Here is a 57,315-nt window from a genome sequence, read left to right as displayed (position 1 = left end):
GGGCCACCCCTCGGTCGACCTGCAGGCCGCGCGCTTCCAGGAGGCGTGCCGGGTCGTCGACGGGCGGCCGCTGCGGCACCTGGCGAACTCGGCGGCCACGCTCGACCGCCCCGACCTGCACCTCGACCTGGTCCGGGTCGGCATCGCCATGTACGGGCTGAACCCGCTGCCGCGCCCGGAGGACCTCCGCCCGGTGATGACCTTCCGCTCCTCGGTCGCGCTGACCAAGCGGATCGCGGCCGGCGAGTCGGTCTCCTACGGGCACACCTGGACCGCATCGCGTCCCACCAACCTCGCGCTCGTCCCGGTCGGCTACGCCGACGGCGTGCCGCGGCTGCTGTCCAACCGCATGCAGGTGTGGCTGGGCGGGCGGCGCCGGCCAGTGGTCGGCCGGGTGTGCATGGACCAGATCGTGGTCGACTGCGGGGACGACCGGGTGCCGGTCGGTGAGGAGGTCGTGCTGTTCGGCGACGGATCCCGGGGCGAGCCGACCGCCACCGAGTGGGCGGACACGATCGGCACGATCGACTACGAGATCGTCACCGGCATGTACCGGCCGCGGGTCGCGCGCACCTACCTGGGTGTGCGGTGACCGTGTCGAAGAAGGTCGGCGCGCTCGTCGGTGCCGCGATCGGTGTCGCGGCCGCGGGTACGGCCATCGCCGTGGGTGTCGCCCGCCGCCGGCACACCCCCGAGGACCAGTACGCCGACGAGCCGCTCGGCCGGTTACCCGCCGACCGGACCAGCAGGGTGCTCACCGACGACGGGATCGCGTTGTCGGTCGAGGAGGTGGACCCGGCCGACGGTGGCCGGCCGGAGCTGACCGTCGTACTGGTGCACGGCTTCGCGCTCTCCCGGCGTTCCTGGCACCTCCAGCGCCGCGCGCTCGCCCGGCTGACCGAGCCGCGCGTGCGCCAGGTTCTCTACGACCACCGCAGCCACGGGGAGTCCGGTCGCGCCTCGGAGCCGTCCAGCACCATCGACCAGCTCGGCACCGACCTCGGCGAGGTCATCGACCGGACGGTCCCGGCGGGCCCGATCGTCCTGGTCGGACACTCGATGGGGGCGATGACGGTCATGGCGCTGGCCGAGCAGCGGCCGGACCTGTTCGCCGACCGCGTCTGCGGCGTCGCGCTGCTCGGCACCTCGGCCGGCGAGATCGGCCGCAGGGGCCTGCCGCGGCCGCTGCTGTCCCGCTACAACCCGGTCACCCGCAACCTCGGTCGCCTCGCCGACTGGCAGCCCGGCCTGGTCGAGCTGGTGCGTGCGGCTGGCGGGCACCTCACCCGCCGCGGGGCGCGCACGCTCGCCTTCGGCGACCGCGACGTCAGCCCGGCGCTGGTCGACTTCCTGGTGGAGATGCTCGACGCCACCCCGGTCCGGGTGCTCGCCGACTTCGTCAACACACTTGGCACGCACAACCGCTACGCCGCGCTCGCCGGCCTCAAGCACGCCCGCGTGCTGGTGCTCAGCGGCGACGCCGACCGGCTGACCCCGTTCTCCCACGCCGAGCGGATCGCCGTCGAACTGCCCGACGCCGAGCTGGTGCGGGCGTCCGGGGCCGGCCATATGGTCATCCTCGAGCAGGCCGACCTAGTCAACGACCACCTGCTACGCCTGCTGCGCGACTGCGCACCGGGGTACGGGCAGGATCGCGGAAACGGCGGCCCGCGGTGAGCCACAGGTCCGCCTCGAGAACCGTCACCTCAGGGGAACGTGACGGAAGCCAGCCACAAGTACGTGATCAGGACGCACCTTCGCGGCCCCAGGTGACCCACAGTCAAAGTTCCGGGGAGGCGGACCAGAGAGGCGGACCAGTGAGCCTGGGACAACGGGTCGAGCTACCGACCGAGCAGGACACCCTCGAGTTCGGGCGGCGCATCGGCGGGCTGCTGGAGCCCGGGGACCTGGTGCTGCTCGCCGGCCCGCTCGGGGCCGGGAAGACCGTGCTGGCCAAGGGCGTCGCCGAGGGGCTCGGCGTGCTGGGACGGGTCAGCTCGCCCACGTTCATCATCGCCCGCGAGCACGCGCCGGCCCCCGGTGGACGCGGGATCCCGCTCGTGCACGTCGACGCCTACCGGCTGGGCGGCCTCGCCGAGCTGGACGACCTCGACCTGGACACCGCCCTGGTGGACGCGGCGGTGGTGATCGAGTGGGGCGAGGGCGCGGGTGAGCGCCTGTCCGAGGACCACCTGCTGGTGCGGCTGGAGCGGCGCGAGGACGACGCCCGGCTGGCGACCGTCGTCCCGCACGGGAGCTGGGTGCGGCGGCTCACAGCCCCCGCGCGCTGAGAACCGAGAGCAGCGCGTCCGGCCGGTCGGCCACGTCGAGCGGCTCCACCGGGGCGAAGGCGCAGCCGATCGCCGTCGCACCGCCGTCGGCCTCCAGGCTGTCGCCGACCATCAGGGCGCGTTCCGGCTCGACGCCGATCCGCTGACAGGCCACGGTGAAGATCTTCCCGTCCGGCTTCATCACGCCCTCGACGTAGGAGAGCACGAACTCGTCGACCAGGTCCTCGGCGTCGTGGCGGGCGAACACCTCGCGGATGTCCCAGGGGATGTTGCTCACGACCGCCACCCGCACCCCCGCCGCGCGCAGCCTGCGCAGCGCCGGCACGGTGTCCGGGTAGGGCACCCAGGAGGCCGGGTCGGTCATGCGCTCGTAGAGCGCCTCGGCCACGTCCGGCGCGACCGGGATGTCGCTGGTGGTCAGCGCGGCCAGGTAGACCGAGCGGTGCGTCTCGGGGTCGAGGTCGCGGCGCGCCCAGTCCTCCGCCAGCTCGGCGGGCAGGTGGTCGGCCGAGCGGGTGGACGCGGTCAGCAGCGCGAGCAGCTCGTCCCGCCTGGGGTCCTCGGCCAGGCAGTCCGGCCCTGGCTCGAGGTGGAACAGGGTGCCCGAGTAGTCGAACAGGACGCCTTCGATCATGCCGCCACCCTACGTTCCGGCGCGGGTGAGACGGGGTGACGGCGGGTGCGGCTCGAACTAGGTTGGGAGGCATGCGCGCTGTGATCTTCGACTGGGGCGGCACGCTGACCCCCTGGATCCCGATGGACCACGTCGCCGCGTGGCGGACCTACGCCGACGAGCTGCACCCCGGCGACGCCGAGCAGGCGGCCAGGGTCGCCGCGGCCATCCACGCCGCGGAGACGGCCGCGTGGGCGCTGGTCCGCCACGAGCACCGCGCCTTCACCATCGCCCAGGTGCTCGCCGCGGCGTCGGCCGCCGAGCACGACGACGGCTACACCGCCTACCGCCGCTTCTGGGAGCGCGCGACCCGCACCCATCCCGAGGTCGCACCGCTGATCACCACGTTGCGGGAGCAGGGGCTGCGGGTCGGCGTGCTGTCCTCGACGCCGTGGCCGGCGGCCTGGCACGAGGAGCTGCTGCGCCGCGACGGCGTCCTGGACCTGTTCCACGCGACCGTGTGGAGCAGCGACCTGGAGTACACCAAGCCGCACCCGTCGGCCTTCCTCGCGGCCATGGCCGCGGTCGGCGTCGACGACCCGGCCGACTGCGTCTACGTCGGCGACCGGCTCTACGACGACATCAGCGGCGCCAAGGGCGTCGGCATGCGCGCGGTGTTCGTCCCGCACACGGTCATCCCGGCCGACCAGCAGGTGCCCGTGGACGTGGAACCGGACGCGGTGCTGCACCGGCTCGACGAGCTGCCAGCGGTGCTCGACCGCTGGCGCCGCTGACCGGCGGCCACCACCCGACTAGGCTTGACGGCCGTGCTGGTTCTCGCAGTCGACACGGCGACCCCCGCGGTCACCGCCGGTGTGGTCCTCGTGGGCGGGGCAGGTCCGGAGGTGCTCGCCCAGCGGGTCACCGTCGACGCCCGCGCGCACGGCGAGCTGCTCACCCCGCACGTCCTCGCGGCGCTGGCGGACGCCGGCCGGAGCCTCGCCGACGTGGCCGCGATCGTGTGCGGTGTCGGGCCGGGGCCGTTCACCGGTCTGCGGGCGGGGATCGCCACCGCCGCCGCGCTGGGCCACGCCCTCGACGTCCCGACCCATCCGGTGTGCTCGCTCGACGCGATCGCCGCCGGTACGGACGAACCGCTGCTGGTCACCACCGACGCCCGGCGCAGGGAGCTGTACTGGGCGACCTACGAGGGCGGTGTCCGCACCGCGGGGCCGGGGGTGGACCGTCCCGCCGACGTCGCCGCCCAGCTCGCCGGGGGCCGGCGCCGGGCCGGCACCTCGCTCTACGCCGACCTCCTCGCCGTCGAGCACACCGGCGCGGAGTATCCGACGCCGGCGGGCCTGGTCGCCGCGGCCGGGGACGCCCTCGCCGGGCCGGGGGAGCCGCTGGTCCCGCTGTACCTGCGCCGTCCGGACGCGACGGTGCCGGGCAGCCGCAAGCGGGTGACCGCTCCGTGAGCGTGCGCCTTGCCCCGCTCGGGTACGCGGACCTCCCCCGCGTCGCCGAGCTCGAGCGGCAGCTGTTCGCCGGGGACGACCCGTGGAGCGAGTCGGTCCTGCGCTCCGAGCTGGACCACGGCCACCACTACCTCGGCGCCTACGTGGACCACAGCGCCGAGCGGACCCTGGTCGGCTATGCCGGCATCTCCGTGGTCGGCACGCCACGCGACGCCGAGGCCAGCGTGCACACCATCGGCGTCGACCCCGCCTGGCAGGGCCGCGGTGTCGGGCGTGCCCTGCTGGAGGGGCTGCTCGCGGTGGCCGACGAGTTCCGCGCGCCGGTGTTCCTCGAGGTGCGCACGGACAACGCCCCCGCCATCGCCCTCTACCGGGCGCACGGCTTCACCACGATCGGCCTGCGGCGCAGGTACTACCAGCCCTCCGGCGCCGACGCGTTCACCATGGCCCGCCCCGCCCGGGTCACCGAGGAGGCCACGTGAGTCTCGTGTTGGGCATCGAGAGCTCGTGCGACGAGACCGGTGTCGGCATCGCCCGGCTGCACCCGGACGGGCGGATCGAGCTGCTCGCCGACGAGGTGGCGTCGAGCGTGGACCAGCACGCCCGCTTCGGCGGGGTGGTGCCCGAGGTCGCCTCCCGGGCCCACCTCGAGGCGATGGTGCCGACCATGCGGCGCGCGGTCGAGAAGGCCGAGGTGGACCTGGGTGACATCGACGCGATCGCGGTCACCTGCGGTCCCGGCCTGGCCGGGGCGCTGCTGGTCGGGGTCTCCGCGGCCAAGGCGTACGCGGCCGCGCTGAACGTGCCGCTCTACGGTGTCAACCACCTGCCCGGCCACGTCGCGGCGGACACGTTGCAGCACGGCGCCCTGCCCGCGCCCTGCCTGGCACTGTTGGTCTCGGGCGGGCACACCCAGCTGCTGCGCGTCGACGACCTGGCAACCAAGATCACCGAGATCGGCTCGACGATCGACGACGCCGCCGGCGAGGCCTACGACAAGGTTGCGCGCATCCTCGGGCTGCCCTATCCCGGCGGACCACCCATCGACCGGGCGGCGAGCACGGGTGACCCCGAGGCGATCCGGTTCCCCCGCGGGCTGACCGGGCCGCGCGACGCCCGGTACGACTTCTCGTTCTCCGGGTTGAAGACGGCGGTCGCCCGCTGGGTGGAGAACCGGGAGCGCGACGGCCTCGAGGTGCCGGTCGAGGACGTGGCGGCCTCGTTCCAGGAGGCGGTCGCCGACGTGCTGACGATGAAGGCGGTACGGGCCGCGGAGGAGCTGGGCGTCGGCACGATGGTCCTCTCCGGCGGGGTGGCCGCGAACTCCCGGCTCTCCGGACTGGCCGCGGAGCGCTGCGCGGCGGCCGGGATCGAGCTGCGGGTGCCGCGCCCCCGGCTGTGCACGGACAACGGAGCGATGATCGCGGCCCTCGGCGCGCACCTGGTCGCGGCCGGTGTTCACCCGTCCGCGGTGGAACTGTCAGCCGATCCGGCCCTACCAGTCAGTACGGTGTCGGTCTGAGAGGTGGGTCACGTACCCCGTACCCTCTTCCGGGTGAATATCGCCGTCACCGGGTCAACCGGGCTCCTCGGGCGCGCCCTGGTCGCGCACCTGCGCGAGCACGGCCACCGGGTGATCCGCCTCGTGCGGCGCCGGCCGAAGGCCGAGGACGAGGTGCTCTGGTACCCGGAGCTGGACACGGCGCGCCTCGCCGGGGTCGGCGCGGTGGTGCACCTGGTCGGCGAGCGGGTGCACGGGCGGTGGACCGAGCACCACAAGGAGTCGATCCGCGCGTCCCGGGTGGAGGGCACCCGGACCCTGGCCACGGCCCTGGCCGGGATGAGGGACGGCCCGCGGGCGCTGCTGTGCGCGTCGGCGGTCGGCTACTACGGCGACCGGGGCGAGGAGGCGCTGACCGAGGACAGCGGTCCCGGCGAGGGCTTCCTGGCCGGGGTGTACCGGGACGCCGAGGACGCGGCGGACGCCGCCGAGCAGGCGGGTATGCGGGTGGCGCACCTGAGGTTCGGCATCGTGCAGTCCGCCGAGGGCGGGGCGCTGGCCTGGCTCCTGCCGAGGTTCCGGCGCGGGCTCGGCATCCGCGCCGGGTGCGGCAACCAGTACGTGAGCTGGGTGTCGCTGCCCGACCTGGTGCGCGCGACGACCCACGTCCTGACCACGCCGGCCCTGTCCGGCCCGCTGAACGTCGTCGCGCCGAACCCGGTGACCAACCGCGAGTACGCCGACATCCTCGCCGCGACGCTGGGCCGCCCGCGGTTCATCGCCCTGACCAAGGGGCTGACCAGGCGGATGTTCGGCCCGGAGGTGGCCGACCAGATCGTGCTGGCGAGCACCAGGGCGGTGCCGGAGCGCCTGGTGCGCAGTGGCTTCACCTTCCGGCACCCGAGGCTTGAGCTGGCCTTCCAGGAGCTCCTCAGTAACTATTACTTGCGGTAACATCCAGCCATGGAGCATGACGAGGACGGCTACGAGGGCCCCGCGACGCTCGTCGTCGGGTCGACCGAGCTGGCGGTCGAGGTGTCGCTCGCCGGCCACTTCGAACCGATCGACGGCCGGTACCACTGGTACGGCCGGCTCCGGCCGAGCGAGGAGCTGGCCGACCTGCTCGGCTCCCGCCGCGGCGAGGGTCAGCTCCGCACCCCGTTCGGTACCGCGGAGGCCCAGCTCACCGACCCCGACCCGTGGGGCCGCTACCGCGTCACCGGCACCAGCCGCCCGCCCTTCCCGGTGCCGACGACCCTCCAGGAGATCGACCGGGGGTAATTCGGTCGCGGCCGTGCGTCGCGGTTGGTAGGCATTTCGGTATGGCGACCGCCGGGCCGGAGCACGTCGACCGTCTGCTGGCGACGTTGCGGTCCAAGCTCGCCGAGGAGTCCGCCGCCGGGCGGTTCTCCGGGGTGGTGCTGGTTGCCAGGGACGAGGAACTGCTGTTCGCCGAGGCCCACGGCATGGCCGATCGACAGCGGATGGTGTCCAACACGCTGTCGACCCGGTTCCGCCTCGGGTCCATCAACAAGGTGTTCACGGCCGTGGCCGTCTGCCGACTGGCCGAGGACGGGACGGTGGACCTGGACGCGCCACTGGCGCGGTACCTGCCCGACTTCCCCAACCAACAGCTCGCGACCGCGGCCACCGTCCACCACCTGCTCACCCACACCGCGGGGACGGGCGACATCTTCGTACCCGAGTACGAGGCCCGCCGCGGCGAGATCCGCACGGTCGCCGACTACGTGCGCCTGCTCGGCCACCGACCCGCGGAGTTCGAGCCCGGGAGCCGGTTCCGGTACAGCAACTTCGGCTACGTCGTGCTCGGCGCGGTGATCGAGAACGTCACCGGCCAGAGCTACTACGACTACCTGGACCGGCACGTCTACCCGGCGGCTGAGATGCGGCGGGCCGGGTCCCTGCCCGAGGCCGCGGCGGTGCCCGACCTGGCCGTCGGCTACACCGACGAGGTGCCGGGCAGCGAGGTGAACACCGGCGTGCTGCCCTACCGCGGGTCTCCCGCCGGCGGCGGCTACGCCAGTGCTGAGGATCTCTGGCGGTTCGCGACCGCGTTGACCGGGCGACGACTGCTCGACGCCCGGCACACCGAGCTGCTGACCACCGGCCAGGCCGAGGCCGGTTGGGCCGGCCGGTGCGTGGCCTACGGCTTCTTCGTGCGGACGGTGCACGGCGTCCGCTCGATCAGCGCCACCGGCGGCTTCCCCGGCATGAGCGCGGCCCTCGTCGTCCACCCCGATCTCGGGTACGTGACCGTGGTGCTTGCCAACCAGGACCCGGACGTCGCTGTCGAGGTCGCGATGTTCGTCGACGACCGGCTGGAAATCTAGGGCGCGAAGACTGCGACCGAGGGCTGTGCGGACGTGCCCTACGGCAGCGCCGACGGCCGCAGGTCCACGTCGGCCGCGTTGACGAAGGCGATGCGGTGGCCGAACTGGATCTGGACGTACTTGGTCTTCCCGCGCACGACGGTGTGGTTGGTCGTGTCGTAGGTGACGGCCCAGTAGTACTCCGAGCCGGTGACCAGGCCCACCGCGTACCGCTGTCCGGCGGCCAGCGTGTACTGCAGCGGGGTCACCGCCTGCACCGGGACGTGCTCGGGGTACGCGGCCGCCTCCGGGTAGGCCCGGCCGTACACCGGGATCGAGGCCAGGCCGCGCTTCGGCGTCGCGACCAGGCCGAAGGACCAGACGGCGGTCGGGGCCCGGGAGGGGTTGTGGAACCAGCCCTTCTGGCCGAGGTACCAGATCGCGGTCCAGTCGCCCCGGCGCTCGGCGAGCGCGTACCGCTGCCCCGTCTCCACCCGGCTGGAGTGGTCGGAGATGTGCATGGTGCCGGGCGAGCCGTCCGGGCGTAGGCCGATGTCGGTCAGCAGCGGGGCGTCGGGGCGGGGCTCGGTGTGCAGGATCACCGACGTCGAACCGCGGGACGGGCAGGGCTGCCCGGCGGCGTCGCAGCCGGTGAACGCGGGGCGGTTCGTGTCGAAGTCCGGGCGGATCGTCACCAGGCCGGCGCGCGGGGTGCCCACGCCGCGGAACGGGGCGCCGAGCAGCTCGAAGTAGTGCGCCCAGTCCCAGTAGGGGCCCGGGTCCCAGTGCATGCCGCGGACCGTCGAGGGGATGGTGCCCGGCACGTTGTCGTGGCCGATGATGTGCGCGCGGTCCAGCGGGATGTGGTGCTTCGCGGCCAGGTAGCGCACCAGCTTCGCCGAGCTGCGGTACATCGCCTCCGTGTACCAGGTGCCCTGCGCGGCGAACCCCTCGTGCTCGAGGCCGATCGACTTCGAGTTGATGTACCAGTTCCCGGCCTGCCAGGCCACGTCCTTGGCCTTGACGTGCTGGGCGACGTGTCCGTCCGCCGAGCGCAGGGTGTACTGCCAGCTCACGTAGGTCGGGTCGGAGACCAGGTCGAGCGTGGTCTGCCAGGTGGTCTCGGTGTCGTGGATGACGATGTAGTCGATCTTCTGGGTGTGTGGCCGGTTCGCCTTGTCGTGGTTGCCGTAGTCACCCTCGCCGAACTCCTCGTACGGCGCCGGCAGCCACTCGCAGCCCAGCCCGCGGGGGCACTCGGCCTCGCCCCGCTCGGTCTCCCGCAGTCCCAACCGCCGCAACTGGGCGGTGTCCGGGGTGACGGCCTGCGGCACCAGCCGCACCCGCTGCCCGTCGTCGGTCACCCGGTCCGCGCCGGCGGCGACCGTCGCGAACACCTCGTCGGCGAAGGCCGCCGCGGTCGCCGTGTCGCCGGCGCCGGAGTACCGGGCGACCGCGCCGTACCAGTCGCCGGCGTCGGTGCCGTGCACGCCGAGGGCCCGCTGGTGGTGGGCGAGCAGGGCGGCGCCGCCGCGGATGTTCTGCGCCACGTCCGAACGCAGCCGCGCGCTGTCGACACCGGTCAGCTCGCTCGCGAGCTCGACGGTCCGCAGTGCCGGCGAGGACAGGTCCGGCGCCCCCGGCCGCGGCCGCAGCGCCGGGCGGGCGGTGTCCCCGCGCGGGTCCTCCGTGCCCTCGTCGTGGTGGCTGCCCCCGGCGTTGGCCTCGACCACGTCGGTGAGGTGCATGGGCCCGTACCCCGCCGCGGTGCTCGGCGTCCCGGAGTTCGTGTTCCACCTGGACTCCAGGTAGGACACCGCCAGGAGGACGCTCTCGGGCACGCCGAACTCGGCGGCCGCCGCCGCGTACACGGCCTGGCGCCCCTGCGGTTCGGCAGCCGCGTCCACGCCCCCGACGGCGAACGATGCGGTGGCGAGGACTGCGGCGAGCGCGGCGGACCGGCGCATGCGGGCCTCCCGGGTCGAACGGGTTCCGGACAGGCCCACTCTCGTCGGCGCGGTTCGCCTGGTCAATCTTTTCTACTCAGGCGGGTAGTTCGTCAGGAATGCGCAGGTGGGTCAGACCCGGTGCAGGGTCGGGTCGCGGTCCTCGGTGACGAAGCTCGCGGTGGTCTCCGCAGGGGCGTCCGGGGTGCGGACGTAGGGCAGGCTGCGGAAGTCCGCCCGCAGCTCTCCGGCGGTGAACCGGGTGCGCACGTACCCCCGCCGGTTCTTGTAGAACTTCAGGTGCGGGTTCTCCGCCAGCACCGTCGCGTTGGTGTCCTCGCCCCCGTCGCCGCCGCTGGTCACCGAGGTCGCGACCAGCTCGACGCCGACGCCGCGGGAGTCGGGCAGGTCGGCGTTCTCCTTGATCTCACCGGCCCACGCGCGGTGCACGTCGCCGGTGAGGACGACCGCGTTGCGGGCGTGGCCGAGAGCGGTGGCGATCCGGTCGCGGTTGGCGCGGTAGCCGTCCCAGGCGTCCATCGAGAAGCCCTGCTTCTCGCCGGCGGTCAGGTCCCGCTGGGCGAAGAACACCTGCTGGCCCAGCACGTCCCAGCGGGCCCGCGACCGGCGCAGGCCGTCGGTCAGCCAGCGCTCCTGCTCCGCGCCGGTGATCGTCCTCGCCGGGTCCAGGCGCTCGGCGCAGTCCACCTTCGTGCCGTCGCCGCAGGCCTGGTCGTCGCGGTACTGGCGGGTGTCGAGCATGTGGAACGTGGCGAGGTCACCCCAGGCGAACCGGCGGTAGAGCCGCATGTCGATGCCCCTCGGACGCGCGGACCGGCGCAGCGGCATGTTCTCGTAGTAGGCCTGGAAGGCGGCCGCCCGCCGGTCCAGGAAGCCGGGGTCGGGTGCCTCGGGCACCTCGTCGGCCCAGTTGTTCTCGGTCTCGTGGTCGTCCCACACGACCAGCCAGGGCGCGGTGGCGTGGGCGAGCCGCAGGTCCGGGTCGGTCTTGTACTGGGCGTGCCGCTGGCGGTACCCGGCCAGCGTCCTGGTCTCCTCGCCGACCACCTGCCGCACGTCGGCGGCCTTGGCGGCGTACTCGTACTGGTAGTCCCCGAGGTGCAGCACCAGGTCGGGCTGGTCCTCGGCCAGCCGCCGGTAGGCGGTGAAGTACCCCTCGCCGAAGTGGGAGCAGGACGCGAAGCACATCGTCAGGTCTCGGCCGGTGCTCCTGGCCGGGGTGGTCGTCGTGCGGCCCACCGGAGAGACGTGGCCGTCGACGCGGAACCGGTAGAAGTACTCGGTCCCCTCGCGCAGCCCCCGGGGCTCGACGTGCACGCTGTGCGCGGAAGAGGGTGACGCGGTGGTGGTCCCGGAGCGCACGACGTGCCGGAACCGCTCGTCGCGCGCGACCTGCCAGCGGACCTCGACCCGCCGCTCCGGCATGCCCCCGAGCCCGGTCTCGGCGAGCGGGTCCACGGCGAGCCGCGTCCAGAGCACGACACTGTCGCACCAGGGGTCACCCGAGGCGACGCCCAGCGTGAACGGGTCGGTGGCCAGGGGCGGCCGACCGGCCCCCGGGAACGCGGCGGCGGACGCCGGACCGGCGGCCAGCCCGAGGCCGACGGCCGCGGTGCCGCCGAGCAGCAGGGAACGGCGCGAGACAGAGGACGGAGAGTCAGGCACGGGAACCTCCCTCATCGGGTGACTCCCCAACCCCAGCCCGCCGCGGTGTCGCCACCGCTGGCGCGGCGTGAACCCCCGCCCACGCCTTCGTGAACATCCCGCCCCCGCGTGTCCCGGCGGGTGGCACCCCTCGTTGCGGCGTTAGCAGTCGCATGGGTAGAGTGCCAATGGAACGGCCGACACCGCCCCGGCACCCGCGACGGCGGGGTGGCAGGAGCCGCAAGCAACAAGGTAACTGCCAACGCTTTCGAAACGACCCGTGGAGGTCATCGCGGTGAGCGTGAACATCAAGCCGCTCGAGGACAAGATCGTTGTCCAGGCGAGCGAGGCGGAGGCCACCACGGCCTCGGGCCTCGTCATCCCGGACACCGCCAAGGAGAAGCCCCAGGAGGGCAAGGTTCTGGCCGTCGGGCCGGGCCGGATCGACGACAACGGCAACCGCGTCCCGCTGGACGTCGCCGTCGGGGACGTCGTCATCTACTCCAAGTACGGCGGTACCGAGGTGAAGTACAACGGCGAGGAGTACCTGATCCTCTCCGCCCGCGACGTGCTGGCCGTCATCAACTGACGCCGGCGAAGTCCAACCGCACGCCCCGGTGGCCCAGTGGGGCTACCGGGGCGTTGTGCGTTCGAGAAAGGTAGGACATGCCCAAGCAGATCAGCTTCGACGAGGACGCTCGTCGGGCGCTCGAGCGCGGGGTGAACAAGCTCGCCGACGCGGTGAAGGTCTCGCTCGGCCCGCGTGGCCGGCACGTCGTGCTCGCCAAGAAGTTCGGCGGCCCGACCGTCACCAACGACGGCGTGACCATCGCGCGCGAGATCGAGCTGGACGACCCGTTCGAGAACCTCGGCGCCCAGTTCGCGAAGAACGTCGCCACCAAGACCAACGACATCGCCGGTGACGGCACCACCACCGCGACCGTTCTCGCCCAGGCGATGGTCCGGGTCGGCATCCGCAACGTCGCCGCCGGCGCCAACCCCACCGCGCTCGGCCAGGGCATCCAGCTCGCCGCCGACACCGTGGTCGAGGCGCTGCGGAGCAAGGCGACGCCGGTCAAGGGCCGGGACAACATCGCCCAGGTCGGCACGGTCGCCTCGCGCGACTCCTCGATCGGCGCGCTGCTCGGCGAGGCCATCGAGAAGGTCGGTGAGGACGGCGTGATCACCGTGGAGGAGTCCTCCACGATGGCCACCGAGCTCGTCATCACCGAGGGTGTGCAGTTCGACAAGGGCTACATCTCCGCGCACTTCGCCACCGACCCGGAGGCGCAGGAGGCCGTGCTGGAGGACACCTACGTCCTGCTGCACCGGGAGAAGATCTCCGCCCTGACCGACCTGCTGCCGATCCTCGAGAAGATCGCCCAGGCCGGCAAGCCGGTGCTGATCGTGGCCGAGGACGTCGAGGGTGAGGCCCTGTCCACCCTGGTGGTGAACTCGGTCCGCAAGACCATCCGCGCCGTCGCGGTCAAGGCGCCGTTCTTCGGTGACCGCCGCAAGGCGTTCCTGGACGACCTGGCCGTCGTGACCGGCGCGACCGTGGTGTCCACCGACGTCGGCATCAAGCTGTCCGAGGTGGACCTGGACGTGCTGGGCTCCGCCCGCCGCGTCGTGGTCACCAAGGACGAGACGACGATCGTCGACGGCGGCGGGAGCAAGTCCGACGTGACCGCCCGCGCCGAGCAGATCCGCAAGGAGATCGAGGCCACCGACTCCGACTGGGACCGGGAGAAGCTCTCCGAGCGGCTGGCGAAGCTGGCCGGCGGCGTCGCGGTCATCAAGGTCGGCGCGGCCACCGAGACCGAGCTGGCCGAGCGCAAGCACCGCATCGAGGACGCGGTGTCGGCGACCCGGGCCGCGGTCGAGGAGGGCATCGTCCCCGGCGGCGGCTCGGCACTGGTGCACGTCGGCAAGGAGCTGGAGGAGCTGGCCTCCTCGCTGTCCGGCGACCAGGCCACCGGCGTCCGGCTCGTGCGCGAGGCGCTGGCCGCACCGCTGTCCTGGATCGCGGCCAACGCCGGCCAGGAGGGCGCGGTCGTCGTGTCCAAGGTGCGGGAGCAGGAGTGGGGCCACGGCTTCAACGCGGCCAAGCTCACCTACGGCGACCTGGTGGCCGACGGCGTGGTGGACCCGGTGAAGGTGACCCGTTCCGCGGTCACCAACGCGGCGTCGATCGCACGGATGGTGCTCACCACCGAGGCGTCGGTCGTCGAGAAGAAGGAAGAGGAGCCGGAGGGCGCCGGCCAGGGGCACGGCCACGGCCACGGGCACGGCCCGGGCTTCTGAGCCGACCCGTTTCGCTCGCACGAACGCCGCGCCCGGCTCCGCTGGGCGCGGCGTTCAGCTGTTCAACGAGCGGTGCCCGGCGACGGTGCGGTGTCAGGTCGCCACGGCGAGCGTGCGCTTCTCCAGCTTGATGATCGCCTCCCGCTCGCCCTCGGAGAGGCCGCCCCAGATGCCGTAGGGCTCGTGCACGGCGAGGGCGTGCCTGCGGCACAGCTCCAGCACGGGACAGGCCTGGCAGATGGCCTTGGCCCTGGCCTCTCGCCTGGCCCTGGCCGGCCCGCGCTCGCCGTCGGGGTGGAAGAAGAACGCGCTGTCCATGCCGCGGCAGGAACCCTCGAGCTGCCAGTCCCACACATCAGCGTTGGGCCCGGGGAGCCTCCGAGTGTCTGCCATCGTGACCGCCTCCCTCGCCGGAACGTACGTACCGGCTACTCCATTCGGTGCAGCGGCACTCACGCTAGAAGCGCGCCAATGCTTGTTCAAGGGTGATCAACTCATTGGCCGGCCATATTCAGCCGATCGGTGACCTGGGTCCACGCAGCGTGTTCGACGATCCAGTTGCCGCGCGGTCTGGATCACCCGACGATGGGAGGGCTGCGACGTAAGGAGGCGTCCGTGGGGGATCACCGCGTAGCCCTGTCCAGCGCCGAGCCCGGCGCGATCCCGCTGCTACGGCCGGCCGTCGGCCCGGAGCCCATCCCGGACGTCGACGTCGTCCGGCAGGACGAGCCGACCCTGCCGGTCGCCGCCGTGGCCCGCCGCCTCGGCGTCGCGCCGGCCACCCTGCGTACCTGGGACCGCCGTTACGGCATCGGCCCCCGTGGTCACACCACCGGCCGGCACCGCCGCTACGCCCCCGCCGACGTCGCGCGGCTCGAGCTGATGCAGCAGGCGCTGCTGCGCGGGGCGTCGCCGGCGGAGGCGGCGAGCTACGCGCTGCGGGCCGACCAGCCCGAGCCGGCGTTCGCCGAGGTGCACGTGCTGGCGCCGCGGGAGCCGGAGTCGCCGCTGCTGCACGCCTCGGGAGCCCGTTCCTCGGCGGTGCTCAGCCTCAACCGCGCGGCGATGGCCATGGACGCGGTGGCGACCCAGCAGCTGCTCTCGTCCTGCATCGACGAGCTCGGGGTCCTCGCGGTGTGGGACGACGTCCTCCGCCCGGTGCTGTCCGCGCTCGCGAGCCGGTGGGCCCAGTCGGGCGAGTGCGTCGAGGTCGAACGCATGCTCCACGAGTGCACCCTGGCCGCCATGATCGGCGCGACGCCGTTGGTGACCACCCCGCGCAACCCGCGCCCGGTGCTGTTGTGCGCCGCGCCGGAGGAGCGCTACGCGCTGCCGCTCTACGTGCTGCGTGCCGCGCTCGCCCAGGCGGGGATCGGCACCCAGATGCTCGGTGCCGCGCTGCCGGTCGACGCGCTGGCCGCCGCCGTCCGCCGAACGGGCCCGGCCGCGGTGGCGGTCTGGGCGCAGCTGCCCCGGTGCGGGACCGCCGAGGTCTTCACCGGCGTTCCCCGGACCCGCCAACGCGTTCGGCTGTTCGCGTCCGGGCCGGGCTGGTTCACCGTCGACCTCCCCGACCGGGTGGATCGGCTGGAAGACCTGGCCGACGCCGTTCACCGGATCGAGTCCCTGATCGGCTGCCCCCGGTGACCTCCTTATCCCGCGCGGCCTTCGGCGACCGCCCGGACCAGGCCGTGACGGCGGTGCCGGCGGACCCACGGGAGAGGTGGCTGGCGGCCGTCGTGCTGGGCGGGCAGGGCTGGTACGCCCGGGCGGCGGCGTTGCTCGAGGAGCTGATGGGCGCGGCGGACCCCGTCCTGGCGGCGTCGTCGGCGGCGACGTTGGCGGCCCACCGCCGCCAGTTGGGCGGGCACGAGAACGCCCGACGTCTCGACGCGGCAGGTCTGGCCCGCCTCGCCGCGGGTGCCCAGTTGGCGGATCCGGGCCGGGCCGGGCACGGCGCGCTCGAGCCGGCCGGGAGTGCCGCCGGGGCCGGCGGGCAGGACGGGGGGAACCCGGGTTCCGCCATTCGCGGTCCGGCGGGCCGGCCCGAGGTGCCGGGTCCCCCGAATGGGGGAGGTCCACCTCCGCGCTCTCCCGAACACCGTGGCGTAACCCCACCCCCTCATCGCCCAACCGGGGCCCTCGGTCATCCCCCGAACCGGGAACGGCTCTCTTTCGGTGGCGGTCTCGCGTGGGCGACGGGGACGCGGGCGCTCGGTGAGCGCGCACCCCTGAGTACCGCCATTGGTCCAACCGTTGAGGTGAGTGCCGGCCGATTGGGTGAGCCCGCTCGTCCGGTTGACATCCCCCGGTACGGGGCCTGGTCAGACGTCCTGCTCGGGCTGGCGGCCGATGCGGTCGGGCTCGGCCGGCTCGCGGAGGCCCGGCGGCTTCTCGCCGTCGCGCCGGTGGGCCGCGGCTGGCGGCCGGAGCTTCGCGCCGGCTGGCTCCGCGCCGAGACCGAGCTGGCCAGCGGCCGGGCGGACGCCGCGCTCGGCCCCGCCGAGATCGCGGCGGAGATCGCGGCGGAGGCCGGGTCGGTGCGCCACCGGGTGAAGTCCGCGCTGGTCCTGGGGGTCGCGCTGGCCACGGACGGGCATCGGAGCCGCGCCGTCTCCACCCTCTCGACAGCCCTGCACGACGCGACGGACCTGGGGCTGCTCCCGCTCGTCTGGCCGGCGGCGCTCGTCCTCGCCGACCTCGTGCCCACCCGAGGGGACCAATTCTGTCGGTGTGCCGCCGTAGCCTTACACAGCGTGTTACGTCGGGCCGATCCGGTCGGCCGCCGGCTCGCCGAGCGCTCTCCATGGGTGCCCCGGCTCGCTGGCCCAACCGGGTGACGGGGTGGGTACGGACATCTGGGCGAACTGGTCGGAAGAATTACCACCAGATCGTGTCAAGGTTCGCCCCTAAGCGTCCGATAGGGAGGAGTACGTCACTCGGCTGCAGGAAGGAGTCCCCGTGACGACGGTCTTGATATGCGACGACCGGCGCGGCGTGCGGGAAGGTCTGACCCGTGTCATGTCCGCGGTTCCAGGGGTTAGTCGCATCGACTGCGTAGCACACGGTGACGAGCTGCTCGCCAGGTTCTCCCGTGCTCCCGTCGACGTCGTCCTGGTCGGCACGCAGCGCGCGGTGCCCACCGGCGTCGAGGCGACCAGGCGCCTGGTCTCGGCCAACCCGCAGGCGAACGTCATCGTCTTCGGCGCTCCGGACGACGCCAGCAGCATCGCCGCGGCCATCGCCGGTGGCGCCCGTGGCTACCTCCGCTGGGACGCCTCGCGTCCCGAGCTCGTCGCCGCGCTCGCCCACACCCTGGCCAGCACCTCGGTCCCGGCGCCCCGGCAGCCGTCCGACCCCGGTGTTCAGCTCACCGACCGCGAGCTCCAGGTTCTGCGCGGGATGGCGATGGGCAAGAGCAACGGCCAGATCGGCCGCGAGCTCTACCTGTCCGAGGACACGGTGAAGACCCACGCCCGTCGCCTGTTCCGCAAGCTCGGCGTTCGCGACCGCGCTCAGGCGGTGGCCCACGGCTTCCGGCGCGGCCTCGTCTCGTAAACAGTTTCACGTTTAAGGCGATCCGAACGACGTCTCCCGCACGCCATGCGGGCCGGGCGTCGTTCACCGCGTTCCGACCAGGAGCCCTGGTCACCGCCCTCTCCGCGGCTCGTCGAGCCCCTGTACCGATCTTGATCACGCAGCGCGACCCGGCCGCCTCCGCGACCGGCGGAAATCGGCCTGCTTGGCTCAGCGCGGTACGGTGGGTGACACCCGCGCGGGGGTCGACACACCCCGCGTACCCGCGATGATGTTGGACGACCGTACCTGCACGTAACACTGAGGCTGCTCGCTGCGATGACCACATTGGGGGACGGACTGGACGCATCGGTTGGCGCTGCCGTCGAGGGCGATCCCCGCGCCGTCGACCGGGTGCTCGCGTCCATCCGCCCTCTGGTCGTGCGGTACTGCCGTGCGCGTGTGGGAAGGCAGGAGCGGTCGTTCGCCTCGGCGGACGACGTGGCCCAGGAGGTGTGTCTCGCGGTGCTCACGGCATTGCCCGGTTACCGCGACCAGGGGCGCCCCTTCCTGGCCTTCGTGTACGGCATCGCCGCGCACAAGGTTGCCGACGCGCATCGGGCGGCAGGGCGTAACCGATCCGAGCCCGTCGCCGACGTTCCAGATGAACCGGAAACCGACGCCGGGCCCGAACAGCGCGCCATGCAGCAGGACCTGAGCCGTCGGATGAAGGACCTGCTCGACGTGCTGCCCGACAAGCAGCGGGACATCGTCCTGCTGCGGGTGGTGGTCGGGCTGTCGGCGGAGGAGACGGCCGAGGCGGTCGGCTCCACGCCGGGAGCGGTGAGGGTCGCGCAGCACCGCGCGCTGGCCCGCTTGCGCAAGACGTTGTCCGCGGAGGAGGTGGTCTGAATGAGCGATCGACACGATCCCGGTACGCCGGACGAGGGCCGAGCCTTCGGCACCGCCGCGGATCTCGACTTCGACCTGTCGCTGGTGCACGCCGACGACGAGTACCTGGACCTGCTGGCCGGCGCGAGCCTGGAGGAGTCGGCCGAACTGCCCGACGACCAGCTGAGCGCGCTGCTGCTGTCCTGGCGCCGTGACGTCGAGGCCGAGCCGGTCGGCGACCTGGTCGACCAGAAGCTGGCCACGGTCACGGTGCACGCCGCCCAGGCGCGGCGCAGGCGGCGTCCCCGCCTGCTCGTCCCGGTGGCCGCCGCGGCTGCCGTGCTCGCGATCGCCTTCGCCGGGATGGGCCTGATGGCCAGGGACGCCCAGCCAGGGGACACGCTCTGGGCGCTGACCAAAGTGCTCTACTCCGACCACGCACGCTCGGTGGAGGCCGCCGAGTCCGTCCGCGCCGACCTGCGCGAGGCCGAGGCCGCCCTCACCGAGGGACGGCTGGCCGAGGCGAAGTCGAAGCTGGAGGACGCGCACGCGGCGCTGCCCACGGTCGCCAGCGAGGACGGGCAGAAGGCCCTCGAGAAGAAGCACGCCTCGCTGATGGCGCAGCTGCCGGGCAACCCGTCCGGCGAGGCCCCTCAGCCGCCGGTGCCGAGCCCCACCCCCGCGCCGGACCCCGAGCCGGGCGAGGGCGGCGGCAACGGCAACCCCAACCCGGGCACGAACAACCCCGACACCCCGACCGACACCTCCCTGCCCCCGGAGCCCTCGACCCCGCCGGACACCAGCACGCAGTCGCCGTCGCAGGAGACGACCTCGCAGCCGCCAGAGTCGACCAGGAGCGAGACCCCGGGGCCCGCGCAGGAGCCCGCGTCGAACGGCACCCAGCGCGGTGGGTCCTCGGACCCGGCCGACGACGGCGAGGCCGCCGGCTCCGAGGGTGACGAGGTGCCGTCGGAGCAGGGGCAGTAGCTCGCAGTATGTTCCGGACATGATCGCAGGTCACGTGTACAGCCAAGCCCCGCGCTGCGCCGAGTGCGACGGCCGTGCCCTGCTGGTCGAGGAGGCGGCGAAAGCGCTGGTGCGGGAGTCCCTCGGCCGGTTGACGGCGCGGCGCTGCCCGCGCGACGACGGCTGGCACGTGCACGACCCGGCGACCGAACGCCCCTGAGCCGTTCGGGGCGCCGGTCGCCCGGTGTCGTCAGCCCTGCCGGGTCTCAGCCCTGCCGGGTCTCAGCTCTGTCGGTCTCAGCTCTGCCGGGTCAGTGCCGACTTCGTCGTCACGCCGTCGGTGAACCCGCGGCAGTACTCCCAGGACACGTACGCCGCGGGGTCCGGGTCGAACGCCGGCTCGTGCGGTCGCATGCGCCCGTCGTTGAGCAGCTGCTCGAGCGAGGCGCGCAGCAGCGCCCAGTCGTGGTAGTGCGGCTCCTGGCACTCGGCGCAGTCCACTACCACCCCACGCACCTCGCGTTGCTCGAGCAGTGCCTGGTACACGGCCAGGTCACGCAGGTCGGCAAGTAACTCGGCGCGTTCCTGTGCCGTGACCGGCTCCTCGGCGGCCACCTCGTCGTCCAACGCCCGGGCCGGATCGTCCGGGTCACCGGCGAACGGGTCCGGGGGCAGTGCGTCGTCCCTCACGACCACGCACGGTACCGGGCGGCGGGGGCGAATGGGCCAGATACCATGGGACAACGCGCCGCCGCCTGCGGAAACCGCGAAAAAGAAGGGCCACGATGACCAGCGCTGAGGGTATCCCGGCCAAGTTCGCCACGCTCGGGCTCACCTTTGACGACGTGCTGCTCCAGCCGTCCGAGTCCGACGTCGTACCCAGCGAGGTCGACACCAGCACGCAGCTCACCCGCAACATCACCCTCCGCATCCCGCTGGTGTCCGCGGCCATGGACACCGTCACCGAGGCCCGGATGGCCATCGCCATGGCCCGGCAGGGTGGCATCGGCATCCTCCAGCGCAACCTCTCGATCGAGGAGCACGCCCGGCAGGCCGAGACCGTCAAGCGCTCGGAGGCCGGCATGGTCACCGACCCGATCACCTGCCTGCCCACGGCCACGCTGGCCGAGGTCGACGCGCTCTGCTCCCGCTACCGCATCTCCGGCGTCCCGGTGACCGACGCCGAGGGAACCCTGGTCGGCATCATCACCAACCGCGACATGCGCTTCGAGGTGGACCACACCAAGCCGGTCAGCGAGGTGATGACCAAGGGCCCGCTGGTCACCGCCCAGGTCGGCGTGTCGGCCGACGCCGCGCTCGGACTGCTGCGCCGGCACAAGGTCGAGAAGCTGCCGATCATCGACGGCGCCGGCAAGCTGCGCGGGCTGATCACCGTCAAGGACTTCGTCAAGACCGAGCAGTTCCCCAACGCCACCAAGGACCCGGACGGCCGGCTGATCTGCGGCGCCGCCGTCGGCGTCGGCGACGACGCGTACAAGCGGGCGATGACCCTGGTCGACGCGGGCGTGGACGTGCTGATGGTGGACACCGCGCACGGCCACTCCCGAGGCGTGCTGGACATGGTCGCCAAGCTCAAGACCGAGCTGGGCGAGTCGGTCGACATCGTCGGCGGCAACGTCGCGACCCGCGCCGGGGCGCAGGCCCTGGTCGAAGCCGGCGCGGACGGGGTCAAGGTCGGTGTCGGGCCGGGCTCGATCTGCACCACCCGGGTGGTCGCCGGTGTCGGGGTTCCCCAGATCACCGCCATCTACCAGGCCGACCTGGCCTGCCGCCCGGCCGGCATCCCGGTCATCGGCGACGGTGGCATCCAGTACTCCGGGGACATCGCCAAGGCCATCGCGGCGGGCGCCTCCGCGGTCATGCTCGGCAGCCTGCTGGCCGGCACGGCCGAGGCGCCGGGCGAGGTGATCCTGGTCAACGGCAAGCAGTTCAAGACCTACCGGGGCATGGGCTCGCTCGCCGCCATGCAGTCCCGCGGCGTCAGCCGGTCCTACTCCAAGGACCGCTACTTCCAGGACGACGTGCTCAGCGAGGACAAGCTGGTTCCCGAGGGCGTGGAGGGCCGGATCCCGTTCCGCGGCCCGCTCTCCCAGGTGGTGCACCAGCTGGTCGGCGGCCTGCGGTCGGGCATGGGCTACACGGGGTCGAGTACGGTCGCGGAGCTGCAGAACGCGCAGCTGGTCCGGATCACCGCGGCGGGGCTCAAGGAGAGCCACCCGCACGACGTGACCATGACCGTCGAGGCGCCCAACTACACCACCCGCTGACGCGGCGCGGTCGGTACGCCCGGAAGGACTGGAGCACAGTGCGGGATCTTGTCGAGATCGGCATGGGCCGGACGGCCCGTCGCGCCTTCGGGCTGGACGAGGTGCAGATCGTGCCCTCCCGTCGCACCCGCTCGTCGGGCGACGTGTCGACGGCCTGGCAGATCGACGCCTACCGGTTCGACATCCCGCTGATGACGCACCCGACCGACGCGATCGTCTCGCCGGCGACAGCGGTGGCGGTGGGCGAGCTCGGCGGCCTCGGCGTGCTCGACGCCGAGGGCCTGTGGGCGCGGCACGCCGACGCGGAGGGGGCTCTGGAGCGGCTCCAGCAGGCCACCGAGGACCCGGACCCCACCGCGCTCACCCGGCTGCTGCAGGAGCTGCACGCCGCGCCGATCCGCGAGGAGCTGATCGCGGAGACCATCAAGAAGATCACCGCTGCCGGGGTCACCGCCGCCGCGCGGGTGAGCCCGCAGCGGGCGGCCCAGCTGACCCCGGTCCTGCTGGCCGCGGGGGTGGAGATCCTGGTCGTGCTGGGCACGATCGTCTCCGCCGAGCACGTCGCCAGCGGCGGCGAACCGCTGAACCTCAAGAACTTCATCGCCGACCTCGACGTGCCCGTGGTGGCCGGCGGGGTGCACGACTACCGCACTGCCATGCACCTGATGCGCACCGGCGCCGCCGGGGTGATCGTCGGGTACGGCACCAGCGTTGCCTCCACCACCGACAGCGTGCTCGGCATCGGCGTCCCCATGGCCACCGCGATCGTCGACGCGGCGGCCGCGCGGCGGGACTACCTCGACGAGACCGGCGGGCGGTACGTGCACGTGATCGCGGACGGCGGCGTGCACGTCTCCGGCGACATCGCCAAGTCGATCGCCTGCGGTGCGGACGCGGTCATGCTCGGCGCACCGCTGGCGCTGGCCGCCGAGGCGCCGGGCAAGGGGCTGTACTGGAGCCCCTCGGCCGCGCACCCGTCGCTGCCGCGCAGCAAGGTCGTCCCGGTGGGGTTCGGCGAGGAGGTCGTCGACCTGCGCACGCTGCTGTTCGGCCCGTCCTCCGACGCCGACGGGGTGATCAACCTGTTCGGCGCGCTGCGCAGGGCGATGGCCAAGACCGGCTACTCCGACGTGAAGGAGTTCCAGAAGGTCGGCCTGACGGTGCGGGCGTGACGGTTCGGCGGAAGGTTCTCAACTCCAGCGGCCACGTCGCGCTGGCCGAGGTGCTCGAGGGCGACGCGGAGCTGCTCGACCGGCGCGGCGACGGCGCCTTCGACGCCGAGGAGGACGACCGCCGCCCGCCGACCGACGTCGTGGTGCACCGGCTGGCCGTCGTCGACCTCTCCGACGGCGAGCTCGTCGGGCAGGTGAGCTGGAACGCGGTGTCCCGCGGCCGCACCGAGGCGACCGCGGCCTGGAACGTCGGGATGAGCCTGTTGCCGGCCGCCCGCGGCCGGGGTGTCGGCCTGCGCACGCTGCGGTTGTTCGTCGCGCACCTGTTCGAGACGACCGACCTGCACCGGCTCGAGGCCAGCGTGGAGGTCGAGAACGTGGCGGCCCAGCGCGTGCTCGGGCGGGGCGGGTTCCGGGCCGAAGGTGTCCTGCGGGGCGCCCGAGCGCGGGCCGGGGAGCACCGGGACATGCTGTTGTTCGGACTGCTCCGCGCGGACCTGACCCCGCCGCCCCCGTCCGGCGGTGAGCGCGAGGTGGTGATCGAGCGGGACGGGGTGGCGCTCGCGGTGCCGGTGGCCGGCGAGCGGGAGAAGTTCTACGTCGAGGCGGCGGGCGACTTCGAGGTCGACCGGGACGACCGGCCCCAGGTCACCCTCCCCGCCCGCAGCTCCCTGCTGAGCGTGCTGGACGCCGCGACCCGAACGCTGCTCGGCGGGGTGAGCTGGCACGCGGTGGACTACGGCGGCACGCTGGGCTGCTCGGCCTGGAACATCGGCATCGGCCTGCTGCCGCCCGAGCGCGGCCGCGGTGTCGGCTCGACGGCCCAGCGGCTGCTCGCCGAGCACCTGTTCGCCACGACCGAGGTCGACCGGGTCGAGGCGAGCACCGACGTGGACAACATCGCCGAGCAGAAGGCGCTGGCCAAGGCGGGGTTCACGCGTGAGGGCGTGCTGCGCGGTGCCCAGCTGCGCGGCGGGGTGCGGCGTGATCTCGTGCACTTCGGGAAGTTACGTACTGACGAGTAGCCTCGGTTCCATGGACGAGCTGCTGGACTACGACGTGGTGGTTGTCGGCTCGGGGTTCGGCGGGAGCGTCGCCGCCCTGCGGCTGACCGAGAAGGGCTACCGGGTGGCGGTGGTCGAGGCCGGTCGCCGCTTCGCCGACGACGAGTTCGCCAAGACGTCCTGAGACCTGCGCCGGTACCTGTGGGCGCCGGCGCTGGGCTGCTTCGGCATCCAGCGGATCCACCTGCTCAGGGACGTGATGGTGCTGGCCGGGGCCGGTGTCGGCGGCGGCTCGCTGGTGTACGCCAACACCCTCTACCGGCCGCTCGCCCCGTTCTACGCCGACCGGCAGTGGGCGCACATCACCGACTGGGAGGCCGAGCTCGCCCCGCACTACGACCAGGCCTCGAAGATGTTCGGGGTGGTCACCAACCCGAGCACGACGCCGGCGGACGAGGTGATGCGCAAGGTCGCCGCCGACATGGGCGTCCCCGAGACCTTCCACCCGACGCCGGTCGGCGTGTACTTCGGCCGCCCGGGGGAGACCATGCCCGACCCGTTCTTCGGCGGCGCCGGGCCGGCGCGGACCGGGTGCACCGAGTGCGGCTCGTGCATGACCGGGTGCCGGGTCGGCGCGAAGAACACGCTGGTCAAGAACTACCTGTACCTCGCAGAGCGGGGCGGGGCGAAGGTGCTGCCGCTGACCACGGTGACCGCGCTGCGACCCAGGGCCGGCGGCGGGTTCGACGTCGACCTGCGTCGCACCGGCGGGCGCGCCCGCGCCACGGTCACCGCCCGCCGGGTCGTGCTCGCCGCGGGAACCTGGGGCACCCAGCAGCTGCTGCACCGGATGCGCGACACCGGTGTGCTGCCGCACCTGTCACCCCGCCTCGGCGAGCTCACCCGCACGAACTCCGAGTCGATCGTCGGCGCTGCCCGGACCAGCGTCGATCCGGAGCGCGACTTCAGCCGCGGCGTGGCCATCACCTCGTCGATCCACCCCGACGAGATCACCCATATCGAGCCGGTCCGGTACGGGCCGGGCAGCAACGCGATGGGTCTGCTCCAGACGATCGCGACCGACGGCGCGGCCGCGACGCCGCGCTGGCTTCAGGCGCTGCGCTTCCTGGTCCGGCACCCGGTGCGCAGCGCCCAGCTGCTGCGCGTGCACCGCTGGAGCGAGCGGACGGTGATCCTGCTGGTGATGCAGAGCCGGGACAACTCGATCACGACCTACACCCGGCGCGGTCTGTTCGGTCGCCGTCGGGTCACCTCGCGCCAGGGTCACGGCGAGCCCAACCCCACGTTCATCCGCGCCGGGTACGAGGCGAACCAGTTGGCCGCCAAGCACATCGACGGCATGGCGGGCGGTGCCTGGAGCGAGGTCTTCAACATCCCGCTGACCGCACACTTCATCGGCGGCTGCCCGATCGGCGCCTCGGCGGAGGAGGGGGTGATCGACCCGTACCACCGCGTCCACAACTACCCGGACCTGTCGGTGGTGGACGGTTCGACGATCTCGGCGAACCTGGGGGTCAACCCGTCGCTGACGATCACCGCCCAGGCCGAGCGCGCGTTCTCCCTCTGGCCCAACAAGGGCGACCCGGACCCACGCCCGGCTCCCGGCGCGCCCTACCAGCGCCTTGAGCCGGTCCCGCCGGCCGACCCCGCGGTCCCGCCGACGGCACCGGCCGCCCTGTTCATCTCCCCGGCCCCGACCAGGAACGCGCAGCGCTACTCGCCCACCGAGTGACCGCCGCGTGGCAGGGTGGTGGGGTGGCGAAGACGTTTGCGTCCAGCGGGGACACCGAGGCGAAGGCGGAGACGTTCACCGAGATCGCGGACGGGGTGTACGCGCTCACCGCGGAGGGGGACCCGAACGTCGGTGCGGTCGAGGGGGAGGACTTCCTCGTCTGCTTCGAGGCCAGGGCGACACCGGTCGCCGCGCGGCGGTGGCTGGGGCGGCTGCGCGAGCGCACCGACAAGCCGGTGCGCCACCTGGTGCTGAGCCACTACCACGCGGTGCGGGTGCTCGGCGCAAGTGCTTTCGCCGCAGCCGAGATCATCGCCCACGAGCGGACCAGGCACCTGATCGCCGAGCGCGGGCAGGCGGACTGGGAGTCCGAGCTCGGGCGGATGCCGCGGCTGTTCGAGGAGCCGGCCTCGATTCCCGGCCTGAGCTGGCCGACCCTGACGTTCTCCGACCGGATGACGATCCCGCTCGGTGGGGAGCGGGAGCTGGTGCTCGCCCACTGCGGCCGCGGCCACACCGCCGGCGACATCGTGGCCTGGTTACCGCACGAGCGGATCCTGTTCGCCGGTGACCTGGTGGAGGCCAGGGCCGCGCTCTACACCGGCGATGCCTTCCACGACGAGTGGGCGACCTCCACGCTGGACGAGGTGGCCGCCTTCCCGGCCCGGGCGCTGGTCGGCGGCCGCGGGCCGGTGGTGGTCGGCGAGGCGGCCGTGGCCGCGGCGATCGCCCAGAGCCGCCACTTCCTCGACGAGCTGCGGCGCACCGTCGGCGAGGTGCACGGCCGGTCCGGCACGGTTGCCGAGGCGTTCGCCGCGGCCCATGCGGCGCTGGCTCCCGAGTTCGGCGGATGGCCGATCTTCGAGCACTGCCTGCCGTTCAACATCCAGCGGTACTGGGACGAGCTGGGGGGTGTCGACTGGCCGCGGGTGTGGACGGCCGAACGGGACCGCGAGGTCTGGGCGGCGCTGCAGGGCTGACTGATCCCTCAGCGCACGGGCGAGCGCCGTTCCAGCAGCACGGTGTCGTGCCAGACGCCGTCACGCTGGGCGATGCGTTCGCGGATGCCCACGGTGCGGTAGCCGGCCGTGTGGTGCAGGGCGATGCTGGGCCGGTTCTCGGTGAAGATCGCGGTCTGGAGCGTCCAGAGCCCGCCCTCGTCGGCCGCGGTGACCTGCTTGTGCAGCAGCGCCTTGCCGATGCCCCGGCCCCGGTTCCCGTCGGCCACGTAGATGGAGGTCTCGGCGACCCCGGCGTAGCAGTCGCGGGACGAGGTGGGGGCGGCGGCCGTCCAGCCCACCACCTCGTCCTCGATGACCGCTACCCAGCGGTGGTCGGGCAGCCACTTCGCGTCGAGCGCGGTCCGGCTCGGGACGCCGGTCTCGAAGGTGGCAAGGCCGGTCGCGATGCCCTCGGCGTAGATCCGGCGGACGGCGGCCCAGTCGCCGGGTTCCAGGGCCCGCACGGTGACGTCGTGCGGGAGGTCCTCGGGGCAGCAGGGGCGCGGGCCGAGCAGCCCCATGACCGCGTCCGCGGCATGCGGCAGGCCGGCGCAGCAGGCCTCGTTGACCGTGACGATGGTTGCGGTGCCCTCCTTGCGCAGCCGCACGAAACCCACGTCGGCGAGCTTGCGCACGTGGTGTGAGGTGGTGGACTGGCTGGTGCCCAGGATCTGGGTGAGCGCGCCGACCGTGATGCCCTTCTGACTGGTCGCCACCGCGTGCAGCAACCGCACCCGGACGGGCTCGGCGAGGCAGGCGAACCATTCCGCATAGGTGTCCGCCTCGGTCGGCGGCAGGACCTGGGCCTGGGGAAGTGCGATCGCCATACGGTGATTGTATCGAGTGACATCGATGCTCGTCGGTCAGCGCGCCAGGTCTCGCCAGAAGGCGAGCTGGTGGTCGGCGGTGAAGTCGGTGCGGTGGACGCCGTCGGGACCGGAGGCGAGCGAGAGCACGTACCGGCCGCCGCGGAACGCCGGCCAACCAGGGTCGCCGGAGCGGGCGAAGCGGGCCCAGCTGTCGATCATGGTGTTCCGCAGGTCCTGTTGGGCGGCCGGAGTCAGGTAGCCGACGGTGAACAGGTACGGCAGCTCGAGCATGTGGCTCGCGCCGACGGGGAAGCTCGGCCGGGGGAAGCCCGGGAACCACGGGGTGTCCCGTTCGGCGAACTCGTAGGCGTGGACGGGGACGTGCCGGGCGAGAAGCCGCCGGGTGTCGTCGATCGGCAGCGCCCAGTCGCGATCGGTCAGCGCGGCGGCCAGCGCCTCGGTCGGCGAGCCGAACTTGTGCAGCGGGTAGCGCGCGAGCACCGCCTCGGCGTCGTCGCCGAACGCCTCCGCGACCGCACCCGGGTAGCCCTGCGGGGTGAGCGGCGGCGCACCGCCCAGCTCGAGCCCCGCGAGCCTGCCGGTGTCCTCGTCGTGGTTGCCGCCGTAGAGCACCGGCACCCGGGTGAACCGTCCCCTTGCGAACGCCTCCGCCGGATGCACCGGCAGCAGAGGTCCGCCCACGACCGGGCGGTAGTCGTCGTGACCGCCGCCGGAGGCGGCGACCAGCTCCGCCGGCGAGTGGGTACGCAGGCAGGCGGCGTCGGCGCAGCCCAGCGCCGCGGCGAAGGCCTGCCCCTGCCGCTGCGCCTCCTGCCGGTCGCGGAAGCCGCCGGTGCACCCGGCGCTCTGCACGACCGCCCGGTGGAACAACCCGGCCGAGGCGGGGGAGGCGAGGTGCGCGCAGACGCTGTACCCGCCGGCGGAGTGGCCCATGATCGTGACGTTGCGCCGGTCCCCGCCGTAGCCGGCGATGTTGTCGCGCACCCAGCGCAGGGCGGCCTGCTGGTCGGCGAGGCCGAGGTTGCCGGAGTCGGTACCCAGTTCGGGGTGGGCGAGGAAGCCGAACGCCCCGAGCCGGTAGTTGACCGTGACGGCTACGACGTCTCCCCTGGTCACCAGGTCGTCCGGGCGGTAGTTGGCTCCGCTGCCGTAGTTGAAGCTGCCGCCGTGGAAGTAGACGACCACCGGCCGCTTCCGGCCGGGAGCGGCGGCTGTCGTGACGCTGAGGCGCAGGCAGTCCTCGGCCTGCTCGGCGGGGGCGATCGGGAGGTCGGTGGGCTGCCAGCAGCCCGGCATCGCCCCGGTGGGTGCCGACGGCGGCGCGAGAGCCGGGGGTTCCCAGCGGTCGGCGGCGGCGTAGCGGATGCCGGTGGCGGTGCGTAGGTCACCAGGGGCGGCGGGTGCGGCGGGTGCGGCGGGTGCGGCGGGCGCGGCGGCGGCGTGGGCGGTGCCCAGCGCGAGCAGCGCGGCCAGCAGCAGGGTTCGAAGGGTCATGACGAGGACTGTACGAGCGCCTTAGGCAATTGCGCAAGACGTTTGCCTAAGACTGCCGTGCTAGCCTCCCGGCCATGGGAAACCGGGAGGACCTGCTGCTGGCGGCCAAGCGGTGCCTGCTGGAGAAGGGGTACGACCGCACGACCGTGCGCGACATCGCGACGGCGGCGGACGTGAGCATGGCCGCCATCGGCTACCACTACGGCTCCCGCGAGGCGCTGCTGAACGAGGCCCTGTTCCAGACCCTGGCCGACTGGGGCGACCGCGTCGGCGGCGCGCTGGCACCGGACCCCGAGGTGCCCGACACTCCGGCGGCGCAGTTCGAGTCCAAGCTGTCGCGGCTGATCGACTCGTTCGCGGCCGACCGGCAGATCTGGCTGGCCAGCGTGGAGGCGTTCATGCAGGCGCAGCGCTCGCCCGAGCTACGCGAGCAGCTGGCGGCTGGTCAGCTCGACGGCCGGCGGGGGCTGGCGGCGATGGTGACCGGACAGCCGGAGGACGAGGTGGCCGAGAGCGAGGTGCGCTCGGTCGGCGCGGTCCAGCTGGCGTTGATCTCCGGCCTGATGATCCAGTGGCTGGGCGACGCAGCGACGGCGCCCACGGCGAGCGAGGTCATGAAGGGCCTGCGCACGCTGCTCGGCGTGCCGTCCGACGGCCCGCCGCCCAACCCCGCCTGACGGTGCCGCGCTGGACCTGTCGGTGTCACCTGGCAGGGTTGGGGGATGACCGATGGTGGGGGAACCGAGCCAGTGCTCGTGGTCGGAGCGGGGCCGGTGGGCATGGTCTCCGCGCTGCTGCTCGCCCGCTACGGGGTGCCCAGCGTCGTGCTCGAGGCGCAGCCCGAGCGGGTCCTGGCCGGCAGCCGCTCGATCTGTGTGCAGCGCGACGTGCTCGACATCCTCGAGCGGGTCGGCCTCGGCGCCAGGGTCGCCGAGGCTGGCGTCACCTGGACCCGCGGCCGTACCTACTTCCGCGAGCACCAGGTACTGGAGATCACCTTCCCCGAACCCGTCGACAGCGCCTTCCCGCCCTTCGTCAACACGCCCCAGTCCATCCTGGAGCTGCTCCTGGAGGACCGGATCGCCGGCGAGCCGCTGGTGGACCTGCGCCGGGGGCAGGAGGTCGTCGGCCTGGAGCAGGACGGTGACGGGGTGGCGGTGACCACGTCGGAGGGCACCGTCACCGGAAGCCACCTGATCGCCGCGGACGGACCGCGGTCGGCGGTCCGCGAGCTGCTTGGCCTGCCGTTCGACGGGACGTCCTACCCCGACAAGTTCCTCATCGCCGACATCCGCGCGGACCTCCCCTTCGCCACCCCGGAGCGCCGCTTCTACTTCGACCCGCCCTGGAACCCCGGCCGACAGGTCCTGCTCCACCCCCAGCCCCACGGCGTCTGGCGCGTCGACTGGCAGGTCCCCGAGGACTTCGACCTCGCCACCGAGCAGGCCAACGGCGGCCTCGACCGGCGGATCCGGGCGGTGGTCGGCGACGTCCCCTACGACATCGTCTGGGTGTCGGTCTACCGCTTCCACCAGCGCCGGGTGCCCCGCCTGCGGGTCGGCCGGGTCCTCCTGGCCGGCGATGCCGCGCACGTGATGAGCCCGTTCGGGGCGCGGGGGCTCAACTCCGGCATCTGCGACGCGGACAACGCGGTCTGGAAGATCGCGCTCGACCGGGAGGGCCGAGCCGGCCCCGCCCTGCTGGACTCCTACGACCTGGAACGCGGCGCCGCCGCCGACGAGAACCTGCGCGTCACCGCCGAGACGATGCGCTTCCTCGTCCCGGCCACCGAGGCCGACCGGGCGCGCCGCCTCGACGTGCTGACCCGGTCCCTGCGCGACGAGACCGCGCGCGTCGAGATCGACTCCGGGAAGCTCGCCGAACCGTTCTCCTACCTCGGCTCCCCGCTCACCTCGCCCGCCTCGCCCGCCTCGCCCTACCGCCCGCCGGAGGCCGCCGGCCCCGGGACACTCTGCCCCGACGCCCGCCTCATGGCCGGCATGCGGCTGCGCGAGCTGGTCGGTCCCCGGTTCGTCGTGCTCACGCACTGGTGTCCGTGGCGCCCGGTCGACCGCTGGGAGCACGAGCTGGTCGGCCAGCCGATCCCCCTGGAGCAGGAGGACGACGACGAACTGCTCGTCACGGCCCTGGGCATCCCGCCGCGCTCGCTCGTGGTCGTTCGCCCGGACGGGCACATCGCCGCCGTGCTGCGTGAACCGCGCCCGCCGGAGACGTTCACGCCGCTGGTCACCGCCGCGCTCCGGCGGGCGACCGGATGGCTGCCGCCCGAGTGAGCCACAACCGACCGGCGCCGCCACCCGTCTGTCCTGATGTGTTGGGTCGCAGAGCGTTTCTCGGCGCCGCCGCGCTGGCGCTGGCCGGTGGCGCCGCCGGCTGCACGGACGTCTCCGGAGCACCGGGGCCGGCGCCGGGCGCCACCACCGCGCCACCGCCGCCACCGCCACCGTCGCCACCTCCGTCGACGGCGGCGGACCCCCGGCCGCCGGACTGGATCGCCCTGCGGAGTCGCCTCTCCGGCAGGCTCGTGCTGCCGGCCGACCGGGGCTACGGCCAGGCCCGCCGGGTCTACAACACCCTGTTCGACGGGCGTCGCCCGGCCGCCGTGGCGCACTGCGCCGGCCCGGAGGACGTCCAGGCCTGTGTGGACCTCGCCGCCGCGGCGCGGATGCCCGTCGCCGCCCGCTCCGGCGGACACAGCTACGCCGGCTACAGCAGCCCCGACGGCGGGCTCGTGGTCGACCTGGGGCCCATGTCCGGCGTCCGGGTGGAGGCCGACGGTACGGCGGTCGTCGCGGCCGGCACCAGGCTCATCGATCTCGTCACCGCCCTCGCCGCGAAGGGCCGGTGCCTGCCGACCGGCTCGTGCCCGTCGGTCGGGATCGGCGGGCTGACCCTGGGCGGCGGCATCGGCGTGCTCAGCCGCAAGTACGGCCTGACCTGCGACCGGCTGGTGTCCGCGCAGGTCGTCACGGCCGGGGGTGAGCTGCGGACGGTCTCCACCGAGGAGGAGCCCGAGCTGTTCTGGGCACTGCGCGGCGGAGGCGGCGGGAACTTCGGCATCGTCACCTCGTTCACCTTCGCCACCGAGCCCGCGCCCGACCTCGTCGTGTTCTCGCTGCGCTTCGACGGCCAGGCGGCCGACGTCCTCGCCGCCTGGCAGGACTGGATCCCCGGCGCGCCCGAGGAGCTCTGGTCCAACTGCGTCATCGAGGCCGGCTCACCGCCGAGGGCGCGGATCGGCGGCTGTTTCGTCGGCGACGAGGCCGCCTGCCGGCGCCAGCTCGACCGGCTCGCGGTCGATGCGGGCACCTCGTCGGTCACCGCACTCGGCTACCTGGACGCCATGCGGTTCTTCGCCGGCTGCGAGCGGCCCAGCGCGCCCTGCCGGCCCGAGGACGCCGGCCGCGACTCGTTCGTCGCGTCCTCACGCATGCTCGAGGGTCCGGCCGACCCGGCTGCCGTGGTGTCGTTGCTCGACGGGCTCACCGGCCTGGACCTGCTGCTGGACTCCCTGGGCGGTGCCGTGGCCGCCGTCGAGCCGGCCGCGACGGCCTTTCCCCACCGAGGCGCCCTGGCCAGCGCGCAGATCTTCGCCAACACCGACGGCGGGCGCGACCTCGCCGCCCGGCAGGTCGCCGAGGTGCGGACGGGCCTCGGTCGGATCGCCGGCGCCCGGGGCTATGTCAACTACATCGACCCGGAGCTGCCGGACTGGGCGAACGCCTACTACGGCGCCAACCTGCCGCGGCTGCGGGCGGTCGCCGCCGACTACGACCCGGACGGGGTGTTCGCCTTCGCCCAGGGGCTCACAGCTCGAGGCCGGTGAGCACCATGACCCGCTCCTCGGTGAGGTCGTTCATGGCGCTGCGGACACCCTCCCGGCCGAAGCCCGAGCCCTTCACCCCGCCGTAGGGCATCTGGTCGGCGCGGAACGACGGCACGTCGCCGATCACCACGCCACCGACCTCCAGCTCGGCCCGCGCCCGGAACGCCACCTGCACGTCCCGGGTGAAAACCCCGGCCTGCAGGCCGTACTGCGAGGCGTTGACCTGCGCGAACGCGTCGTCGAGGCCGTCGGTGACCGACACGACGAGCACCGGGCCGAACACCTCCTCGGCCCAGACCTTCTGGTCGTGCGGGACGTCGGAGAGCACCGTCGGCTGCACGGTCGCCCCGTCCCGCTTGCCGCCGGCCAGCAGCCGGCCCCCTGCCCCGACTGCCTCGTTGACCCACGACTCGACCCGCTCGGCCGCGGCCTCGTCGACCAGCGGACCGACCTCCACGTCGGGGTCGTGCGGGTTGCCGGTGCGCAGCGCGGACACCGCGTCCAGCAGCTTCGGCACGAACTCGTCGGCCACCGCCCGGTCCACCAGCACCCGCTGCACGGCGATGCAGGACTGCCCGGCCAGGTAGTTGCCGAACACGGCGATCCGCTTCGCGGCGAAGTCCAGGTCCGGCCAGTCGGCGCAGACCACCGCCGCGCCGTTGCCACCCAGCTCGAGCACCACCTGCTTGCGCGGCGCGCGGTCCATCAGCTGCCAGCCGACCGGGCCCGAGCCGGTGAACGAGACCACGGGCAGCCGGGCGTCCTCGACCAGCCGCATCGTCTCCTCGTTGCCGAGGGGGAGCACGGAGAAGGCTCCCTCGGGCAGGTCGGTCTCGGCGAGCAGCTCACCCAGCAGCAGCGCGGACAGCGGCGTCCGCGGCGCCGGCTTGACGATGATCGGCGCGCCGACCGCCAGCGCGGGCGCGATCTTGTGGGCGACCAGGTTCAGCGGGAAGTTGAACGGAGCGATGCCCAGCACCGGTCCGCGCGGCACCCGCCGGACGAGCGCCAGCCGGCCCTCCGCGGTGGGGTCGGTGTCCAGCCGCTGGAGGTCACCGGAGAACCGGCGGGCCTCCTCCGCGGCGATCCGGAACGTCGCGACGGCCCGGTTCACCTCGACAACCGCCCACTTGAGCGGCTTGCCGTTCTCCGCCGTGATCATCTCGGCGACCTCGTCGCACCGCTCGCGCAGCTGCTGGGACACGTGGTCCAGGGCCGCGGCACGCACATGCGCCGGGGTCGTGCGGAACCGCGGGACCACCGACACCGCCGCCGCGACCGCACGCTCGACCTGCTCGGGAGAGGGCACGCACACCGCGGCGATCTCGTCGCCGTCGTAGGGGTGGTGCACCGCGAGCGTCTGGTCGCTCTGCTCCGCCCGACCTGCGATCCAGGCGGGCCGTGGGGTGGGTAGGTGCGGGTCTGTCGCGTCCATGCCCTCCACCGTAGTTCCCCACCAACCGTGACATGCTTCTCCAGTGACGGATTCTCATCACCGCCCGGTTCTCGTCGTCGACTACGGTGCGCAGTACGCCCAGCTCATCGCCCGCCGCGTGCGTGAGGCGCAGGTGTACTCGGAGGTCGTGCCGCACACCGCGAGCGTGCCCGAGCTGCTCGACCGCGACCCGGCGGCGATCGTGCTCTCCGGCGGCCCGTCCTCGGTCTACGCCGAGGGCGCGCCCACGGTCGACCCGGCGCTGTTCGACGCCGGTGTGCCGGTGTTCGGGATCTGCTACGGCTTCCAGGCGATGGCGCAGGTCCTCGGCGGCACCGTCGAGCACACCGGCGCTCGTGAGTACGGGCGGACCGAGCTGTCCTCCGGCGGGGGCGTGCTGCACGCGGACCTGCCGCGCCGACACCCGGTCTGGATGAGCCACGGGGACAGCGTCACCGAGGCCCCGTCGGGGTTCACCGTGACCGCGGGGTCGAGCGGGGCCCCGGTCGCCGCGTTCGAGGACGTCGAGCGGCGCTTCGCCGGCGTGCAGTACCACCCCGAGGTCGCGCACTCCCCGCACGGCCAGGAGGTGCTGCGCCGGTTCCTGCACGACGTCGCCGGCCTGCGTCCCTCGTGGACGATCGCCTCGATCGTCGAGGAGCAGGTGGCCAGGATCCGCGAGCAGGTCGGCGACGGCCGGGCGATCTGCGGCCTGTCCGGCGGGGTGGACTCAGCGGTGGCCGCTGCCCTGGTCCAGCGCGCCATCGGCGACCGGCTGACCTGCGTCTTCGTCGACCACGGGCTGCTGCGCGCCGGTGAGCGGGGGCAGGTGGAACGGGACTTCGTCGCCGCGACCGGGGTCAACCTGGTCACCGTGGACGCCGCCGACCGGTTCCTGGCCGCGCTGGACGGCGTCACCGACCCCGAGCAGAAGCGCAAGATCATCGGCCGGGAGTTCATCCGCGTGTTCGAGCAGGCCGAGCGCGACCTGCAGGCCGACTCCCGCTACGACTTCCTGGTCCAGGGCACGCTCTACCCGGACGTCGTCGAGTCCGGCGGAGGCACCGGCGCGGCCAACATCAAGAGCCACCACAACGTCGGCGGCCTCCCGGAGGACCTGACCTTCGAGCTGGTCGAGCCCCTGCGGGAGCTGTTCAAGGACGAGGTACGCCGGGTCGGCATCGAGCTGGGCCTGCCCGAGACCATCGTGCACCGCCAGCCGTTCCCCGGCCCCGGTCTCGGCATCCGGATCATCGGCGCGGTCACCGCCGGCCGGCTGGAAATCCTGCGCGCGGCGGACGCGATCGCCCGCGAGGAGCTGACCGCCGCCGGGCTGGACCGCGACATCTGGCAGTGCCCTGTGGTGCTGCTGGCCGATGTGCACAGCGTCGGCGTGCAGGGCGACTTCCGAACCTACGGCCACCCGGTCGTGCTGCGGCCGGTGTCCAGTGAGGACGCGATGACCGCCGACTGGACCCGGCTGCCCTACGACGTGCTGGAGCGCATCTCCACCCGGATCACCAACGAGGTCCCCGATGTGAACCGCGTCGTGCTGGACGTGACCTCGAAACCGCCGGGCACCATCGAGTGGGAGTGAGCGGGCGCTGGCGCCGCCTCGGTCCGTGGACACCGCGGACCGCGGCCGGCGCCACGTTTGCCCTGCTCGGGCTGGGGCTGACCGGGCTGCTCTGGTACGCGGTGCTGGCCCGCGGCTGGCCGGTCGTGCTCGGGTTCGTCGGCTCCGGGCCGCTGGCGCTCTGGGTCGGGTACTGGTGGCGGCGCCACCTCGTGGGGGTCTTCCTCAGCGAGGACGGCCGGATCCGGGTCCGCACGACGCCGAGGACCCGCACCTTCCACGCCGGCGAGGTCGTCGAGGTGCGGACCAGGGCCCGCGGCCTCGGCAGCGGCACGGCGGGGATCCGAGTGCGCGAGCTCTGCCTCGACCTGCGGGGTGGCCGCTCGGTCAGCACGCTGATCCACGGCGACGCCCGCCAGGGGCGTGGGCACCTGCGGCGCGGGGTCCTCTCCGCCGCCGTCTTCGACATGGTGGTCGACCGGCTGGAGCGGTTTGTCGAGGCCGCCGAGCCACTCCCCGAGCCGGCCGCGCCCCCGGAACCCACCGAGCCGCCGCCGACGGAGGAACCCCCGCGCCGCCCGCCGGGCAGGGGGCGCCGAGAACCGCCGCCGGGGATCATCGAGTGGAAATGACACCGGGGTGGCCTCCTGTCGGAGACCACCCCGGGGGTGAGTGGGTCGCGTGGTCAGCGTTTGCGGCGGCCTCCGCGCAGGGACGAGGCCAGCAGGAGCACGCCGACCAGCACCGCCCCGCCGGTGACCAGCCAGCGGCCGTCGATCCTCGGCCACCAGACCGTGCCGTCGGTGAGCACGAAGCTCGACACGAACAGCGTCGCCAACCCGGCGATCAGCGTGAACAGGTCCGGCCGCCGCCGGCGGGTCTCCGTCTGGGCGGAGTCGTTTCGCTCAGCCACGGTGCACCTCCACGCTGCCGATCCGAGCATCGATCCTCAGGTCCACGTCGAGGCCACCCGGGCCGTCCGGCCCGTTGTCGACGAACTCGCGCGGACCGTTCCTACCCACGTTGTCCCACGATTCGACGCCGTAGCTCGCCGAGCCCAGGCCGTTGTCGATGGTGAGCTTGAGGTCCGCGTTCTCCGGGACGATCACCGTCACGTCGCCCATACCGAGGTCGACCTGGGTGTCCACCTCGCCGGTGGCGGGCAGCTGGGTCAGGTCCAGGGTGATCGAGCCGATCGAGCGGCTGTACTCACCCGCCACGCTCTTGATCGTGGTCGGGGTGCTGGTGAGTTCGCCGATTCCCTTCGCGCCGTTGGGCGTGACCACGGTCATCCCGATTCCGACCACCGCCAGCGGCACGGCCAGGCCGATCAGGCCGCGGCCGCCGCGGACGAACGCGCCGCCCACCATGCCAAGACCCAGCACGGCCAGCACCACGCCGACGATGTGTTGCGGGGTGATCCAGCCGCCCATGCCCGCGACCGACATGCCGGCGACGGCGAGCAGTGCGACGCCGACGGTCAGCAGTCCGATCCTGGACCTGGGCTTGCGGGCCGGCGGCTCGGGCTCCTGGTCGTCCAGCGTCGGGTTGGGGTCGGGCAGGTCCCAGGCGAACGGAGCGGCACCGAGCGGGTCCCAGGCGGGCGGGCTCGTGCGCGGCTCCGGCTCGGGGTCGACGCCCTCGTCGGCGCGTGGTTCGTCCTGCGGCAGCGGGGTGGTGACGCCGGCGGCGGAGCCGGTCGAGGTCGCCACCGTCGGCTCGGTCACCGGGGTCTCGGGTGCCGGCGGCGTCACCGGCGCGGTCGTCGTCGGTGCCGTCGGCATCGTGGGCATGGTCGGCATCGTGGGCATCGACGCGGTCGGCATGGTCGGCATCGACGCCATCGGTGCCGGCTCGGCCGGTGCCCCGCCGAGCCCGCCCCGGGTCCGGTGCAACAGGTAGAGCGCCCCGGCGGCGGCCAGCACGCTCAGGTAGCCGGGCACGAACCCCCCGAAGAACCAGCTGAACGTCGGGATGAACGCCAGGCACAGAACGATGGTGAACATCGACGAGGTGGAGCTGCGACCGCGCCCGATCAACGCCTCGAACGGCGCCACCTCGTCGTCCTCCTCAGGGAGGAACAGCCAGCCCAGCAGGTAGAGCACGATGCCGGCACCACCGTAGACGGCCGCCACGGCCAGCCCGACGCGAACCAGCGTCGGGTCGAGCCGGTAGCGCCTGGCGATCCCGGCGGCCACGCCGGCGATCTTTCGGCCACGCCGCGGCCGTCTCGGCCGCGTCGCCCAGAAGTCCTTAGCCATGTCCTCGACGCCGGTCAGGCCGGCGTGGGTCGATCCGGTTGTCCCACTCACGATAACGAGCATGCGCGGCCGGCGCGTCCCGCACATCGGGGAGGACCCCTGAGTTCGACCCGGATGCCCAGTCGGTCGCGCGTTCGGGGTATTTCCCCGATGAACCGGCCTCGGGTTACGTGTGACCATGGTCGGGTGGTTCTACAGGCGGTGAACGTGGACATCGAGCGAGTGGCGGAGAAGGCGGCCGTCCCCGCCGACGACACCGAGAAGATGCGGCGGCGGCGGTCCGGGCGCGCGGTCGCCGGCGTCGCCGGGGGTGTGGCCGACCACCTCGAGGTCAAGGTCCTCTGGGTGCGGCTCGCGTTCTCGCTGCTGGCCGCCGCGGGCGGGGCCGGTGTGCTCGCCTACGGACTGCTCTGGGTGTTCGTTCCGCAGGCGAAGCCGAGTGTGGTGGCCAAGGAGACCACCCGCAAGGAGCGCCAGCAGGCCAGGGGGCTGCTGGCGTTGGGGTTCGGCCTCGCGATCGGGTTCGGTTCGCTCACCGGCTCGGTCGACGGCTGGGTCGCCGGGGGGATCGGGGTCACGCTCGTCGGTGTCGCGCTGGTCTGGCGGGAGGCCGACGAGTCGACCCGGCGCCGGGCCCGCACCGGCATGACCTCGCTCCTGCTGGGCGAGGGCGGCCGCGGCGCGATCGTCCGCGTGCTGTCCGGCGCGGCCCTGGTGGTCACCGGGATGACGTTGTTCATGGTGCGCGGGGTCGACCTGGACCAGCTGCAGTTCGCGCTGCTGTCGGTGCTGGCGGCGCTGATCGGGGTGGCGGTGCTGACCGTGCCGTTCTGGCTGCGGCTGGTGCGGGACCTCGGCGAGGAGCGCACGGCGCGCATCCGGACCGAGGAGCGGGCCGAAATCGCCGCTCACCTGCACGACTCCGTGCTGCAAACGCTTGCGCTCATCCAGAAGCAGGCCGACGCGCCACGCGAGGTGCTGCGGCTGGCCCGGGGCCAGGAGCGGCAGCTGCGGGGCTGGCTGTACGGCCCGGCTGGCTACGGCCGACCCAGCCGTGACGGCGAGCGCGGGGAGGCGGTGAAGCTCGCCGAGGCGCTCTCGCAGGCGTGCGGTGAGGTCGAGGACACCTTCGCGATCCAGGTGCAGCAGGTGGTGGTCGGCGACTGCGAGCTCGACGAGCGCCTGGCCGGGATGGTGTTCGCCGCCAGGGAGGCGGTGGTGAACGCCGCCAAGCACGCGGGGGTCTCCGAGGTGAGCGTGTACGCCGAGGTGGAGCCGGACCAGGTGATGATCTTCGTGCGGGACCGGGGGAAGGGCTTCGACCCGAAGGCGGTGCCCAGGGACCGGCATGGCCTGGCGGACTCGATTCGAGGCAGGATGGAGCGCAACGGCGGCGAGCTGCGGCTGCGCACGGCACCCGGTGAGGGCACCGAGGTCCAGCTGCACATGCCCCGGGTGACCGCCGGCGCATAGGAGGAGATGGCGTGAGCAGCGAGAAGCGTCCGGTACGGGTGTTCCTGGTGGACGACCACGGTCTGTTTCGGGCGGGGGTTCGCGCCGAGCTCGAATCCATCACCGATGAGGTCGAGGTCGTCGGCGAGGCCGGCACGGTCGGCGAGGCGGTGGCCGGCATCGGACACCGCAAGCCGGACGTGGTGCTGCTGGACGTGCACATGCCCGACGGCGGCGGGGCCGAGGTGCTGCGCCGGGCCCGGCCGGAGAACCCGGAGACCGTGTTCCTCGCGCTGTCGGTCTCCGACGCCGCCGAGGACGTGATCGCGGTGATCCGCGCCGGCGCGCGCGGGTACGTCACCAAGACGATCTCCAGCCACGAGCTGGTCCGCGCCGTCGTGCGCGTCTCCGAGGGCGACGCGGTGTTCTCCCCGCGGCTGGCCGGCTTCGTGCTCGACGCGTTCGCCGACCGGCCCGGCGCCGCCCCGATCTCCGACCCCGAGCTGGACCTGCTCACCCCCCGGGAGCGGGACGTACTGCGTTTACTCGCCCGCGGTTACGCCTACAAGGAGATCGCCTCGGAGCTGTTCATCTCGGTGAAGACCGTCGAGACCCACGTGTCGAGCGTCCTGCGCAAGACCCAGCTGTCCAACCGCTACGAGCTCTCCCGCTGGGCCTCGGACCGCCGCTTGGTCTGATCCCACATCGAAGCTCAACAGCAATCTATTGACTTTCGATAGATTGCTCCTGATACTCGATCTATGAGTACGGATCGCGCGGTTGCCGCTCTCCGGGTGTTCCTCGTCGTGCTGTTCGGCGTTCTGGTCATGTTCCAGACCTTCTCGCTGCCCGGCCAGTTCGCCTCGATGGCCCGGGAGTCGCCGGACATGGCCTACCTGCGCTGGCCGGCGACCGCCGTGGCGGTGTTCTGGGTGCTGTGCGTCCAGGTGGTGGTGGTGTCCATCTGGAAGCTGCTCACGTTGGTCAAAAAGGACCGCATCTTCACCGAGGCTTCGCTCGTCTGGGTGGACGCCATCGTGTGGGCGGTCGCCGCCGGCTGGGTCGTGCTGGTCGGTGTGTTCCTCTTCGTCGGCTTCAACGCCGAGGACCCCGGGCTGCCGCTGCTGCTGTTCCTCGTGCTGACCGGGGTCACCGTGGTGGGGCTCCTGGTCGTGGTGCTGCGGGCGCTGCTGCGGCAGGCCACCGCGCTGCGCACCGACATGGAAGCGGTGATCTGATGCCGATCATCGTGCGCATCGACGTTCAGTTGGCTAGGCGCAAGATGAGCGTCGGCGAGTTCGCCGAGCGGGTCGGCCTCACCCCGGCCAACGTGGCCGTGCTGAAGAACGGCCGCGCCAAGGCGGTGCGCTTCAGCACGCTGGAAGCCATGTGCCGCGTCCTCGACTGCCAGCCCGGCGACCTGCTCGAATGGGTCGACGACGACCAGGACGGGCCCTGAGGGCGCGTCCTGGTCGCTGTTCTCCTCGCCGCCGGTCTCAGACCCGGCTCCTGACCGCCGTGGTCGTGGTGGCCGGGGTGGGAACGGGGGCCGGCACCCGCCGCTGGATCCTGGTCATCGCCACCCCGACGAGCACGACGACCATGCCCGCGACCACTCTCGGGTTGAGGTCCTCGTCCAGGGCGAGCGCGCCGAGCAGCACCGACACCACCGGCAGCAGGTACCCCACCGTCGCCGCGTTGGTCGGCCCCTCGTCGGCGATGAGGCGGTAGTTGAGGACGAAGGAGAACCCCGTGCCGAACACGCCCAGGATGGCCACCGCGATCACCGCGGACCACTGCAGCTGTACCGGCGTCAGGCCGCCGACCGGCATGGCCAGCGCGGTCAGCCCGGTCGCGGCGGTGATCTGCGCCGCGGACAGCACGATCGGCGCGGTGCCCCGGCCGGACAGGTAGCGGGCGATGTAGTTGAAGCTGATCGCGTAACAGAGCGCCGCCACCAGCATGGCCAGTGCTCCCCAGCTGGTCAGCTCGCCCGACTCCCAGGGCGCGAAGATCAGCAGAGTGCCGGCGAAGCCGACGACGAGCCCGGCGACCCGAACCGGGCGCAGGTCGCGTTCGGCCCCGAGCAGGATGCCCAGCAGCAGGGCCCAGAGCGGGGTCGTCGAGTTCAGCACCCCGGCCACGCCCGAGTCGACGGTCTGCTCCCCGAAGGCGAACAGAGCGAAGGGCACGGCGTTGCCGAACAGCGCGGCGACCGCCAGGTGCCCCCAGACCCGCCGCCCGCGGGGCAGTCGGTGGCCCATTCCATAGCAGAGCGCGATCAGCACCGTCGCCCCGAGCGCGGCGCGGACCAGCGTGATCTGCATGGGGGAGAAGCTGACCAGGGCCAGCTTGATCCACAGGAAGCTCGAACCCCAGAACAACGCCAGGAGGCCCATCCGGGCCAGCGTTCCAGCACTAGTCGTTCGCACAGCGCCAGGTTGCCTGCCCCAACCTGGCAGGACAAGTGAAAAGTTGAACAGTAATCGTTAAGGAGCGCTGTAGGGTGTGCTCATGCTCGACGTACGCCGCATGCAGGTGCTCCGCGCGGTCGTCACCACCGGTTCGATCACGGCGGCCGCCACCAACCTCGGGTACACCCCCTCCGCGGTCAGCCAGCAGGTGGCCGCGCTCGAACGACAGGCCCGCACCCCGCTGCTGGAGCGGGTGGGTCGGGGCGTCCGCCCCACGGCGGCCGGTCGCCTGCTGACCGAGCACGCCGAGATCGTGGGCCAGAAGGTCACCGAGGCGGAGCTGGCCCTCGCCGACCTGCGCGAGGGCCGCACCGGGCGGCTGTCCATGCGCTACTTCGTCACGGCGGGACAGGCGCTGGTCCCGCCCGCGCTCGCCACCCTGCGCGACGAGCATCCGGGGGTGCGCGTCGACCTCAAGCTGGTCGACCCGGGCCCCGCGCCCGAGCTCGCCCAGAGCGACGCGGACGTGGCGCTCTGCGTGCTGCCGGCCGATCCGCCGTCGGTGCCGGGCGTCCGGATCGTGCATCTCCTCGACGACCCGTACCGCCTGGTGCTGCCGCGATCCCACCCCCTGGCCGAGCGCCGGGTGATCGACCTGGCCGAGCTGGCGGAGGAGCCGTGGGTCGGCAACGAGTGGCCACCCGGCCCCTGCGTCCAGGTCGTGCTGGACGCCTGTGCCGCGGCCGGGTTCACCCCGGGCTTCGCCGTGGAGTCGGAGAGCTACGCCTGCGCCCAGGGGTTCGTGGCCGCCGGGCTCGGGGTGAGCCTCGTCCCGCTGCTCGGTGTGGAGCACCGCCGGCCAGGGGTCGTCGTGCGCCGGGTCAGGCGGCCGGAGCCGGTGCGGCTGATCTACGCGGCGGTGCGCGAGTCGGTCGCCGACCAACCTGCGGTCCGGTGCCTGCTGGACGCCCTCACCACCGCCGCGAAGGCGGTGGCGGCGGGGCGGCGGTGACCGTCAGTTGGTCCGTGCGAAGTTGTCGATCATGAGCTGGCCGCCCTGCTCGATGACGGCGAAGGAGTAGGCCTCCGGGCTCGGCTGGGTGCCGTCCTTGCGGGTGTAGTTCAGGGTGGCCGCCACCCGGTTGCCCTCGGTGTTGATCAGGGTCGCCTCGACCGAGGCGATCGTGCCCCAGAACTGCCGGTAGCCCTCCAGACCGTTTCTGGACTTCGCCTGCGCGTTGGCGGTCAGCCGCGCCCAGGCAGCGTCGGGATCACCCGGCAGCAGGGCGTAGTAGTCCAGAACGGCCTGGCCGAACTCCTCGCCGGTGGGCGCCTCGGACTCGGAGGTCTGCGTCTCCTCGGAGGGCTCCTCGGGTGGCTCCTCCTCCGCGGTGCCCGTGTCCTCGGTCTGCTCGGTCTCCTCGGTCTGCGTACCCGGCGGAGCCTGCTCGGGCTGGGACTGGGTGCTGCTCTGCGCCGCGTCGTTCTGCCCGCTGTTGTCGTTGTCGCCGTTGCCGCCGGTGATCAGGTTCGCCACCAGGATGCCGACCAGGGCGGCGGCCACGATCGCGAGGACGGTGAGCAGGATCGAGCGCCACCGGTTGTCCTTGCCCGGGGAGCGGTCCGGCGGGTGGGTGACGGGAACCGGCCCCGACCCGGGACCGAGCCCGCCGCTCGGCGGCTCGCGGCGCACGGCCGGACCGGGCCCGCTCGGTGCCGGCTCGGAGAACGGATGCACGTCCAGCCGGGTCGCGTCCGCGTTGGACGCCCACTGCGGCTGACTCGTGCCCTGCGGGGTCGGCGGCCCGAGGGGCGGGCCGGGCGGCAGCCGGTTGCCCGCGATCCGGTCGGTCGGCGCGGTGGCCGCGGCGATGTTGGGCGCCGGACGCCCTTCGGCCACGGCGGCCAGGCTGTCCCGAGCGGCGATCAGCGACGGGCGTTCGGACGGCTCGACCCGCAGCAGCTGCATCAGCAGCGCGGTCAGCGGGCCCGCCTGGCGGGGCGGGGTGATCTTGCCGGCGGCCACCGCGTACAGCAGCGCCAGCGTGTTCTCGCTCAGCCCGAACGGCGAGTGGCCCTCGACAGCCGTGTAGAGCGTCGAACCCAGGCTGAACACGTCCGCCGCCGGTGTCGGGTCCTCACCCTTGGCCACCTCGGGGGCGAGGTAGGCGGGCGTGCCGGCGAGCATGCCGGTCGCGGTCACCGTCACGTCGCCGGTCGCCCGGGAGATCCCGAAGTCGGTGATCTTGACGGTGCCGTCCTCGCCGAGGAGCACGTTGGCCGGCTTGATGTCCCGGTGCACGATCCCGGCGGCATGCGCCGCGACCAGCGCCGAGGCGACCTGCGCGCCGATCCGCGCCGCCTCCACCGGCGGCAGGGTCCCACGTTCGGAGAGCACCGTCGCCAGGCTCTTGGACGGCAGGTACTCCATGATCAGCCACGGGTCACCCTCGTGCTCCGCGACGTCGTACACCGTGATCGCGTTGGGGTGGGCCAGGCGGGCGGCGATGCGCCCCTCGCGCATCGAGCGCCGCCGGGACTCCTCGGCCTGCGCGTCGGTCAGGCCCGGCCCCAGCAGCATCTGCTTGATGGCGACCGTCCGGTGCAGGCGCTCGTCATGCGCCTGCCACACGATGCCCATGGCCCCGGCGCCGATCTTCCTGCTCAGCCGGTACCGCCCGGCGACCATGCTCCCCTCCGCCGTCACCGGCAACCCCCCAGTACTCGCACCCCGGCCGAGATCACCCTTGCGCTCCCGTGGGATCTGCCGGCGGGGTGGACTCGTCTGGGGTCGGCGAACTCGGTTCCTCGCTCGGCACCGTGGTCGTCGTCGTGGTGGTGGTGGTCGTCGTGGTCGTGGTGGTGGTCGTGGTGGTGGTGGTCGTCGTCTCGTCGCGGGTGACGACCTCCTCCTCCGCCGGTGTCCTCGACGTGGTGGACTGGGTCGAGGTGACCTCGGTCGTGGTGGTCGGCTGGCTGGTCGTCTCGTTGGTGACCTGGCCGGGGTCCTTCTCGGTCGCCGGCGGTTCCTCCCGGCTGGACAGCAGCCAGATGCCCACGGCCAGGATCGCGACCAGCACGACCCCGGCGAACACCAGCGGCTTGCGGGAGCGGTTCGTCGGCGGCGGCGCGGTGGGCCGGGGACGCGGCACCGACCGGGTCCGGTCCGAGGCGCCGACCATCTGGGTCGCGGCGTCGTCGTAGTCGTCGTACCGGTTGTCGTAACGGTCGTCGTAGTCGTCGTAGCCGGCGCTCGGCACGACCATCCGCGTTCCGGTGTCCGAGGCAGGCGCCATCCTCGGCAGCGAGGGCACCTCGCCCGCGGCGACCGCCGACAGCAGGTCTCTGGCCCGCCCGGTCGACGGCCGGTTCTCCGGCTCGGCGGCCAGCAGCCAGGTCAGCACCCCGGTGAGCGGCCCGGACTGCTGCGGGGGGTTGATCCGCCCGGCGGCCACCGCGTGCAGCAGCTGGAGGGTGTTGTCGGTCAGGCCGAACGGCGGCTCGCCCTCGACCGCCGCGTAGAGCGTCGAGCCGAGGGAGAACACGTCGGAGGCCGGGCTGGGCTCCTGGCCGACCGCGGCCTCGGGAGCGAGGTACGCGGGCGTGCCGGCGATCATCCCGGTCTTGGTCACGGTGACGTCGTCGGTCGCGCGGGAGATGCCGAAGTCGGTGATCTTCACCGTGCCGTCGTCGGCGATCAGGATGTTGCCCGGCTTGACGTCCCGGTGCACGATGCCGGCGGCGTGCGCGGCGGCCAGCGCGGCGGCCGACTGCGCGCCGATCCAGGCGACCTCACGGGGGGACAGCGGGCCGCGCTCGGCCATGACCATCGCCAGGCTCTTGGACGGCAGGTACTCCATGACCAGGCAGGGGGCGCCGTCCTCGTCCACGACGTCGAAGACCGCGATGGCGTTCGGGTGCTGGAGCTTGGCGGCGATCCGTCCCTCGCGCATGCAGCGCGCGACGGCCTCCTGGGCCTCGTCGGGCGGCAGGCCGGGCTGGAGCAGGAGCCTCTTCACCGCGACCGTGCGGTTCAACCGCTCGTCGTGCGCCTGCCAGACCACGCCCATCGCACCGGTACCGATGCGGTGGACGAGCCGGTAGCGCCCGGCTACCAGGCGACCCTCATCGGTCATCGCGACGAGTCCTCCCTGCCTGCAGGCGATCGGTTGTCATGCCGACTCCGAGAGTGTGGGATTACCTGGACCGCAGGACACGGAAACCTCCCGGGACCGGCGCGGGCTTGCCTCCGTCGCCCGTCCAGACGGCGGTGCCCACCTACGCCGACCGCACCAGGCTAGGCGTTCACGCAGCGCACACGAATGCGGACCACACCGTGAGCGTTGCACCGAGACGTTACTGGATCAGGTGCGCTGCGCGGACAGCAGCTGCGCACCCACGATACGGCGGGGCGAGTCGGCCACGGTGAGCAACTGCTTCACCCGGAGAGCGCCCCCGTCGGTGAGGGCCATCCGGACCACGGCGAGCACGCCGTCCTGGCGCTCGTGCAGGTCCTGCACCTCGACCTCGGTCACCGTCGACCACGAGTCGAGGAACTCCTCGAACGTGCTGGTCAACAGGTCCGGGGAGAGCAGGTCGAACGCGCTGCCGGGATCGTTGGGCAGCAGCGCGTAGAACCCGCGGACGAGCTCGAGGTCCGACACCCGTGGCGGCACCGGCGGCGCGGAACCGGGGGCCGGTCCGGGCGCGGGTGCGGCCAGGGGTGTGGGCACCGACTCGCTCGGCGGTGCCGGGTTCGGCGTACCCGGCTCGGGTAGCGGTCCCCGGCCCGGCTCGGTCTCCTGCGCCGGCTCCGCTGCCGGAGGCGGTGCCACCGGGAGCTCGCCCGGGGACAGGGAGCGGTCGAGCTGGTCAGGCAGCAGCGCCTGGTCCCCGGTGATGTGGAGGGTCGGACGTTGCGCGGCTCGCTCCTCGGCGCGTTCCTGACTGATCGTCGTCGCCATCACGACGGCCCCGCACAGCACGAGGGTCGCCGCACCGATGCTGGTCAGCTTGGCCAGCTGCATGCCCTTGGAGTCGGCGCGGTGGCGGGAGGCGGGAACGGCGGTGGACGGGTCGAACCGGTCGCCGATCGTGTCGAGGGAGAGCGGGCCGTCGACGGTGTCGTCGGCACGCAGGACCTGCTTGTTGATCAGCTCGGTGACGTGAATCGACCCGGCGCGGACGTGTCGTCGCCCGGTCGTCAGACGGTCCACAGTGTGAGGGCCTCCGTGAGTCGCGGTAGGGCCAACTGGTACTCCTCGTGCTCCATCGGATGCCAGCGATTCGGAGTGGATCACCCGGTCGGTTCGGCGAGCGGTCGGAGGTTCACCCGGTTGGCGTAATCTCGCTTCACGCTGTGATCGTGTCGTCACTGATCCTCGGGTCGAGACCGCGCGTGAAGGTCAGCTGCCGGACCTCCATCGTCACCGACCCGTCCGCGTGGACCAGCCGCAGCACGTTCAGCGTGACGGCCTGTCCCCGGTTGATCGTGATGTGCAGGACCTGGATGTCGGTGACGTCGGAGTACCGGGCCAGGATCGCGTCCGGGCCCGAGTTGGCGAGTTCGCCCGTGCAGAGCTGGTAGGCGGCATAGGGGTTCGCCGTGACCAGCGAGAAGTACTGCTCGGTCCGGTCGCCCATCGCCTTCGGGTCGGTCGGGGTGACCGGCGAGGGCCCGACCGTGATCCGCTCCGGCCTGCTCGGCGTGGCGTGCGGCGGCGTGGTCGAGCTCGCCGTCGCGGGACGGCTGGTGGTGCTGGTCCCGGTGACCGTCACCGAGACGGTCGGCGTCGCCGCCGACGGGGCGGCCTCCTTCTCCTGGCTCGTCGCGCCACCGCCCGTCGACGTGCCGGACGTGCTGCTGGCCCGGCTGCTGCCGCCGCTCCCGCCGCCGATCCCGGAGGAGCTGTGCGCCGGCAGCTCCTCGAGCTCCAGCGGCCGCGTCGGAAAACCCGGCAGGGACTCGATGCCCCCGCGCGAGGACGGGCCGCCGACGAACCGGATCGCCGCGACCGTGAGCGCACACACGACGGCGGCCGACGTGAGGACCGCGAACAGGGCGGCCTTGCGCCAGGTCGCTGGCGGCGTGACCGAGGCGGGAACGGTTCCCAGGTCGAACTTCCGCAGCCCGCGCGGGGGCGTCTCCAGGGAGTACCGAACGTCCTCGGGCGGACGCGGGAACGGCACCAGCGCGAGCGGGACCGTGTCGTCGTCGGCGGGCCGGAGCCGAGAACCCGGCTCGGCGAGCCGGCCGGCGACCAGCGACGGAGGCAGCGGCGGCGGCAGGTCGAACGGGTCACCCTCGAGGGCGACCGGGCCTGCCGGCCAGGGGCTCTCCAGCGCGTCCAGCTCGGCTCTCCACGGCTCGAGCAGCGGGTCCCCGCCCTGCGCCGGCACGACGGGTGGGGACGGTTCACCGGTCCGGGCGACCGGGCCGCACGGGTTCCTCGCCGGCGGGGCGGCTACCGCCGCGCCGCTCCTGTCGGCCGAGTTGGCGCTGGACCCACGCCCTTCCCGTGGCCGGACCGCCGGCCGGGCGATGTTCGGCAGCCCTACCCGCGGCTCGGACCGGCCCGAGGCCGGCGACGCGGCGTCGCCATGCCCGGCCGTCCCGGCGGGAACAGCACCACGAGAACCCCCGTGCGGACGCCCGCCATCGCGCGACGTACCGCCGGGCAACCCCCCGTCACCCATGGCTGTGAGCCCTCCCCCTCCCGACTTCGATGCCGCGGCCGCCCCCGGCCGTGCGGCTCAGCTGGTGTCGACGACCTGGAAGTCCTCCGCGAGCGCGCCCTCGCCCATTCCGTGCCGCCGGGCCGTCTCGGCGAGATGGGCACGGATGTTGTCGTCCAACGTGGTGTTCGCCCCCACCTGGGAGGCGTGCGAGTGCAGGGCCGCCATCTTCTTGTCGAAGTACGCGGTCACGTCCACCGCGTGGTCACGAGCCGCCCGCGGCCCGTCGGCCAGCCACAGCTCGCGCACGGTCCACGGCTGGAGCCCCTCGGCGGCCAGCAGCTCCGGGAAGGCGTGCGGGTTGCGCGCGTCCGGGTACACGGCCGCGAAGGTCGCCTCGCCCACGGCCCGGTGGTCGGGGTGGGTCGTGGCGACCATGCTCCAGTTGATCTCCGGAGACCAGGTGAGCACCCGGTCCGGACGCACCGTGCGGATGACCCGGGTGATGTCGCGGCGCAGGTCCAGCGAGGGCAGCACGGCCCCGTCCGGGTGAGCCAGGAACATCACGTCGCGCACCCCGACCTGCTCGGCAGCCGCTCGTTGCTCGGCCCGGCGCACGCGGATCATCTCCGCCGCGTCTCGGCCCGCGTCGCCGCTGGCCTCGCCGGAGGTGCACACGCAGTAGGACACCGAGATCCCCGCTGCGGTCCACGAGGCGACGGTGCCGGCGGCACCGAAGTCGACGTCGTCCGGATGTGCGGTCACGACCAGCGCCGTGCGTACGTCTGCCCTGGGGGTGCCCGTGGTCACGTCGCCAGCGTATGCCGTTGCGGACGGTTCGGGCGTGTGGGTGGGACTGCTCCAGCCGGGTGCGCGAGCGGGTGAAGTCGGCCGGAACGCTCTACTGATCCGAGCGGTAGCGGTCCTTGGTGGACTGCAGCGCCTTGGTCGCGACACCGCCCGAGCCCGCCGCGAGCAGGATCGCCAGCACGTCGACGAACGCGTTGCCGCTCGTGAGCGCCCAGGCCAGCAGCGCACCGGCGGTGGTGACGCCCGCGACCGGCCAGCGGGACCGGACGTACTGTGCCACCGGCGCTCCGCCCGCCCGCTTGGTCGCGGCCGAGTTCAGCAGTGCCAGGTAACCGACGTGGGCCAGCGAGGCCACGACGGCCACGACGGCGATGACGACCGCGATCAGGTTGAGCATGACACCAGTGTGCCCCCGTCGGGCGACGCCGGGGATGGGTGACATCCCTGATTTTCCGCCCGGCCGTGCGGGGCGCGGCCGGGCGGAACGGTTCAGCGCCCCAGCGGGCCCCGGCCCAGGTTGAGCAGGGCCATCGCGAGCTTGCGCCCCTCCGGACCGAGGTCGCGGTACCTCGCCAGAACGTCGATCTCGCGGTTGTAGACGATCCGCGGGCCGCCGGCGGCCATCCGGGCCGCGCCGATGGTCCTGGAGATCTGGACCCGCCGCTTCACCAACCGCAGGATCTCCGCGTCCAGCCAGTCGATCTCCTCGCGGAGCTTGTCGATGTCCGAGTCGTCGACCGGCTGCTCCTGGTCGTTCACCGTGTCCTCCACCGCCTTCTGGGGCATGGCTGTTCGATCCCTCCAGCTTGGGGAGTTCCGCGGCCCCAGTGCGACGAAGCCCCGGGGTCCGAGGACTCCGGGGCTTCGTTGTGGTCTTGGTGAGCGTCAGGCCACGACGGGAGCCGGAGTCCGGGTCCCGTAAAAAAACTCCACGTGGCTGGTTCGCACGCGATGGATTCTGACACCACTGCGGGCACGTGTCCACCCGCCCGGCTCGGCGCGCGCGGTCCTGTCGGTGCGGGCCGGTACCGTTGTCAGACGATGAGCGCTCTGTTCGAACTGCCCTCCCAGGTTCCCGCCAAGCCCCGGAAGCGGTCTGCCGACCTGCTCGCCGACCTCAACGACCAGCAACGGCGGGCGGTCCAGCATGCCGGCACGCCGCTGCTCGTGGTCGCCGGCGCCGGCTCGGGCAAGACCCGCGTGCTCACCAGACGGATCGCCTACCTGCTGGCCGAGCGGGACGTGCACCCCGGCCAGATCATGGCGATCACGTTCACCAACAAGGCCGCCGCCGAGATGCGCGAGCGGGTGGTCGAGCTGGTCGGTCGGCGGGCCAACGCGATGTGGGTCTCCACCTTCCACTCGATGTGCGTTCGGGTGCTGCGCCGGGAGGCGACGACGCTGGGCATGCGGTCGAGCTTCTCGGTCTACGACGCCGACGACACCCGGCGGCTGATCACGCTGGTCGCGCGGGACCTCGACCTCGACCCCAAGCGGTACACCGCGCGCGGGCTCGCGGCGCACATCTCCAACCTCAAGAACGAGCTGGTCGTCCCGGAGGACGCCAGGGAGGCCGCGGCCAACGACTTCGAGCGCCGCGCGGCCGAGGTCTACGTCGAGTACCAGCGCCGGCTGGAGCTGGCCAACGCCTTCGACTTCGACGACCTGATCATGCGCACGGTCGAGCTGCTGCAGCGCCACCCGGACGTCGCCGAGTACTACCGCCGCCGGTTCCGCCACGTGCTGGTCGACGAGTACCAGGACACCAACCACGCCCAGTACACCCTGGTCCGCGAGCTGGTCGGGACCGGCGAGAACGGGATCGAGCCAGGTGAGCTCTGCGTGGTCGGCGACGCGGACCAGTCGATCTACGCCTTCCGCGGCGCCACGATCCGCAACATCGTCGAGTTCGAGCGCGACTACCCGCAGGCCACGACGATCATGCTCGAGCAGAACTACCGCTCGACGCAGACGATCCTGTCGGCGGCCAACGCGGTCATCTCCCGCAACCCGAACCGGCGCGACAAGCGCCTGTGGACCGCGCTCGGGGACGGCGAGAAGATCGTCGGCTACGTCGGGGACAACGACCACGACGAGGCAGCGTTCGTGGCCGGCGAGATCGACCGGCTGATGGACTCCGGCGAGGGCCTGCACTACGGCGACGTCGCGGTCTTCTACCGCACGAACAACCAGTCCCGGGTCTTCGAGGAGATCTTCGTCCGGCTCGGCCTGCCCTACCGCGTGGTCGGCGGCGTCCGGTTCTACGAGCGCCGCGAGGTGCGTGACGCCCTCGCCTACCTGCGCGTACTCGCCAACCCCGAGGACACGGTGAGCCTGCGGCGCATCCTCAACGTGCCCAAGCGGGGCATCGGCGCCCGGGCGGAGGCCTGCGTGTCCGCGCACGCCGACCGCGAGCGGATCTCGTTCAGCGCCGCGCTGCGCGACGCGGTCGAGGACAAGGTCGCGATGCTCAACGCCCGTTCCCGCAACGCGATAGCCGGCTTCGTGGAGCTCGTCGACGGCCTGCGCGGCATGGTCGACGAGGGGCAGGAGGTCGCCGACGTGCTCGAGGCGGTGCTGGAGCGGACCGGCTACCGCGCCGAGCTCGAGGCCAGCGACGACCCCCAGGACGGCACCCGGCTGGAGAACCTGACCGAACTGGTGACCGTGGCCAGGGAGTTCGCCCATGCCATGGACGGCGTCGAGGAGGTCGTCTCGGGCCCGGACACCGAGCCGCCCCCGATCGAGCCCGGCTCGCTGGCCGCGTTCCTCGAGCGGGTGTCGCTGGTGGCCGACGCCGACCAGATCCCCGACGACGAGGAGGGCGGCGGCTCGGGTGTCGTCACCCTGATGACCCTGCACACGGCCAAGGGGCTGGAGTACCCGGTGGTGTTCTGCACGGGTTGGGAGGACGGCGTGTTCCCGCACATGCGGGCGCTGGGCGACCCGGTCGAGCTGGCCGAGGAACGCCGCCTCGCCTACGTGGGCATCACCCGCGCACAGCGGCGGCTGTACCTGTCCCGGGCGATCGTGCGCTCCGCCTGGGGACAGCCGATGACCAACCCGCCATCGCGTTTCCTGGACGAGATCCCGGCCGAGCTGGTCGACTGGCGGCGCCTGCAGCCCGAGCGCTCGGCGCCGAGCGCGCCGACCTGGGGCGCGCGCCGCTCGGAGGCCATCCGTACCCGGGGTGGCTCGTCCACGGGCTTCGGGCCCGCCAGGGCCTGGAAGGACACCCCGGCACTGTCGCTGGACGTCGGCGACCGGGTCAACCACGACAAGTACGGCCTCGGCACCGTGGTGGCCACCGACGGGGCCGGCCCCCGCGCCACGGCCACGATCGACTTCGGCAGCGCCGGCACGATCCGCCTGATGCTGATCGGCAGCGTCCCCCTGGTCAAGCTCTAGATCATCCCCTCTGGCCCTCCTCGAACACGTGTGCGAAAATTGTCGGTGCGACCCGGTGTAATACACCCAGCACGACAGGGACCGCCACGGTCCGGACAAGGGGGGCTAGGTGTGGACGAGATGTTGTTCCGGGTGCTCGCCGAGAGCGTCGGCCGGTACCTGGAGAAGGTCGACCGACTGGCAGCACGCGACCTCGCCGGCCAGCGATCGCTGGCCGGCGAGACACGACGGTTGGTGGCGGCCTGGCGAGCTGTGCTCGAGCTGCACCACCCCGCCGACGGGCGATGCGCCGGGTGCGTACGCGGGCGCCGACGGATGTGCGGCGTCTGGCGGGTGGCCAGCGCGTACTTCACCCGTCGGCCGCCGGGCGGGTAGGGCCGGGGTCGGGTCAGACGTAGACGCCGTGCTCGGAGAGCCAGTTCGCGGGGTTGAGCTTGAGACCGTCCGCATCCCAGACCTCGAAGTGGAGGTGCGGGCCGGTGGAGTAGCCGCGGTTGCCGATCCGGGCGATCTGCTCGCCGGCCTTGACCTCCTGGCCCTCGGAGACGGAGAAGCTGTCCATGTGCCCGTAGACGGTGATCGTGCCGTCCGAGTGCTGGATGCGCACCCAGAGTCCGAACCCGGACGCCGGGCCGGCCTCGATCACGACGCCGTCCGCGGCCGCGACGATGGGGGTGCCCAGGCTGTTGGCGATGTCGAGGCCGTAGTGGGTGGTGCCCCACCGGGCGCCGTAACCCGAGGTCAGGCGGCCTTGGGCGGGCCGGACGAACTTCGGCCGGTTCCGCTCCGCCTCGATCGCCGCGAGCTGCGCGGCGCGCTGCCGCACGATCTGGTCGGTAGCGGCGATCTTCTGCGCCTCGAGCGGGGCCGCCGAGGTCTTGGCGATCGTGAGGATCTCCGGCGCGGCGGAGGAGACGGTGTTGCTGACGCGGGTGGTGTTCCCGTTACCGCCGATCCCGATGGCGGCCGAGGCGTCCTTGCTGTCCGCGAGTGGCTGGACGTCGGTGGAGGTGTTTCCACCCTGGAGCGTCTGTCCTGCAGTGGCGGCGGCGAAAGCGCCGATCGCGACCGCGGCGACGACTACCCGACCCCGAACCGCGGACGAGGGTGGAGCCACCCTGTGCGTTCCACGAACTCGGTGGGAGGTGCCGGTGCGCTCAGCCATAGCTGCTTCGAGCGCGGTGCACTCCCAGGTATCGCCGGGGGAGCGATGTCGAGACAAGGCCTGCCCTTCCGCTTTCGGGGAGTCCGCTCCGAAACGCGCGACTCGTTGGGGTCGAGCCGCCCGTGGACACCGGGCGGGGGATCCCGGTTGGCCGGCAAGTTGCCGACCCCGTCCAATTCGTGATCGGACCGTGACAACGGACCGGGGGACGATAACGAAGGGGGAGCGGTCCGGGCAACATCCGTCATTCGTGTCGGTCAACTAAGTTTCCGACACCGGCGGTCCAGCCAGGGGATATGACGCAAAGTCAACACCCGGTTACTTTGCTGCTGTGATCCACAACACGGGTTGGGCACGCAACCAACCCCGCAGCGGCCCTCACCCGGTACCGCTGCGTCGCTCCACGGTGTGGGTGCCCGCCCCACCCACCCCTAAACCCATAACCGCACGTCCAGCCCCTACGCCGCCCTCGTGCCCCACTCCCCGGCGCCCCTTTCGCGGCCCCTCCACCTCTGGAGGACCGAGACGAGGGCGCCGACAGGGCGTCGCCCACCTGCCAGCGGGGGCCTTCAGCGCCGGTAACGCTGCCCCTCCTGCTGCCGATTTCGTCCCGCTCTGCCCTGGGGCTCCACCCCTGCTGCTCTGCCGGGCCCCCGGGCGGCCCTTCGCAGCCCTCTGTCCCTGCGCTGCCCCAGCGCCCTTACAGGCGCGCCGAGGCCCCGCTCGCGGTCTGCCTACCGCGCTGCTGCCTCCGCGTGCTGCGGGTGCCGTCCTGGCGCCCCGCACTGCGTGGTCGCCTCGCCGGCACTCAGCCGCGGCTCGACTGCCCCCTCCTGCGACCGCGGCAGCACCAGGAGCACGCGCCAGGCCTCACCAACGCTGGCTCCCGGGAGCGCGCGCACGGTCGGCTTCCGCCCGAGGCGGCTCTGCCGGACCGGCGCCGTCGGGCCTCCGCCAGCCGGCCACCCACCCACAAAGCGACGCCGGAGCACTCAAACCCTCCGTGACCAGCCCCGACCCCCCAGTCACCTGCCTACGAACGGTGCGCGACGCCCAACCTTGCTAGCGTGCTCCGCGATGACTTCGCGGACTCAATCGCCGCATGACCCGTTCGGGGATGGGCGGCAAGCCACGGCCAGCAGCGTCCACCGGGGCGACCAGGTCGAGCGGCTCGGCTGGGGCGACGCCCCCGGGCACCTCCGTCTCGCGCTCGGGTTGGCCTTCCTCAGCGCCGGACTCCTCATCGTCGGTCCGGTCGTGGGGGTGGTCGAGGATCCACCGGCGGCGGGCTACGCCAGCACCCCGCTCCTCGTCCTCCTCGCGGCCGCCGCGCCGGTCCTCGCGCTCGTCCTCGTTCAGCGAGGGCGCGCGCTCACCGGCGCTGCCGTGCTCACCGGGGCCGGTCTGCTCGCGCCGGGCCGTGCGCTGGTCGACCTCGTCTTCCTGCGCGACGGCCTGTCCGCCGCCCGCCCCGAGTTCCTCGTGCCGACCACCCTCGCCGACCTCCGGCCGGCGGCCGGGCTCTGGCTGTTGCTCGCCGGGCACCTCGCCGCGGCGGTCGCGGGGGTGCTCGCGGCCGGGCGCGCGGGGGCGGCACCGGGCTCGCCGTACGCCCTGGAGCTCGACGAGAGCACCACCTCGGTCGGCTCGCGGCGCCGCGCGCTGGGCTGGGCGCTCGCCTTCGCCACCATCGCGGTCGTCGGGCTGGTCATGGCGCCCTTCCAGTCCGACAACGCCTTCCTCCTCGACGACGACATGATCGGCGCCTCCACGCTGGTCGGGCTCGGCACCGTGCTGATCGCCGTGGCCGTGCTCGGGGGATGCGTGTACGCGGCCGGTGCCGCCCGGTCGGCCGTGTCGGCCGGGGTGCTGCTCGGCGTCCTGGTCGCCACCGCCGCCGTCGCGCTGCCACAGATCGTCGCCGGGCTGACCGTGGACCTGCTGCGACCGGCGCCCGGCCCCTACCTGGCGCTGATCTCGCTTGTCCTGCTGACCGGGCTCATCGTCAGCGGGCGGGCGGGGCGGGAACGGGAGCGCGGCACGGCGGAGCTCACGCTGGAAGCCGGGCGGGTCCACCTGGTCACGGGTGTGCTCGGCGTGCTCACCGGCGTGGCCTCGCTCATCGGCGCGTTCGGGCCGCAGGTCACGATCGAGGCGCTCGACTCACCCGAGACCTACGCGAACCGCCCGCTCGTCCCGGCCGGCATCCTCGTCGGCTCGCTGGGCGCCGCCCTGCTCTACCACCGCTGGGCCGCCACGGTCCGCCCCGCGTTCGTCGTCTCGCTCGGAGCCGTCGTCCTGGTCGGCGCCAGCACCCTCGACGCCGCCTTCACCGGGGCGGGGATCGGGGACGACATCCACATCGGCGCCGGCGCCTGGTTCGCCGCGGTCGCCGTCGTGCTCGCCGCCGCCGCGGCGGTCAGCGGCGCGGTCGCCGGCAGCACGGAGCGGGACGACGTCGACCTCACCGAGCGGACCGTCCACACGTCGGTCGCCGCGCCGGTCGCCGCCGCGATCCTGTTCAGCGTCGGCGCCTTCGGCCTGCCCATGTTCACCGCGCGGGACTTCGTCGCCCCGGGCATCTGGACCGAGTTCCGGTTGGCCTCCTGGGGCCTGCTGATCGCCATGTGCGTCGTGATCGCCGCCAGCGTCATCGCCGCCATGGCCCGGCCGGCGCGGGCCGCCGCGCTGCTCCTCGGGGCCGCGGCGGTCGTCGGCGTGCACGCGCTGGAGTTCCCCCTGACCGGTGATCGTGCCCAGGACGCCACTGCCGGTTCCGGCACCTGGCTATCCCTCGCCTGCTGCCTCGCCCTGCTGGTCGCGGCGGGTATCGCCTCCGCAGGGCCGGCTCCGGAGCACGACGAGAAGCGGTGACCGACCTCACCGGATGCCGTGCGACGGGTGTCGACGCAGGTCGCTAGGGTCTTCAGTCGTGCCGAACCGGGTCGTCGAGCCGTAGATCAGGAGAGCGTCGAGTGGATCTGTACGAGTACCAGGCGAAGGACCTCTTTGGGGCCCACGGCGTTCCGGTCCTGCCGGGCTCCGTAGCCGACACGCCGGACCAAGCCCACGCCATCGCCGAGGAGCTCGGTCAGACCGTGGTGGTCAAGGCCCAGGTCAAGACCGGCGGCCGGGGCAAGGCCGGCGGCGTGAAGCTCGCCGACGACCCCGCCGACGCTCGTGCCAAGGCCGAGAACATCCTCGGGCTGGACATCAAGGGTCACGTCGT

The 57,315-nt window shown here is 72.8% G+C and carries 55 protein-coding genes and 1 pseudogene (1 of these 56 only partly in view); 37 read left to right on the top strand and 19 right to left on the bottom strand.

All coding sequences use genetic code 11. From position 1 onward, the window contains the following. From alr to tsaE, 3 genes are all read left to right on the top strand, one after another. Positions 1-592 carry the 3' portion of an alanine racemase gene (gene alr, locus BU204_RS29350; protein WP_143229835.1) on the top strand. The gene continues 524 nt to the left of window position 1, outside the view, so 592 of the gene's 1,116 nt are visible here — the last part of the coding sequence; its start codon lies off the left edge, out of view; its stop codon occupies positions 590-592. Next, positions 589-1,677 (top strand): alpha/beta fold hydrolase, encoded by a 1,089-nt coding sequence (locus tag BU204_RS29345; protein ID WP_075129018.1) that lies wholly within the window; start codon positions 589-591, stop codon positions 1,675-1,677. Before alr ends, BU204_RS29345 begins: the two co-directional genes overlap by 4 nt. Positions 1,678-1,823: 146 nt before the next feature. Continuing rightward, a complete protein-coding gene (gene tsaE / locus BU204_RS29340; RefSeq protein WP_075129032.1) occupies positions 1,824-2,291 on the top strand; it encodes a tRNA (adenosine(37)-N6)-threonylcarbamoyltransferase complex ATPase subunit type 1 TsaE in 468 nt (155 codons plus the stop codon). Here the strand turns inward: tsaE and BU204_RS29335 are convergent. Next, on the bottom strand, positions 2,272-2,925 hold the full coding sequence (locus BU204_RS29335) for an HAD family hydrolase (RefSeq protein WP_075129017.1): 654 nt from the start codon (positions 2,923-2,925) through the stop codon (positions 2,272-2,274). The genes tsaE and BU204_RS29335 overlap by 20 nt on opposite strands. Before the next feature lie 71 nt (positions 2,926-2,996). Between BU204_RS29335 and BU204_RS29330 the strand changes: the two genes are divergently transcribed. The 7 genes from BU204_RS29330 to BU204_RS29300 are packed head-to-tail and all read left to right on the top strand — an operon-like array spanning position 2,997 to position 8,234. Beyond that, a complete protein-coding gene (locus BU204_RS29330; protein ID WP_075129016.1) occupies positions 2,997-3,698 on the top strand; it encodes an HAD family hydrolase in 702 nt (233 codons plus the stop codon). Between the two features lie 33 nt (positions 3,699-3,731). Then, positions 3,732-4,382, top strand: a complete 651-nt coding sequence (gene tsaB, locus BU204_RS29325) for a tRNA (adenosine(37)-N6)-threonylcarbamoyltransferase complex dimerization subunit type 1 TsaB (RefSeq protein WP_075129031.1) — start codon at positions 3,732-3,734, stop codon at positions 4,380-4,382. 2 nt (positions 4,383-4,384) lie between these two features. Further along, the gene (gene rimI, locus BU204_RS29320) at positions 4,385-4,864 is read left to right on the top strand and encodes a ribosomal protein S18-alanine N-acetyltransferase (protein WP_075129030.1); all 480 of its coding nucleotides are present in this window, start codon (positions 4,385-4,387) and stop codon (positions 4,862-4,864) included. Next, entirely contained in the window at positions 4,861-5,904 is a 1,044-nt protein-coding gene (gene tsaD, locus BU204_RS29315) for a tRNA (adenosine(37)-N6)-threonylcarbamoyltransferase complex transferase subunit TsaD (protein WP_075129015.1), read from the top strand. Before rimI ends, tsaD begins: the two co-directional genes overlap by 4 nt. A 33-nt stretch (positions 5,905-5,937) precedes the next feature. Continuing rightward, the gene (locus tag BU204_RS29310; RefSeq protein ID WP_075129014.1) at positions 5,938-6,837 is read left to right on the top strand and encodes a TIGR01777 family oxidoreductase; all 900 of its coding nucleotides are present in this window, start codon (positions 5,938-5,940) and stop codon (positions 6,835-6,837) included. Positions 6,838-6,846: 9 nt separating this feature from the next. Continuing rightward, on the top strand, positions 6,847-7,164 hold the full coding sequence (locus BU204_RS29305) for a DUF4873 domain-containing protein (protein ID WP_075129013.1): 318 nt from the start codon (positions 6,847-6,849) through the stop codon (positions 7,162-7,164). 41 nt (positions 7,165-7,205) lie between these two features. Then, entirely contained in the window at positions 7,206-8,234 is a 1,029-nt protein-coding gene (locus tag BU204_RS29300; RefSeq protein WP_075129012.1) for a serine hydrolase domain-containing protein, read from the top strand. Positions 8,235-8,272: 38 nt separating this feature from the next. On the opposite strand, the gene BU204_RS29295 is transcribed toward BU204_RS29300, so the two are convergent. Continuing rightward, the gene (locus BU204_RS29295) at positions 8,273-10,180 is read right to left on the bottom strand and encodes a peptidoglycan recognition protein family protein (protein ID WP_075129029.1); all 1,908 of its coding nucleotides are present in this window, start codon (positions 10,178-10,180) and stop codon (positions 8,273-8,275) included. A 111-nt stretch (positions 10,181-10,291) separates the two neighbouring features. Beyond that, the gene (locus tag BU204_RS29290; RefSeq protein WP_233160733.1) at positions 10,292-11,845 is read right to left on the bottom strand and encodes an alkaline phosphatase D family protein; all 1,554 of its coding nucleotides are present in this window, start codon (positions 11,843-11,845) and stop codon (positions 10,292-10,294) included. A gap of 274 nt (positions 11,846-12,119) precedes the next feature. Here BU204_RS29290 and groES point away from each other — a divergent pair, with 274 nt between their 5' ends. Continuing rightward, the gene (gene groES, locus BU204_RS29285) at positions 12,120-12,413 is read left to right on the top strand and encodes a co-chaperone GroES (RefSeq protein WP_075129028.1); all 294 of its coding nucleotides are present in this window, start codon (positions 12,120-12,122) and stop codon (positions 12,411-12,413) included. 77 nt (positions 12,414-12,490) lie between these two features. Further along, positions 12,491-14,128 (top strand): chaperonin GroEL, encoded by a 1,638-nt coding sequence (gene groL / locus BU204_RS29280; protein ID WP_075129010.1) that lies wholly within the window; start codon positions 12,491-12,493, stop codon positions 14,126-14,128. A 93-nt stretch (positions 14,129-14,221) separates the two neighbouring features. Here the strand turns inward: groL and BU204_RS29275 are convergent, their stop codons facing one another. Continuing rightward, positions 14,222-14,521, bottom strand: a complete 300-nt coding sequence (locus BU204_RS29275) for a WhiB family transcriptional regulator (protein WP_075129009.1) — start codon at positions 14,519-14,521, stop codon at positions 14,222-14,224. 222 nt (positions 14,522-14,743) lie between these two features. Here BU204_RS29275 and BU204_RS29270 point away from each other — a divergent pair, with 222 nt between their 5' ends. The 6 genes from BU204_RS29270 to BU204_RS39500 all read left to right on the top strand — a co-directional run bounded on the left by BU204_RS29270 (position 14,744) and on the right by BU204_RS39500 (position 19,721). Beyond that, on the top strand, positions 14,744-15,775 hold the full coding sequence (locus BU204_RS29270; RefSeq protein WP_332888596.1) for a MerR family transcriptional regulator: 1,032 nt from the start codon (positions 14,744-14,746) through the stop codon (positions 15,773-15,775). After that, on the top strand, positions 15,772-16,968 hold the full coding sequence (locus tag BU204_RS39505; RefSeq protein WP_143229834.1) for a hypothetical protein: 1,197 nt from the start codon (positions 15,772-15,774) through the stop codon (positions 16,966-16,968). Before BU204_RS29270 ends, BU204_RS39505 begins: the two co-directional genes overlap by 4 nt. A 121-nt stretch (positions 16,969-17,089) precedes the next feature. After that, on the top strand, positions 17,090-17,686 hold the full coding sequence (locus BU204_RS29260; RefSeq protein ID WP_075129007.1) for a response regulator transcription factor: 597 nt from the start codon (positions 17,090-17,092) through the stop codon (positions 17,684-17,686). A 297-nt stretch (positions 17,687-17,983) separates the two neighbouring features. After that, positions 17,984-18,556, top strand: a complete 573-nt coding sequence (locus BU204_RS29255) for a sigma-70 family RNA polymerase sigma factor (RefSeq protein ID WP_075129006.1) — start codon at positions 17,984-17,986, stop codon at positions 18,554-18,556. After that, entirely contained in the window at positions 18,557-19,522 is a 966-nt protein-coding gene (locus tag BU204_RS29250) for an anti-sigma-D factor RsdA (RefSeq protein WP_075129005.1), read from the top strand. A gap of 19 nt (positions 19,523-19,541) precedes the next feature. Then, positions 19,542-19,721 (top strand): hypothetical protein, encoded by a 180-nt coding sequence (locus BU204_RS39500; protein WP_143229833.1) that lies wholly within the window; start codon positions 19,542-19,544, stop codon positions 19,719-19,721. Between the two features lie 77 nt (positions 19,722-19,798). Here BU204_RS39500 and BU204_RS29245 read toward each other — a convergent pair whose 3' ends face one another. Further along, positions 19,799-20,197, bottom strand: a complete 399-nt coding sequence (locus BU204_RS29245; protein WP_075129004.1) for a DUF5319 domain-containing protein — start codon at positions 20,195-20,197, stop codon at positions 19,799-19,801. Between the two features lie 89 nt (positions 20,198-20,286). Between BU204_RS29245 and guaB the strand changes: the two genes are divergently transcribed. The 5 genes and pseudogenes from guaB to BU204_RS29220 all read left to right on the top strand — a co-directional run bounded on the left by guaB (position 20,287) and on the right by BU204_RS29220 (position 26,698). After that, positions 20,287-21,789 carry an IMP dehydrogenase gene (guaB, locus tag BU204_RS29240; RefSeq protein ID WP_075129003.1) on the top strand — a complete coding sequence of 501 codons (1,503 nt, stop codon included), beginning with the start codon at positions 20,287-20,289 and terminating at the stop codon, positions 21,787-21,789. 38 nt (positions 21,790-21,827) lie between these two features. Next, positions 21,828-22,961, top strand: coding sequence for a GuaB3 family IMP dehydrogenase-related protein (locus BU204_RS29235; RefSeq protein WP_075129002.1), 1,134 nt, complete (start codon positions 21,828-21,830; stop codon positions 22,959-22,961). Then, entirely contained in the window at positions 22,958-23,986 is a 1,029-nt protein-coding gene (locus BU204_RS29230) for a GNAT family N-acetyltransferase (RefSeq protein ID WP_075129001.1), read from the top strand. Before BU204_RS29235 ends, BU204_RS29230 begins: the two co-directional genes overlap by 4 nt. 10 nt (positions 23,987-23,996) lie before the next feature. Further along, positions 23,997-25,718: pseudogene (locus BU204_RS29225) on the top strand (FAD-dependent oxidoreductase). Positions 25,719-25,741: 23 nt separating this feature from the next. Beyond that, the gene (locus BU204_RS29220; protein WP_075129026.1) at positions 25,742-26,698 is read left to right on the top strand and encodes an MBL fold metallo-hydrolase; all 957 of its coding nucleotides are present in this window, start codon (positions 25,742-25,744) and stop codon (positions 26,696-26,698) included. An 8-nt stretch (positions 26,699-26,706) separates the two neighbouring features. On the opposite strand, the gene BU204_RS29215 is transcribed toward BU204_RS29220, so the two are convergent. Continuing rightward, positions 26,707-27,546 (bottom strand): helix-turn-helix domain-containing GNAT family N-acetyltransferase, encoded by an 840-nt coding sequence (locus tag BU204_RS29215; RefSeq protein WP_075129000.1) that lies wholly within the window; start codon positions 27,544-27,546, stop codon positions 26,707-26,709. A gap of 36 nt (positions 27,547-27,582) precedes the next feature. Continuing rightward, complete coding sequence (locus BU204_RS29210) at positions 27,583-29,043, bottom strand: carboxylesterase/lipase family protein (RefSeq protein WP_075128999.1); 1,461 nt, start codon at positions 29,041-29,043, stop codon at positions 27,583-27,585. A 74-nt stretch (positions 29,044-29,117) separates the two neighbouring features. Between BU204_RS29210 and BU204_RS29205 the strand changes: the two genes are divergently transcribed. The 3 genes from BU204_RS29205 to BU204_RS29195 are packed head-to-tail and all read left to right on the top strand — an operon-like array spanning position 29,118 to position 32,890. Beyond that, positions 29,118-29,720, top strand: coding sequence for a TetR/AcrR family transcriptional regulator (locus BU204_RS29205; protein ID WP_075128998.1), 603 nt, complete (start codon positions 29,118-29,120; stop codon positions 29,718-29,720). Positions 29,721-29,765: 45 nt separating this feature from the next. Then, entirely contained in the window at positions 29,766-31,337 is a 1,572-nt protein-coding gene (locus tag BU204_RS29200) for an FAD-dependent monooxygenase (RefSeq protein ID WP_075128997.1), read from the top strand. 41 nt (positions 31,338-31,378) lie between these two features. After that, positions 31,379-32,890, top strand: coding sequence for an FAD-binding oxidoreductase (locus BU204_RS29195; protein ID WP_408608056.1), 1,512 nt, complete (start codon positions 31,379-31,381; stop codon positions 32,888-32,890). Here the strand turns inward: BU204_RS29195 and BU204_RS29190 are convergent. Beyond that, positions 32,871-34,325: an aldehyde dehydrogenase family protein gene (locus BU204_RS29190; RefSeq protein ID WP_075128995.1), complete on the bottom strand. Its 1,455-nt coding sequence runs from the start codon at positions 34,323-34,325 to the stop codon at positions 32,871-32,873. The genes BU204_RS29195 and BU204_RS29190 overlap by 20 nt on opposite strands. A gap of 43 nt (positions 34,326-34,368) precedes the next feature. Here BU204_RS29190 and guaA point away from each other — a divergent pair, with 43 nt between their 5' ends. Then, positions 34,369-35,922 carry a glutamine-hydrolyzing GMP synthase gene (gene guaA, locus BU204_RS29185; RefSeq protein ID WP_075128994.1) on the top strand — a complete coding sequence of 518 codons (1,554 nt, stop codon included), beginning with the start codon at positions 34,369-34,371 and terminating at the stop codon, positions 35,920-35,922. Then, complete coding sequence (locus tag BU204_RS29180; RefSeq protein WP_075128993.1) at positions 35,919-36,533, top strand: hypothetical protein; 615 nt, start codon at positions 35,919-35,921, stop codon at positions 36,531-36,533. Before guaA ends, BU204_RS29180 begins: the two co-directional genes overlap by 4 nt. Before the next feature lie 53 nt (positions 36,534-36,586). Here the strand turns inward: BU204_RS29180 and BU204_RS29175 are convergent, their stop codons facing one another. Further along, a complete protein-coding gene (locus BU204_RS29175; RefSeq protein ID WP_075128992.1) occupies positions 36,587-36,814 on the bottom strand; it encodes a hypothetical protein in 228 nt (75 codons plus the stop codon). After that, positions 36,807-38,213: a PspC domain-containing protein gene (locus BU204_RS29170; RefSeq protein ID WP_158073528.1), complete on the bottom strand. Its 1,407-nt coding sequence runs from the start codon at positions 38,211-38,213 to the stop codon at positions 36,807-36,809. Before BU204_RS29170 ends, BU204_RS29175 begins: the two co-directional genes overlap by 8 nt. A 135-nt stretch (positions 38,214-38,348) precedes the next feature. Between BU204_RS29170 and BU204_RS29165 the strand changes: the two genes are divergently transcribed. The 4 genes from BU204_RS29165 (at position 38,349) to BU204_RS29150 (ending at position 41,073) form a co-directional block, all read left to right on the top strand. Further along, positions 38,349-39,635, top strand: a complete 1,287-nt coding sequence (locus BU204_RS29165) for a PspC domain-containing protein (RefSeq protein ID WP_075128990.1) — start codon at positions 38,349-38,351, stop codon at positions 39,633-39,635. An 11-nt stretch (positions 39,636-39,646) separates the two neighbouring features. After that, the gene (locus BU204_RS29160; RefSeq protein ID WP_075128989.1) at positions 39,647-40,312 is read left to right on the top strand and encodes a response regulator; all 666 of its coding nucleotides are present in this window, start codon (positions 39,647-39,649) and stop codon (positions 40,310-40,312) included. A 63-nt stretch (positions 40,313-40,375) separates the two neighbouring features. After that, complete coding sequence (locus tag BU204_RS29155) at positions 40,376-40,852, top strand: DUF2975 domain-containing protein (protein WP_075128988.1); 477 nt, start codon at positions 40,376-40,378, stop codon at positions 40,850-40,852. After that, positions 40,852-41,073 (top strand): helix-turn-helix domain-containing protein, encoded by a 222-nt coding sequence (locus BU204_RS29150; protein WP_075128987.1) that lies wholly within the window; start codon positions 40,852-40,854, stop codon positions 41,071-41,073. Before BU204_RS29155 ends, BU204_RS29150 begins: the two co-directional genes overlap by 1 nt. A gap of 37 nt (positions 41,074-41,110) precedes the next feature. Here the strand turns inward: BU204_RS29150 and BU204_RS29145 are convergent, their stop codons facing one another. Continuing rightward, positions 41,111-42,013: a DMT family transporter gene (locus BU204_RS29145; protein ID WP_075128986.1), complete on the bottom strand. Its 903-nt coding sequence runs from the start codon at positions 42,011-42,013 to the stop codon at positions 41,111-41,113. 115 nt (positions 42,014-42,128) lie between these two features. On the opposite strand from BU204_RS29145, the gene BU204_RS29140 reads away from it, so the two are divergent. After that, a complete protein-coding gene (locus tag BU204_RS29140) occupies positions 42,129-43,040 on the top strand; it encodes a LysR family transcriptional regulator (protein ID WP_075129025.1) in 912 nt (303 codons plus the stop codon). Between the two features lie 3 nt (positions 43,041-43,043). Here the strand turns inward: BU204_RS29140 and BU204_RS29135 are convergent, their stop codons facing one another. The 7 genes from BU204_RS29135 to BU204_RS29105 form a co-directional block, all read right to left on the bottom strand. Next, positions 43,044-44,717, bottom strand: coding sequence for a serine/threonine-protein kinase (locus tag BU204_RS29135; protein WP_456297888.1), 1,674 nt, complete (start codon positions 44,715-44,717; stop codon positions 43,044-43,046). A gap of 52 nt (positions 44,718-44,769) precedes the next feature. Further along, a complete protein-coding gene (locus tag BU204_RS29130) occupies positions 44,770-46,164 on the bottom strand; it encodes a serine/threonine-protein kinase (protein ID WP_075128984.1) in 1,395 nt (464 codons plus the stop codon). Between the two features lie 228 nt (positions 46,165-46,392). Then, positions 46,393-47,244, bottom strand: a complete 852-nt coding sequence (locus tag BU204_RS29125) for a hypothetical protein (RefSeq protein WP_075128983.1) — start codon at positions 47,242-47,244, stop codon at positions 46,393-46,395. 136 nt (positions 47,245-47,380) lie between these two features. Beyond that, a complete protein-coding gene (locus BU204_RS29120; RefSeq protein ID WP_075128982.1) occupies positions 47,381-48,427 on the bottom strand; it encodes a hypothetical protein in 1,047 nt (348 codons plus the stop codon). A 354-nt stretch (positions 48,428-48,781) separates the two neighbouring features. Then, entirely contained in the window at positions 48,782-49,513 is a 732-nt protein-coding gene (locus BU204_RS29115; protein ID WP_075128981.1) for a PIG-L deacetylase family protein, read from the bottom strand. A 91-nt stretch (positions 49,514-49,604) separates the two neighbouring features. Then, a complete protein-coding gene (locus BU204_RS29110; protein ID WP_075128980.1) occupies positions 49,605-49,910 on the bottom strand; it encodes a hypothetical protein in 306 nt (101 codons plus the stop codon). 92 nt (positions 49,911-50,002) lie between these two features. Next, entirely contained in the window at positions 50,003-50,299 is a 297-nt protein-coding gene (locus tag BU204_RS29105) for a chorismate mutase (protein ID WP_075128979.1), read from the bottom strand. A 255-nt stretch (positions 50,300-50,554) separates the two neighbouring features. On the opposite strand from BU204_RS29105, the gene pcrA reads away from it, so the two are divergent. Beyond that, positions 50,555-52,921, top strand: a complete 2,367-nt coding sequence (pcrA, locus tag BU204_RS29100; protein WP_075128978.1) for a DNA helicase PcrA — start codon at positions 50,555-50,557, stop codon at positions 52,919-52,921. A 111-nt stretch (positions 52,922-53,032) separates the two neighbouring features. After that, positions 53,033-53,296, top strand: coding sequence for a hypothetical protein (locus BU204_RS29095; protein WP_143229830.1), 264 nt, complete (start codon positions 53,033-53,035; stop codon positions 53,294-53,296). Positions 53,297-53,309: 13 nt separating this feature from the next. Here the strand turns inward: BU204_RS29095 and BU204_RS29090 are convergent, their stop codons facing one another. Beyond that, the gene (locus BU204_RS29090) at positions 53,310-54,038 is read right to left on the bottom strand and encodes a M23 family metallopeptidase (RefSeq protein WP_233160731.1); all 729 of its coding nucleotides are present in this window, start codon (positions 54,036-54,038) and stop codon (positions 53,310-53,312) included. Positions 54,039-55,163: 1,125 nt separating this feature from the next. Between BU204_RS29090 and BU204_RS29085 the strand changes: the two genes are divergently transcribed. Both BU204_RS29085 and BU204_RS29080 read left to right on the top strand, forming a co-directional pair. Next, a complete protein-coding gene (locus BU204_RS29085; protein ID WP_143229829.1) occupies positions 55,164-56,960 on the top strand; it encodes a hypothetical protein in 1,797 nt (598 codons plus the stop codon). A 101-nt stretch (positions 56,961-57,061) separates the two neighbouring features. Then, on the top strand, positions 57,062-57,315 hold a 254-nt coding region (locus BU204_RS29080), incomplete at its 3' end, for an ATP-grasp domain-containing protein (RefSeq protein WP_198943032.1).

This window comes from Actinophytocola xanthii, from assembly GCF_001921205.1.
Taxonomy (GTDB): Bacteria; Actinomycetota; Actinomycetes; order Mycobacteriales; family Pseudonocardiaceae; genus Actinophytocola; species Actinophytocola xanthii.
Note: the sequence above shows the minus strand (reverse complement) of the source record. Positions and strands in the feature narration are given on the sequence as shown.

Coding starts and splice junctions, on each gene's coding strand:
- BU204_RS29335 (WP_075129017.1), bottom strand. CDS start 2,925: ATGATCGAAGGCGTCCTGTTCGACTACTCGGGCACCCTGTTCCACCTC.
- BU204_RS29330 (WP_075129016.1), top strand. CDS start 2,997: ATGCGCGCTGTGATCTTCGACTGGGGCGGCACGCTGACCCCCTGGATC.
- BU204_RS29305 (WP_075129013.1), top strand. CDS start 6,847: ATGGAGCATGACGAGGACGGCTACGAGGGCCCCGCGACGCTCGTCGTC.
- BU204_RS29300 (WP_075129012.1), top strand. CDS start 7,206: ATGGCGACCGCCGGGCCGGAGCACGTCGACCGTCTGCTGGCGACGTTG.
- BU204_RS29295 (WP_075129029.1), bottom strand. CDS start 10,180: ATGCGCCGGTCCGCCGCGCTCGCCGCAGTCCTCGCCACCGCATCGTTC.
- groL (WP_075129010.1), top strand. CDS start 12,491: ATGCCCAAGCAGATCAGCTTCGACGAGGACGCTCGTCGGGCGCTCGAG.
- BU204_RS29275 (WP_075129009.1), bottom strand. CDS start 14,521: ATGGCAGACACTCGGAGGCTCCCCGGGCCCAACGCTGATGTGTGGGAC.
- BU204_RS29255 (WP_075129006.1), top strand. CDS start 17,984: ATGACCACATTGGGGGACGGACTGGACGCATCGGTTGGCGCTGCCGTC.
- BU204_RS29250 (WP_075129005.1), top strand. CDS start 18,557: ATGAGCGATCGACACGATCCCGGTACGCCGGACGAGGGCCGAGCCTTC.
- BU204_RS39500 (WP_143229833.1), top strand. CDS start 19,542: ATGATCGCAGGTCACGTGTACAGCCAAGCCCCGCGCTGCGCCGAGTGC.
- guaB (WP_075129003.1), top strand. CDS start 20,287: ATGACCAGCGCTGAGGGTATCCCGGCCAAGTTCGCCACGCTCGGGCTC.
- BU204_RS29215 (WP_075129000.1), bottom strand. CDS start 27,546: ATGGCGATCGCACTTCCCCAGGCCCAGGTCCTGCCGCCGACCGAGGCG.
- BU204_RS29210 (WP_075128999.1), bottom strand. CDS start 29,043: ATGACCCTTCGAACCCTGCTGCTGGCCGCGCTGCTCGCGCTGGGCACC.
- BU204_RS29205 (WP_075128998.1), top strand. CDS start 29,118: ATGGGAAACCGGGAGGACCTGCTGCTGGCGGCCAAGCGGTGCCTGCTG.
- BU204_RS29200 (WP_075128997.1), top strand. CDS start 29,766: ATGACCGATGGTGGGGGAACCGAGCCAGTGCTCGTGGTCGGAGCGGGG.
- BU204_RS29190 (WP_075128995.1), bottom strand. CDS start 34,325: ATGGACGCGACAGACCCGCACCTACCCACCCCACGGCCCGCCTGGATC.
- BU204_RS29155 (WP_075128988.1), top strand. CDS start 40,376: ATGAGTACGGATCGCGCGGTTGCCGCTCTCCGGGTGTTCCTCGTCGTG.
- BU204_RS29150 (WP_075128987.1), top strand. CDS start 40,852: ATGCCGATCATCGTGCGCATCGACGTTCAGTTGGCTAGGCGCAAGATG.
- BU204_RS29145 (WP_075128986.1), bottom strand. CDS start 42,013: ATGGGCCTCCTGGCGTTGTTCTGGGGTTCGAGCTTCCTGTGGATCAAG.
- BU204_RS29140 (WP_075129025.1), top strand. CDS start 42,129: ATGCTCGACGTACGCCGCATGCAGGTGCTCCGCGCGGTCGTCACCACC.
- BU204_RS29135 (WP_456297888.1), bottom strand. CDS start 44,717: ATGGTCGCCGGGCGGTACCGGCTGAGCAGGAAGATCGGCGCCGGGGCC.
- BU204_RS29130 (WP_075128984.1), bottom strand. CDS start 46,164: ATGACCGATGAGGGTCGCCTGGTAGCCGGGCGCTACCGGCTCGTCCAC.
- BU204_RS29110 (WP_075128980.1), bottom strand. CDS start 49,910: ATGCTCAACCTGATCGCGGTCGTCATCGCCGTCGTGGCCGTCGTGGCC.
- BU204_RS29105 (WP_075128979.1), bottom strand. CDS start 50,299: ATGCCCCAGAAGGCGGTGGAGGACACGGTGAACGACCAGGAGCAGCCG.
- pcrA (WP_075128978.1), top strand. CDS start 50,555: ATGAGCGCTCTGTTCGAACTGCCCTCCCAGGTTCCCGCCAAGCCCCGG.
- BU204_RS29085 (WP_143229829.1), top strand. CDS start 55,164: ATGACTTCGCGGACTCAATCGCCGCATGACCCGTTCGGGGATGGGCGG.